This window comes from Halobellus sp. Atlit-38R, from assembly GCF_003665925.1.
Classification (GTDB): Archaea; Halobacteriota; Halobacteria; order Halobacteriales; family Haloferacaceae; genus Haloquadratum; species Haloquadratum inordinatus.
This window is the reverse complement of sequence record NZ_QXIJ01000006.1, coordinates 56,955-112,837: the sequence shown is the minus strand read 5'-3', so window position 1 is coordinate 112,837 and position 55,883 is coordinate 56,955. Positions and strand designations below refer to the sequence as shown.

Sequence of the window (55,883 nt, the reverse complement as noted above, 5' to 3'; positions counted from 1 at the left end):
TTCCCGCTCGCGACGGCGATGGCGCAGCGCTTCCAGGAGACCCACAGCGACGTCAACATCAGTCTCCAGTCGACGGGCTCCGGTGGCGGCTTCGCGAACTACTTCTGTACGGGACAGACGGACTTCAACAACGCGTCGCGGCCGATTCAGCCCGAGGAAGAAGATCAGTGCGCCGGGAGCGATGTCGAACCCGTCGAGCTCAAGGTCGCGACCGACGCCCTGACGGTCATTGTCAACAACGACAACGATTGGATCGGCGAGGGGCTCACCGTCGAAGAACTGAAGCAGATCTGGTCGGCCGACACCTCGCCGGAGATGTGGTCTGATATCAACTCCGAGTGGCCCGACGAGCCGCTCGAACTGTACGGCCCCTCCGACGCCTCGGGTACCTACGACTACTTCCACGAGGCGATCCTCGGCGAAGAGACCAGCCACCGACAGGACTACTCGCCGACCGAGCAGGACCGCACCATCATTCAGGGCGTCACCGGCTCGAAGTACGCGATGGGCTACCTCGGATTCGCCTACTACAGCGAGAATCAGGACTCCGTGCAGGCGGTTCCGGTCAAAGACGGCGAGGGCGATTACGTCGAGCCGTCTCTGGAAACGGCGCTCTCGGGTGACTACACGCCGCTGTCGCGGCCGCTTTTCACCTACCCGAAGGTCTCGGCGCTGCAGGAAGCTCACATCGAGGCGTTCACGCGCTTCTGGATGGAAAACGCGACGAGCCGCGAAATCGTCGCCGAGGAAGTCGGGTACGTCCCGCTCAGCGAGGACGAACAGCAGACGATGCTGGCCCGAATCGACGACGCCGTCGACGGATCGAACTAGACAACGCGTGCCGCGCTCGTACGTCTAACGAAGCGCTTTTTCATCCCACAATAATCTGAATACACAATGAGCACAGACGAGTTGGAAACCGACCTCACGCGGCAGACGGAGAACTCCCCCCGAGAACTCCTGACGCGGACGTTCTTTTTCTTGTGCGCGGCGTTGTCCATCGTGACGACGATCAGCATCGTCGTGCTGCTCGTGACAGAGGCGGCGAAGTTCTTCACGATCACTGCCCCGCTGATGGGCGTGACCGGGGAGACGGCGTCGCTCGTCGACTTTCTCACCGGCACGACCTGGCAGATCAACAGCGGCGAGTTCGGCGTCCTCGCTTTGGTTTCGGCGACGCTGATGATCACGATCGGCTCGGCGGTCATCGCAATTCCGCTCGGCGTCGCGACGGCGATCTACCTCAGCGAGTACGCCAGCCAGCGGGCTCGCTCGGTGCTTAAACCCGCACTCGAGATTCTCGCCGGCGTGCCGACCGTCGTCTACGGTTTCTTCGCACTCATCTACATCACCCCGGCGCTCGCCACCGTGATCCCGCAGATCGGGACGTTCAATATGCTCTCGGCGAGCATCGTCGTCGGGATTATGATCATCCCGATGGTCGCCTCCATCAGCGAGGACGCGATGTCGGCCGTCCCCGACGACCTCCGGCAGGCCGGGTACGGGATGGGCGCAACGAAGTTCGACGTCGCGACCGGCATCGTCGTCCCCGCGGCGCTCTCGGGCATCTTCTCGTCGTTCATCCTCGCGCTCTCGCGCGCCATCGGCGAGACGATGGCCGTCACGATCGCCGCCGGGTCGCGCGCGCAGTTCCTGAACCCCGTCAACCCCGCGTCGTTCCTCGAAGGATCGCTCCCGATGACGGCCGCGATGGTCCAACTGCTCCTCGGCGACATCACCGGGGGCGGGCTGGCGTATCGCAGCCTCTTCGCGATCGGTCTCGTCCTCTTCGTCATCACGCTCGTTATGAACGTCATCAGCGACTTCGTCGCACAGCGGTACCGGGAGGAGTACTGAAATGGCCGCCGAAACCGAACACGGCGAAATCGAAGGGTTCGGACAGGTCAGCCGAACCGTCGGTACGGTCTTCAGATACCTGCTGCTCGCGGCGACGATGTTCGGCATCGTCACGCTGGCGGTACTCCTCGTGTACGTCGCCAACGACGCGATCCGGCCGCTCACTGCGGACCCCGGCTGGTATCTCACCTACTTCCTCACGCTCGTCGTACCGACGCTTTTGGTCGGCGCGTACGTCCGCAAGCGGGACCACGCGGCGTTCTCGTTCGGCGTCTTCCTCGTCGGACTGCTCGTGGTCTCGCTGATGTTTAGCGGGGGCGTCGGGCTCCTCGTCGTCGACGTGGTCCCACCGCTGGTCGCGCTCTCGTTCGCGATCGGACTCGTGATTCCCGCCGCGGTCGCGGTCGTGCTCACCCGGAACTCCCATCGGATCTCGTTCACGACGCGGCTCGCCGCGACCTCGCTCGCCTTCTATCTCTCGCTTTTCGGTCTCCCGGGACCGATCGGTGACGCCGCGGGCCTCCCGCCGGTCGTCCCGAGTTTCGTCCAGATCATCCAGTCAATCCCCGTGATTCCGGTCGACTGGATGATGGTCGCGGCCGTCGTCGGCGGGGGCTCCGCTGCCGCGGTCGGCGCGTACGTCGCCGGCGTCCGCGACGCTCGCTCGGGGCTGTACGCTGGCCTCGCCGCGTTCGCTGTGAGCGTCGCGAGCGCAGTCGTCGGGCCGTTCGTCGGCATCGACCCGGTCCCCGCCGTCGTCGTAGCCGCCGTCGCGCTCGTGCCGACGGCAGCGTACGCCTGGCGGGGTGCGTTCGGTGAGAACGGCACGCCCGCCGGGCTGGGATTCGCCGCGACGGTCGTCGTCGGCGCGCTCGTGGGTGCCGCGGCGGTCGAAGCGTTCGGCTTCGCCGGCCCCCAGTCGTGGGTCGACTGGCAGTTCCTGACGAGTTCCCACAGCGGCTCGGCGGTTGACGCAGGGCTGTACCCGGCGATCGGCGGCTCGATCCTCCTGATGTCGACGGTCGCGGCGCTGTCGTTCCCGCTCGGTGTGGGTGCGGCCGTCTATCTCGAAGAATACGCCCCCGACAACGCGCTCACGCGCTTCGTCGACGTCAACATCTCGAACCTCGCGGGCGTTCCCTCCGTCGTCTACGGCCTGCTCGGGCTCGGCGTCTTCGTGACGTACCTCGGGCGGTCCGCGGGGACGGTCCTCGTCGGCGGCGCGACGCTCGCGCTCTTGATTCTCCCTATCGTCATCATCTCCTCGCGAGAGGCGATCCGATCCGTCCCGTCGGACCTTCGGCAGGCCTCCTACGGGATGGGCGCGACGCGCTGGCAGACCGTTCGCAACGTCGTCCTGCCCGAGGCGTTCCCCGGCATCCTGACCGGGACGATCCTCGCGCTGGGTCGTGCGATCGGCGAGACGGCACCGCTCATTATGATCGGTGCGCCGAACGTCGTCTTCAGCCTCCCGACCGCGCTCAACTCGAAGGTGAGCGCGATGCCGCTGCAGGTGTATGCGTGGTCGAGCCTCTTCGCCAGCGAGGACTTCTACACGAAGGCCGTCCCCGCCGGCGTGGTCGTGCTGCTCGCGGTGCTCCTCGCGATGAATTCGGTCGCGATCGTGCTTCGGAACAAGTTTGAGCGAACAGGGTGAATTTCAGCCAATGAGTCAACAGAATACGAACGAATCAGACGCGCGCGCGGATAGCTCGCCCGACCCGACGGACGACGAGATGCTCATCCAGACCGACGTCAGCGGAAGCGTCTCCTCGTCTGACGGGCCGAGCCGTCGAGAGACCGTCGTCAGCGCGGAGGGCATCGACGTCTGGTACGGCGACAATCAGGCGCTACAGGACATCACGATGGACATCCCCGAGAAGAGTGTGACCGCGATGGTCGGCCCCTCGGGGTGTGGGAAGTCGACGTTCCTCCGGTGTATCAACCGGATGAACGACCTCATCGACAGCGCCCGCGTGGAGGGCGACCTCTACCTCCGCGGGAAGAACGTCTACGACGACGACGTCGACCCCGTGGCGCTCCGCCGCCGCGTCGGGATGGTGTTCCAGAAGCCGAACCCCTTCCCGAAGAGCATCTACGAAAACGTCACCTACGGGCTGAAGATCCAGGACAAAGGCGGCGACTACGACGAGATCGTCGAGGAGTCGCTCAAGCGCGCCGCACTCTGGGACGAGGTGAAAGACCAACTCGACGAGTCCGGTCTGGATCTCTCGGGCGGCCAACAGCAGCGTCTCTGCATCGCTCGCGCCATCGCGCCCGACCCGGAAGTCCTCCTGATGGACGAACCCGCGTCCGCGCTCGACCCGGTCGCGACCTCCCAGATCGAGGATCTGATCGAGGAACTCGCGCAGGACTACACGGTCGTCATCGTGACGCACAATATGCAGCAGGCCGCTCGCATCTCGGATCAGACCGCCGTCTTCCTGACTGGCGGTGAACTCGTCGAGTTCGACGACACCCAGAAGATCTTCGAGAATCCCGAGAGCCAGCGGGTCGAAGACTACATCACGGGCAAGTTCGGGTAACGCCCGTCGATTCTGTCTCTCTCCCTTTCGCCGCTCTGCGTTTCGCCGCTTTCTGTTCTCGCTGTGCCTCTCCTTCGCGACACTCTTATACTGCAGTCCTGTGTGCCGACAGGTATGCCCCGACAAGAGTACCAGGAGTCGCTCTCGAATCTCCGAGACGACGTTCTGTATATGAGCGAGGTCGTCGCCGAACGGTTGCGACTCGGCCTCGACGCGCTCGAACAGAAAAACGCGGCCACCGCCAAGGAAGTCGTCGACGGCGACGACGAGGTGAACCAAATGTACCTCGACCTCGAAGGCCAGTGCGTAGATCTGATCGCGCTTCAGCAGCCCGTGGCCTCCGATCTGCGGTTCATCGCCGCGTCGTTCAAGATCATCACCGATCTCGAACGCATCGGCGACCTCGCGGTGAACCTCGCACAGTACGCGATGGACGCCGACCGGGACGTCTTCCCCGAGGTCGACGTCCAACAGATCGGCGTCGAGACGCTGGAAATGCTCGAATCCGCGATGGCTGCCTACGCCGACGAGGATCCAGAAGCGTGTTACGAGGTCGCCGGCCGCGACGACGACCTCGACGCGATGTGTGAGGCCGCCAGTTCCATCGTCGTCCGTGACCTCATCGAGCAGGATCCCTTCGGCGACGGGAGCGAGGACGCCGAAGCCTATCTCCAGGACATCTCGCGACTGCTCTTGACGGTCCGCGACCTCGAACGCGTCGGCGACCACGCGGTCAACATCGCCGCGCGGACGCTGTATATGATCGAAGACGACGCCGAACTGCTGTACTGACTCGCGGACTCGATCCTCTCTCTCAGAAGATATTCGCCTGCCGGTAGACGCTGATCCCCTCGGCGGTGAGTTCGTATGGCTTCGTCTCCCGGGAGTGATTCGCGTCTCTGATCTTCTGGATCTCGATCGCCAACCGCGTCTCGCGGAAGTCGCTCGGCCGCACGTACTGCAGCACGAACACGGCGTCTGCGAGGTACTCGACGATTCCGAACCGCGAGGTGTAGGGGTTGTCGTCGCTCGCCTCGGAGGTCAGAAGCGTCGTGATGCCGGCGCTCTTCAGCGCCCGCGTGAAGCCGAAGACCTGGCTGCGTCGCTTCTGCGCGCTCTCGTACATCATCTCTAGCAGCGAGACGGAGTCGAGCACCAGTCGATCTGCACCGAACTCTTTGATCAGTTCCGGGAGGTCGTTCTGGATGCTGTCGAGGCTGTTCGCCATCTCGATCGGGTCGATGTCGACGATGGCGAGGCGGTCTTCCTCGACGTAGCGCTCGAACTCCCAGCCCTTCTCGCGCGCGGTCGCGAGGATTCGCTCGTGGCTCTCTTCGAGTGCGATGTAGACCGCGTCCTCGCCGTTTTCGAGCCCGTGGTTCAGAAACTGCAGGCCGAACGTGGTCTTACCCGTCCCGGCGGACCCGACGGCCACCATCAGCGACCGGCGCGGGACGCCGCCGAGGATCATCTGGTCGAGTCCTCCGATCCCGATGTCCAGCCGCTCGAGGTCGGAATCGAAGGACTCCTCGTCGAAATCGTCGGTGTCGTCCTCGAAGTTCGCGAAGCCGAAGTCGTCGCCGTCGCCTGCGCCGGCGTCCGCGGGGCCGAACGGACTCTCCGACCCACCTTCGTCGGGCGGGTTCGATTCCGAAGCCCCGCCCATCGCTGCGCCGGCTCCAGTCCCCGGGTCGGGGGCGTTTTCGAGCGCCGAGGCGAAGTCCTCCTCGAACGGGCTGTCGCCCGCGCTCTCGTCGCTCGTCGCTCCGGGCTCGCTACCGGCGGGGTCGCTACTTTCGTCGGATCCCCCGGAGTCGGCCTCTGTGGAGGCCGCCTGTTCTCCGAGTTGCTGGTCAGTCTCTCCGTCGCTTCGCGCGTCCTCAGTCTCGCGAGCGGCGGCTTGGGATTCACCTTGGCTTCCGCTTTCACCTTGGCTTCCGCTTTCACCTTGGCTTCCGCTTTCACCTTGGCTTCCGCTTCCGCTTTCGCCTCCGCTTTGCCCCCCGCTCTCGCCTTCGGTCTCGTCGACCGGCGGCTCACCGCGCGGTTCGGCGGTCGTTGGCTCCCGCTCCACCGCTACGTCGCCGTCGCGTTCGTCGTCCTCACGGCCGTCCTCGTCGGCGTCTTCGCTCTCGTCGTCCTCCCGAAGCGCGCGCTCGAACCAATCGTCGTCGTCACTCATAGCCGTCACCCGCCCCCTCGCTCGGGTCAGGCTGCGACGCTCGACTCCGACGCCCCACGTGGTGGCCGCTGTGTTCCATCGCCGTCGTCGAAACGAGAGGACCGGCGCCGGTATCAATGTTGCCCGTGTGCGCCGGTGGCAGTGACCGCTCGCGAGCGATGACCGACGCGTGACGGAGCCCTTTTTTGACGTCGCGTCGAACCTGGCGACGGAGATGAAGGTGGCCATCGTCGCGCAATGGGGTAACGACCGGACGGCCCGCCTGGCCGGCGACCTCAGGGAGCGACTCGTCTCGGCAGACGTCACGGTGTGGCTCGATGCGGCGACGGCCGACGAACTCGACGTGCCAGGGCGGCCGATCGAGGCGTTCGACGCGGCCGACCTCGTGGTGAGTATCGGCGGCGACGGGACGTTCCTCTTTGCGGCCCACGGCGCACGCACGACCCCGATTCTCGGCGTCAACCTCGGCGAGGTCGGCTTCCTCAACGCCGTCAACCCCGACGACGCCGTCGAGGCTGTGATGGAGGAGGTGCGAGACTTCCGGGAGGCGGGCGAACTGCCGACGCGGTCGATGCCGCGGCTCGCAGCCAGCGGCGAGGACTGGCAACTCCCCTCGGCGGTCAACGAAGTCGTCGTTCAGGGCGCTCGCCGCGGCCACGGCGGCGGCGCGTCGATCGAGGTGCGCGTCGACGGCTCGCGCTACGCCACCGGACACGCAGACGGGGTCCTCATCGCGACGCCGACCGGCAGCACCGCGTACAATCTCAGCGAGGATGGACCGCTGATCCACCCGGGCGTCTCGGGGTTCGTCGTCACCGAGATGGCTGGCGCGCAGGGGATGCCGCCGCTCGTCGTCGACCGCGACGCCACGGTCTCGGTTACCGTCGAGGGGACCGAGAACGCCGTCGTCGTCGTCGACGGCCGCATCCGCGAACACGTCGAACCGCCCGCCGACGTCACCGTCGAGATCGCCGACGATCCCGTTCGGATGGCTGGCCCGGCATCGGACTTCTTCGAGGCGCTCAAGAAGTTGGAGTAATGGGTTCGCCGCGTACAGCCGCCAACGTTTCGTCGGAGGCCAGCAATATAGCAATCCCCATTAACCCCGAACCCGAAGCGCTCGAATATGACTCAGTCGTACGTGATCATCGGCGACGGTGTCGCCGGCAGTTCCGCCGCCGAGACCCTCCGCGAGGAGCAACCCGACGCCGAGATCACCGTCATCACGGACGAGGGCGAGGCCCTGTACAATCGGATCTTGATCAAGGAGTTCGCCAAGGGGAAACTCCCCGAAGCGCCGATCTCCATCCACGACGAATCGTGGTACGACGAGCGCGACATCGACCTCCAACTCAACACGCTCGTCGTCGATATCGACGTCGACGGCCACACCGTCGAGACCCACGAGGGCGAGGAGTACGCCTGGGACAAACTGCTGATCGCGACCGGCGGGACGCCGACACAGCTCCCGGTCGACAACTCCGACGCCGACGGCGTCCACCACTTCTGGACGTTCCAGGACGCCCGCGCGATCAAATCCCACATCGAACAGGCCGACAGCTCCGTCATCGTCGGGGCGGGCCTGCTCGGCATCGACCTCGCCGCGATCACGGCCGCCCAGGACGTCGAAGGCAAGTACCTGATGCGCGGTGACTGCTGGTGGCGCTACGCGCTCTCCGAAGAGGGCGCAGAGATCATCCACGACGCGCTGCGAGAGCGCGACGTCGAGCCAGTCTTCCAGTCCGGCGTCGATCACTTCGAGACCGACGACGACGGTCGCGTGACGACCGCCGTCGACCCCAACGGCGACGAGTACGACGCCGACTTCGTCGGCATCGCGATCGGGCTGAACTTCAACACGGAGATCCTGCAGGACACGCCGATCGAGTGCAACGACGGCATCGTCGTCGACGAGTATATGCAGACGAATCACGAGGACGTCTTCGCCGCCGGTGACATCACCGAATTCAACGACCTCATCCTCGGCGAGCGCGCGCAGAACGGCGCGTGGGGCTCCGCGAAAGAGCAGGGAACGATCGCCGCGCAGAATATGGTCGACTACGGCTCCGAGCCCTTCGAGTGGGTCTCCTCGTACTCGATCACCCACTTCGACTTCCCGTTCCTCTCCTTCGGGCACCCGACGCTGGGCGACGACGAGGCCGAAGCGAAGTACTCCGACACCGAGTGGCGGCGCCTGGCGTTCAAAGACGGCCAGATCGTCGGCGGCGTCCTCATCGGCGACCTCTCGCCGCAGTCGAAGTACAAGAAGCTGATGCGCGAACGGCGCGACGTCGCCGATCAGAAAGACGTCCTGATGCAGCAGAACTTCGAGATCGACGAGCTCGACCTCGAAGAGACCCCCGCCGAGTAACGGTAACGGACGGACTCCAGTCGCGTTCTACACGCTCTATTTTCCACTGCTGTCCGCCGTTCTACGCGATTGTCTCGGCCGCGACATCTGCTGGTCGGGATCGTCGGTCTGTCACCTGCCCAAAATCTTTATGATCTATAATGTATATTGGTACCATATGTCACGATCTATTGGCGGTTCGGGGGGTGCGGACGTCGCAACCGTCGTCGTCGAGTGCAGCCCGTCAGACGTCGGTCCGACCGACCGCGTCCGAGACCTCGATCAGCTCACGCCGGCCGCTCGTCGGGAGTTCCTCGACGCGGTGTCCGGATCTGACCGCGCAGTCGACGCTGCCGGACTCGCGACCGGCGACGTCGTCCGGTTCACCGAGTACTACCGCATCATCTGATCTTCGCTCTCGACTGTGGGGGACCGATGCAGTTTTCGGCGGGTAGGCGATAGGGGCAGGTATGAGCGACGAGCCCTCGGGTGGCCCCGGCGGCGACGCCGATATGACGCTGGCGTTCGAGCTAGAGGCACTTCGCGGCCTCGCGGATCCGAACGCCGTGTTCAACGACGCCCGTCAGTGGACCGAGTACGTCGGCGTCGTGAGCGAGAAGCCCACCTACGTCGTCACGAACTTCACGCGGAAGCACCGGGTCCGACAGGACTTCTTCTCGGGGCCGCGAGGCGTTCGCGAGAGCCTCGAAAACGTGAAAGCGCAGTTCGACACCGACCGACACGTCCTGGTCGGAACCACCGACGAGGACGCCGACGTCGCCGAGGCGGCCGGCTGGGAGTACCTCCCGCTCGAACAGGCGGCCGAAGCGGCCGGCTGGCAACTCGCTGGTGACGCCGACGAGGAGCAAGATCCCTTCGAGTCCAGCGGGCGCGACGACTGGCCGTAGGCGGCACTTCCGTCGGGAGACGGAACGCGACGGGATCGCCTCTACCCGACGCGGCGTCGGGAACTTCACTCTCAAACTTCGGCTAACGAAAGCGTTAATCAAACTGCGTCCTTCCCGTGTGACAATGAGTCACCAGCTTCCTGACGTGCAAGCGAGCCAGCCCGACGTAACCGTCGGGTTAAGTCAGGTCGGCGTCACGGGCGTCGACAAACTAGTGAAGATCGCCCGCGACGGCAAACGACCGCTCGTTCTGATGGCGGAGTTCGAGGTGTTCGTCGACCTCCCGAGCGGTCGGAAGGGGATCGATATGAGTCGGAATATGCAGGTCATCGACGAGACGCTCGAAGCGGCCGTCTCGGAACCGGCCTACCGCGTCGAAGATATGTGTGGCGACGCGGCCGAACGTCTCCTCGCGAAGCACGATTACACCTCGACCGCGGAGGTGCGGATGACGGCCGACTACGTCATCCGCGAGGACACGCCGGCGAGCGGTCTCCCGACACAGAGCACGATCACGATCGTCGCCAGCGCGACGGCGACCGACGAGGGCACTCGCGAGGAGATCGGTGCGGAAGTGACGGGGATGACCGTCTGTCCCTGCTCGCAGGGGATGTCGGCCTCTCGCGCCCGCGAGGTTCTGCAGGATCTGCAAGTCGACGACGGAACCATCGAGGAGTTCCTCGACACGGTCCCCCAGCCCGGTCACTCCCAGCGCGGCCACGCGACGCTCACGATCACCGCCGACGGCTCGCCCGACGTCGACCTCCGGGAGATCGCAGAGCTGGCTCGCGACTCGATGTCCGCGCGGATCTACAACCTCGCGAAGCGTCCGGACGAGGACCACATGACGTATCAGGCGCACGCGGACGCGAAGTTCGTCGAAGACTGCGTCCGCTCGATGGCCGAACAGGTCGTCGAGGAGTTCGACCACTTAGACGACGACGCCGTCGTCCATATGAAGCAGTCCAACGACGAGTCGATCCACCAGCACAACGCCCACGCCGAGCGCGAGGTCACGCTCGAACAGCTCCGGGCCGAAGTCGACAACCAGTAGAAACCGACTGGCTGACGTTCGCCCGAACTGTTTGATGCTACTCGCCACCGAGTGACGACAACGCGAGCGGTTCGGCGGCCTCCCATTGCGGGTCGAACATCTCGCGCACGTCAGCCGCGAAGTCGGGATCTTTCAGGTCGATCATCGCGAACGCCTGGGCGGGATCCAGCGGGTTCGGGACCTCGATACAGACTTCCACGTCGTCGATGAGCTCGAACGTCCCGGAGAGTCCAGGGGCCGTTCGGACTTCGAATGCGGGATGATTCGCCAGCCGCTGGGTGTAGCGCTCCCCGACGCTCTCGGGCAGCGATTCGACGAGTTCCGGCGCCATCAGTACGGACACGTCGACCCCGCGGTCCAGCGCAGCCTCCAGTTCCTCGACGACGCGCTTTCCGACCGCACCCAGATCGAACTGTGGGGATACGGCGCCCGCAACGACCACCAGCGAGTCGTCCGCCGCCGCGAGGCGTTCGACGAGGAGTTCGACGGACTCCTCGGTCCCCACCGCAGCCGTCCAGAACTGGCTTTCGACCGGCTCTGCGGTCTCCAGTTCGTCTGTGAGGTTGTCGACGACGCTCTCGTACTGCTCGGCCTTCTCGCGAAGCTCTCGCCGTTTGTTCTCTAAGAGTCGATCGAGCGCCGTGTCGGGTTCGACGGCGACGTACTTCTTCGGTCGGCTCGCCGCCTGACTCCGAACCAGATTGTGCTGTTCGAGGCTGTTCAGAACGTCGTAGATCCGGCCCATCGGCACGTCGCTCGCTCGCGACAACTCTTTGGCGGTTGTCGCTCCCGTCCGGAGTAACGACCGGTACGCGCGCGCTTCGTATTCGGACAACCCGAGGTCCCTCAGACTCGCCATACCTCACTCTCCAAGCCCACGAATAAAAACGAATCGGAGGTTTACACGCCGCGAGCGTTCTCGGAACTACCCCTGTGTGCCGTCGGTGAGCGCCGAAACGGCCCGCATCAACTCCTCGGGCGTGGTCGCCTCGCGCGTTTCTGCGCCCTGGCGGACACTGGCCGTCCCGGCGGAGACGGCCGGGGCGTCCGGAACGACGACCGCCTCGTGGTCGGCCACTCGGAGGGCCGCGCGGTGGAGGTCCGCGCCGGCGGCGTCGCCGACGCCGATCACGAGGTCGGGACGGACGAGTCGGGCGGTCACGGCACCGTAGCCGGCGACCTGGACGCCGATTCGGTCCCACGCGCCAGCGAAGGCGGCGACGGCGTCGTGGGCCGCGTCGGCGTAGCGGTCGCCCTGCCCCGTTTCATCATCGGAACCGGCCGTCTGGTCGAGCAGCGCGGCGAGATCCAATAGCGCGTCTGCCATCTCGACGCCGCCGTCGAGCGGGCGCAGCGGTTCGTCGAGCAGGCCGATGTCCACGTCGGGGCCGTCGCGGAACGCGCCGTCGGATTCCTGGAGTTCCTCGATGGCGACGTCGGCGATGCGGCGCGCCAGTTCGAGCGGACCGTCTTCGGTCGCGAGCGCGTCCGGGCCGAGGACCTGCCGCGCGCGCGTGAAAGCTGCGACGGCGCGCGCCTGATCTTCTAAGAGCAGTTCGGGGACTGCCCCGTCGCTTTCGTCGGCGGATTCGTCGGTCCCTGCGGCCGGATCGAAGTGAGAGACGACGCCGTCGTCGTCGACGAAATCGGCCGCGAGCGCGTCGAGGACGCGTTCGGCGTACTCCCGCGACGTCTCGTCGTCGGTGTAGCCCGCGAGGGTGAGGAACGCGTCCGCAGTCAGGGCGTTGCCACCGGCGAAGGCCGTCAGATCGCGGCGCGGTCCGAATCCGTCGTCGTCACCGTCGCCGTTGGAGTCGTCGTCCGGGGCGACGCTCCCGCCGAAGGCGGTGCCGTTCCAGAGGCGGTCGACGAGGAAGTCCCGTGTCCCGTAGGCGGGATCGAGCAGCGTCTCGTCGCCGGTGTAGAGGTATCCGTTCGCGAAGGCTCGAATGAGGGCGGCGTTCGCGTCGAGCACTTTCTCTCGGTGCGGGTCCGTCCAATCGCGACCCTCGGCGTAGCGGTAGAAGCCGCCAGCGTCGTGGTCGTAGAGCGATTCGCTGACGACGCCGAGCGTCTCGGTGGCCTGCTCGCGCGCCCGCTTCAGCGCGAACTCGATCGTCCGCGGCAGCGGGAACTTCGCGCCGTCGCCCCAGCCGGCGAACCGCGGATCCCACTTCTCGTCGAGTTGGCCGGCGAGGTGCGCTTCGATCCGCTCGTCGATCGCACCGGCAGGCGTCGGATTCCCGGCCAGCGCGCGCGGGGTCCGTCCGGCGTCCTCGCCGCGGTCCGCCCAGACGTCGCGAACGGAGTCGAGTACCTGCCGCATCCCGTCGGGACCGAGGTACGTCGCGCCCGTGATGACCTTCCCCGACGGCGTACAGAAGACCGTCGAGGGAAAGCCGCCCATATTGTATCGCTCGCGGACGCGCGGTCGGCGGTCGACGTCCACGCGGACCGGCACGAAGCCGTCGTTGACGTTGGCGGCGATCCGCGGCTCGGCGTACGTCTCGGCGTCCATCTCGTGACAACTGTCACACCACGTGGCGGTGAGCGCGAGGAGGACGGGGCGGTCGGCCGCGCGAGCCTCCTCGAACGGCGCTGGACCCCACTCGCGCCACTCGACGTGCGTCCGGTCGTCGGTCATACCTGTGCTCCGGCGTGCCGGCGGGTAAGCCCTTCGAGGCGCGTTCACTCGCACCGCCGCGCTCACAACTTCCGCCGCCGAGACGCCGACCCGCGCGACACAAGGGCTATGAACGGCGGTCCCAAACGGTGGCGTATGCAGACGCGCTGGGTCATCGCGCTCCTGTTGGCCATCCCACTCGCCGACACGCTCCTGTTGTTACCGGTCGCCTCGACGATCGGCTTCGTTCCGACGGTGCTTCTCGTGGTCCTCACGGGGCTCCTCGGGATGTTGCTCGTCCGGGCCGAGGGCCGCCACACGCTCTCGAAACTCCAGCGGAAGACCGCGACGGGCGAGCTTCCGACGAACGAACTGCTCGACGGCGGCCTCCTCATCGCCGCGGGGGCGTTCCTCCTGACGCCCGGCATCGTCACCGACGTCCTCGGATTCACGCTCGCGCTGCCGTTCACGCGCTATCCGGTCCGCGGCGTCCTGAAGCGCTACGTGGTCCGGCCGTATCTGGACAAACAGACCGGCGGCTTCGTCTCGGGGAACGTCTGGGTCGGCGGCTTCCCGGGCGACGACGACGTCGTGAATCTCGACCCCGAAGAGTACGGCCGCCCCGGCGACGACAACTCCTGATACTGTCTTCTGCCCGACGGTATGACCACGCGCGTCCCGGTTCTGTCGACTGATTTTGATCCCGCCTTTGTCACGTCTCGCCGTCGCTGATCGGGTGACTGCGTCGCAAGCCGCTACCGAAAGGAAACCCTTAAACTACTCATCGAACAACGAGTAGATGCGCTCGCCTGGGCCAATAGCTCAGTCAGGTTGAGCGCTCGGCTGATAACCGGGAGGTCCACGGTTCAAATCCGTGTTGGCCCACCTTCCACACGGTCGGTCTCCGACCGGCCGTGGTTGGGGCCCCAACTCCCCAGCCACCTAACTTCGTGCGATACTCACACTCGAGAGCGACTCGTGTATCCAAAGCGCGTTCTCTGTGACTCTCTCGTCAGTGGCGTCGACGACGGCCTACAGTAGCGTGTGCAACTGAGCCCGAAGCGGATCGCTCACCGACGGCGACGCTGTTCGTCGCGGTCGCCGGGGTCGGCCCGACCGGGGTCCCGTGACACCTAGTCGTCGTCGGCTGGGAGTTTCTCGATGCGCTCTGTGACGTCGGCGTCGACGCTGACTGTCCCGTCGCTATCGACGGTGACTCGGTGATTCGCGTAGGTGAACGAAATATCGCCGTTCGCCATCGCATCGACGAGTGCCCCGAGTGCGTCCGGATCGATCGACTCGTACAGTGGGGGGAGATCCAACACGTCGCACTCAGATGCCTCCGCAACTGCTTCGACAACACGTTCGGACGTCGTCGGCTCTACGCCGGCCATAGTGCAGCCTGGGGCACATCACATATAAACGTTCGTCAGGAAAATTTTTCACACGAGCATCCGAAGCCGACTGGCCAGAGTCGTCTGCGCATCGGTTTGGGGGCGGAATTGATCTGTCTGCCGAGCGAACAGTACGTATGGGAAAACTCACCAGAGCCGCGCTCGTCGGCGGCGGTGCAGTCCTCGCCGGCTGGATCGCGTGGGGACTGTACGCGACCCGATCGGCCGAGTCAGTCCCGTTCGAACGCGTGCGAACGCTCGACGGCGTCGAAGTACGGCGGTATCCGCAGTTGGTGCTCGCTGAAACGACGGCGTCCGATCAGATCACAGCGTTTCGCCGACTGTTCAGATACATCTCGGGCGCTAACGAAGGCGAAACGTCGATCTCGATGACCGCACCCGTCGAGACGCAGGGGGCGTCCGTCTCGATGACGGCCCCGGTGCGGACAGAACCGACCGGCGACGGCGACGCGGTGCGGATGGTCTTCTACCTGCCGGCGGAGTACGGTCCCGACACTGCGCCGGAACCGACGGCGTCGACAGTGACACTCACCACCGAACCCGAGCGAACCGTCGCCGTGAAACCGTTCTCCTGGTACGCGCCCCGATGGCGGGTCGCACGGCAGGAGCGAGCGCTCCTCGCGGCGCTCGATCGGGCTGGCATCGACCCCGTCGGCGACCCCTCGCTTCTCCGGTACAACGATCCGTGGACACCGCCGTTCATGCGTCGGAACGAGGTCGCCGTGGCGGTCGAAGACGACGAGTGATCCACCGAAATATGAGGAGCAGTCCACCGAAGATGGCCCGACACCTGCCGGCCCGTCGCGTCCCGTCTACGCTGACTGCGGGTACGCCTCGTCGAGCGAGCGCGCCCGGTCCAGTTCTGCCCGGACCTCTCCCCACGGGACGGGCGGGTCGACCGATTCGAGCGTGGCCCGGAAAGCGTCGATCCGGTCGCCGTACTGATCACGCCACGTGGGCCGTGCGGTGGCGGCGAGATCGTCGGCAAGTTCCTGGGCGCGTGCGTCGATCTCGTCGAGTCGGCGTTCGATCGCGTCGACCCACTCGCCGTCGGCGTCGTCCCACGCGTTCAGTTGCCGGTGGTCGTCGAGTTCGGCTCGCACGTCGGCGACGAGCAGTCCCGTCAGTTCGGCGCGCAAGACGGCGTCGACCCACGTCTCGGCGTCAGGGTCGTCTCCCGGCGCGATGGCTTCGAGCGCTTCCGCGACGGCGTCGACGTCCTCTTCGAGGGCGCTCTGTCTCCGCTCGGGCGTCGTGAGCCACGTCTCGAAGTCTTCGATGTCGAGTTGCAGCTCGTCGGCCCGCTGCTGGACGTCCTGTGCCCCCGATGCGACGCGTCGGAGCCCCATAACCGACTCGTAGAGGTCGTCGGGGTCGTCCTCGGGGTTCGAGACGCGCTGAAGCTCGGATCCCAGTTCGCGAACACGCGTGGTGACTTCATCGAGCGTCGTCTCGTAGCGGTCCAAGCGCCCGCGGACGAGATCGAGATCTGCGACGCCCTCGGCGGTATCCCGCGCGTCGTCGAGCGCCATCTCTCCGAGTTCGGTCCGCGTCTCGGCCGTCGCGAGCACCTTCGAGGTGTCCGAGACGGTCTCTTCGATCCCTTCGCGCGTCACCCGGTCGCCGTCGGTGACGTGGTCGAGCACCGACCGTACCGTCTCGGGGTCGCGTTCGGGACCTGCGGCGACGATCGCCGCCGCCGCCGCGTCCGTCGACAGTCCTACGACGCCGTCGCCCTCGTCGTCGCCGTCCGTTCGCTTCCGGGTCATTGTCGACGCGTTGCCAGCGAGACGGTTTACGTCCTGTCGTTCGTGCATACAGTGGTGTATATAGTGCTATAGACGGGTGTGTGCGGGCTATACTGCTACGCTCGGAACCCATCCCTCGGTACGGGCGTGGAGACGCATAGACCCCTATTATAAACCGCTTTTGTCCGATACGGATTCGTTCCAGTCGATGACGCGTGAATCAGACCGTCTCGCGGACCGAGTATCACGTCGGAAGTTCCTCATTGCGTCTGGCGCCGTCGGCACCGCCGGGCTCGCGGGCTGCTCGGGGCAGTCGGACTCCGGTGGGGACGCGGAGACCGAGGCTGCTGCGGACGAGAGCACGCCGACCGAACAGTCGAGCCAGGACACGGCGTCCTCCGAGGGTGGCAGCGGCCCCTCGATGCTCACCGCCGAGGGCTCCTCGACGGTCTACCCGATCGCCAACAAGGGGAGTTCCTACTGGAACTCCAACGCTCCGCCGGACGACGGCGAGTACTGGGGCTCCAACAGCGAGGAGGGGAACACGGTCCCTGGCTGGTCCGCGCTCGGCGAACCGGATATGCGTCTGGCCGACTACTTCGCGAGCCTCTACGGGTTCGAGCCGACGGGGCAGCAGGCGACGCCGCCGTTCCCGACCAGCATCGGCCTGAGCCACTCGGGCACCGGGTGTCAGTCCGTCGTCGACGGCCTCGTCGACATCGGCAACTCCTCGGGTCCGATCACGGCCGAACTCGGCTGGAGCGAGAGCAAAGCCGAAGAGGAAGTCGTCGACCACGTTCTCGGCCGTGACGGCCAGCCGGTCGTCGTCAGCAGCGACATCTACAACAACGGTGTCACACAGCTCACCGGCGAGCAGGTCCGCAAGATCTACCAAGACGAGATCACCAACTGGAGCGAAGTCGGCGGTCCGGACCAAGAGATCTACGTGATCGGCCGTGCGGAAGGCTCCGGGACGGACACTGCGTTCCGCCTCAATATGCTGGGCTCCGCCGACGCCCCGATGCCGGGCGTCGACACCCGATTCGGTCAGAACCAGCAGGTCGCCCAGGCCGTCTCGCAGAACGAGGGCGCCATCGCGTATATGGCGCTGGCGTTCACGAGCGACACCGTCCTCCCGATCGGGATCGAGTTCGAGGGCACGCTGTACGAACCCGACAAGGACGCCGAGAACACGATCTTCGACTCCGCGTACCCGCTCAACCGTGACCTCCACCAGTACACGAAGATCACGGAGGACACCCCCAACGGCACGGATATGCGCGAGGCCGCGTTCATGAATATGTTCCTGACGGACTTCGGCCAGCAGGTGTTCGTCGAGGGGAACAACTACATCCCGCTGCCGACCGCCGACATCGAGTCCGAGAAGGCGAAGCTCCCTGAGCAGGTGTAACGCCGGCTGTCGCAACTCGCCTCGCCGTACAACCAGTTCGTCCATTTATCCACTCATTCCAATGCATACGTTCCGAAACGATGGCTCAGACGACTAGCGAAGAGACCGGCGCGGAGGCGCTCGGCCACCTCGTCAGACGCTTCCGCAACTTCGTCGACGAGACCGACCGGGAGGCGCTCGCCGTCGTCGGCGTGATGTCGGCCGCACTCTTGGCCGCGTTCGCCGGCTTCCTCTTGGTCTCCTCGTACACGGTCGCCCCCGTCGCCGTATTCCTCGTCGCTGCCGGATACGGCTGGCTTCGGCATCAGGAGCTAACGGCGCGGCTCCTCACCCTGACGACGACCGTCTCGACGATCCTGATCTTGATCCTCATCATCGCGTTCATCTTCGTCGAGGCGGTTCCGGTCGTCTTCTACGAGAGCGCGACGGTGTTCGGGGTCGAGATCCCCGGTCTCCGGATGTTCATCCAACCGGAGTGGGACGCGGTCTCCTCGCCGATCCGCTACTCGATGGTCCCGATGATCCACGGGACGGTTATGGTCACGCTCGTCGCGACCGCCGTGGCCGCACCACTCGGCGTCGCTGCCGCGTTGTTCCTCTCCGAAATCGCACCGCGAACCGTCCGTGAATTAGTCAAGCCCGGGGTCGAGATCCTCGCCGGCATTCCGTCGATCGTCTACGGCTTCATCGGCTTCACCGTCCTGAGTCCGTGGGCGTCAGATCAGTTCGACATCCTCGGCCAGGGGACGTACCTGTTCGTCGGCGTCGTCGTCGGCCTGATGGCGCTGCCGACGGTCGTCTCCGTCGCGGAGGACGCGCTCAACAGCGTTCCGGAGTCGATGAAGAGCGGATCGCTGGCGGTCGGCACGACCGACTGGCAGACGATGACCTCGATCACGCTGCCGGCCGCCTTCTCCGGTGTCTCCGCGGCGGTCCTCCTCGGTGTCGGCCGGGCCATCGGCGAGACGATGGCCGCGACGGTGATGCTCCGCGGCGTCCCCAAACTCACGGACCCGCTGTACAACGTGTTCTACGGGCAGGAGACGCTGACGTCGCTCATCGCCCGGAACTACGGCGAGGCCGACGGCCTCCAGATGGACGCGCTGTTCGTCGCCGGCGTCATCCTGTTTATCACCGTCCTCGTCATCTCGGTCGGGTCGCAGTACGTCGAGTGGCGGATGCGAAAGAAGTTCGGAGGTGACGTCTGATGGCGGGCGCGACGCGAACCCGACTGGTCCGAGAGGACACCTCGGGTGCTGACGCGGTCGCGGCGCTCGCGGTGGGTGTCGCCTCGGTGCTCTTCGGACTCGGCCTCGCGGCGATGTTCGAGGTGGTCGGACTCACGGGTACGCTCGCCGGCGTCCCGACCCTCCCGCTGCTCGGCGGCCTCCTGCTCGTTCAGGGCGTCGCCGTCGTCGTGTTCGGCGTCGGCTCCCGGTTCGGTGCCGTCGAGACGAACCCGCGACCGGACGCCGGCATCGTCGCCGCCGCCGCCTTCACGCTGATCTGGTTCGCCGTCGGCGGGCTCGTCGCCTCCCAGGTGCTCGGCCTCGGCCTCGCCGGCTGGCTTCTCGGGGCGATTCTGACGGGTGCAGCCGGATTCGCTGCGACCGTCCTCCCGCGTGAGGACGTCGGCTCGACGCTCCCCGCCGGCGTCGTGACCGCGCTCGTGGGCCTCGTCTTTCTCAGTGGCTACATCGCGCCGACGTCGGTCTGGGACCTCGGCTGGGCACAGAAGGCGTCGCTAACGGCCGAGTTTATGGTACCCGTCGTGACGGTCTTCTGTGCGCTCCTGACCGGCTGGGCCGCCGCGAAGGCCTACGGCGGCTTCGGCGCCCGCGGCCGCCGCGTCGGCGCGTATCTCCTCGTCTATCTGAACGCCGCCGCGATCGTCGGCGTGCTCTTCGCGCTCGTCGCGTTCACCGTCTTCAAGGGCGTTCCGGGCCTCTTCCGCGGCCTCACCTTCGGTCCCGGCGTCGGTCCGGACTCGACGGTCGCGCTGTTCGGCGCGAGCGTCACCTTCTCTTGGCCGGTCTACTGGCCGTTCGCGATGAACGGCGTCGGCCTCCTCAACGACCTCAACGGCGTCCTCCCGGCGATCGTGGGGACGTTCTGGCTCGTCGTCGGCGCGGTGCTGTTCGCGGTCCCGCTCGGCGTCGGCGCGGCGGTCTTCCTCACCGAGTACGCCGAGCGCGGCCGCTTCACCCAGGTCGTCGAGGTGGCGACCAACGGGCTGTGGAGTACCCCGAGCATCGTCTTCGGTCTGTTCGGGTTCGCGTTCCTCATCCCCCGGTTCGGCAACGGGAAGTCGCTGCTCGCGGGGATGCTGACTCTCGGCTTCATGCTGCTCCCGCTCGTGGTGATTACGAGCCGCGAAGCGATGCTTTCGGTCCCCGACGAGTACCGGGACGCGAGCGCGGCACTCGGCGTCACCAAGTGGCAGACCATCCGCAGCGTCGTGCTCCCGGCCGCCCTGCCCGGTGTCGTCACGGGGACGATCCTCGGCGTCGGCCGGATCGCCGGCGAGACGGCCCCGATTCTCCTGACGATGGCCGGCGGGGTGTTCGTCCCGGGGAGCCAGACCGCCGACGTGATCGGCGGCTTCCAGTTCACGGCTGCCCCGCCGTTCGTCTCGAATCCCGAACTGCTGCAGGCGACGTCTGCGCTCCCGTATCAGCTCTACGCGCTCATCACGGCCGGCGTCGGCGCGTCCGGAAACGTCGGCAACCCCGACCAGTTCCGCTGGGCGACGGCGCTCATCCTACTGCTGGTCGTGTTGTCGTTCTACGCGGTCGGCATCGTGACGCGATACTACTTCCGGAGGAAACTCGACTATGAGTGAGACCAAACAGAACCCACGAAAGGATACGACCCAGCCGCTGCAGACCACGAGCGGCGAATCAGAAGAGAAGCTGCGCTCGGAGTGGACGGAGTACGAGTTCGACGGCCGCACGAAACTCGCCGTCGAGAACCTCGACGTCTACTACGGCGACGACCACGCGCTCAAGAGCGTCTCGATGGACATTCCCGAACAGAGCGTCACGGCGCTCATCGGGCCGTCGGGCTGCGGGAAGTCCACGTTCCTCCGGTGTCTCAACCGGATGAACGACCGGATCAACTCCGCACGCGTCGATGGTTCGGTCGCGTTCGACGGCAAGGAGATCTACCAGGACGGCGTCGATCTGGTCGAACTCCGAAAGCGCGTCGGGATGGTGTTTCAGTCGCCGAACCCGTTCCCGAAGTCGATTCGTGCCAACATCTCCTACGGCCCGCGAAAGCACGGCGACATCGACACCAGCCTCCTCGCGAAGGTCTTCGGGCGAAGCGACGAGGACGCCGAAGAACGGCTGGTCGAGCGCTCGCTCAGGCAGGCCGCGCTGTGGGACGAAGTCTCCGACCGCCTCGACGACAACGCCCTCGGGCTCTCGGGCGGGCAACAGCAGCGACTCTGCATCGCTCGCGCGCTCGCGACTGACCCCGAGGTGTTGCTGATGGACGAACCCGCCTCCGCGCTCGACCCGATCGCGACCGCGAAGATCGAGGAACTCATCCACGACCTCGCGGAGGACTACACGGTCGTCATCGTGACGCACAATATGCAGCAGGCCGCCCGCATCTCGGATCAGACCGCCGTCTTCCTGACCGGCGGCGAACTCGCCGAGTACGGCGACACCGACCAGGTGTTCGAGGACCCCCAGAGTCAGCGTGTCGACGACTACATCAGCGGCAAGTTCGGATAGCCCAGCTTCGCCCTCCCGCGTGCCGCTGTCGGCCGCCCGACCCCCGCTCGACGCGCCGTGACACTGCTGGCACCGTCCGGACGACTGACCGCAGAGTAGAGACTGCGACCGACCCGAGAGACCGAAGTTTACGATGGAGACACGGAAGATACAACGAGTCAGCAACGGGACGTACACGGTGTCGCTGCCGCGCGAGTGGGCCGAAGAACAGGGCCTCTCCGCGGGCGCTGTCGTCGACCTTCACACGCACATCGACGGCTTGCTGGTCGTCCAGACGGCCGACGAGCGCGAGGCGGCACGCATCGACCTGACGATCTCAGATGAGACGGCGACGCAACTCGCCAGGATCCTTCGAGCGGCCTACGCGACCGGCGCGCTCGAAATCCACATCGAAGCCGACGGCGAGTTCACGGGCGAACAGCGGACCGCCCTGCGATCGGTCACGCGAGCGATGGCCGGCGTGACCGTCGCCGACGAGTCGGAGTCACACGTCGAGATCCGGAACGTCCTCAACTCCGAGGAGGTGTCGGTTCGGCAGTCGGTTCGACACCTCCAGTTCGTCGCGCTGTCGCGACACCGGGAGGCGACGGCCGCGCTGCTCGGTGACGGCCCGGCGTCGACCGTCGCCGACAGCGACAACCGCGGGGACCGACTGCACGGGATGGTCGAGCGCTACTTCGTGCGGAGTCTCTCGCGGTTGGACGAGGTCGACAGCCTCGGCGAGAGCCGTCCGGAACTGTTCCAGTTCTACGAGATGGCCGCCGAACTCGCACAGGTCGCGACGCACGCCGACCGGATCGCGAGCGCCGCAGCCGACGTAGGCGAGCCGATCGACGCCGACCTCGCACCCGAGATCGACGCGGTCGCGACGCGGGCTCGCGACGCGGTCGAGACAGCCGTCGACGCGACGTTCGCTCCCGACCCCAACGCCGTCTGGTCCGTTTTCGATGCACGGGACGACGTCCGCGCGACGGCTGAGTCGATCGACCGACGACTGTTCGAGACCGCCGACGCGGACTATCGGACGACGAACGCGGTCGAGCGCATCCGTCGAACCGCCGACTGCGCGGGACGAATCGCAACCGTTGGGCTTCGCGCTGCGATCCGGGAGGGTCACACCAGCGACGACGTGCGCGTCGGCGTCGACTCCGACGAGAGGTCGGACTCACGCGTCGCCAGCGGCGCCGACGAGTAAACGGCAGCCTGTAGGCGCTTGCTCGAGCCGCACTCACGTTCTTGCGCACCGCCAGCGGGAGCGTCGATCCCGCGCTTTGGCACCGCTCGCGTGAGAACCGGATCTCTATTGTCGGCACAGACCACTATTGAGTGTTCTTAGCAGCACTCATTCGGGAAACGCTCCGAGAGCGCGTATGGCTACAGACTCCGAGCGGGAGCCGGCAGCGACGTTGCGACGGTGCCGGGCTGCTGCGTGTGACATCGCCGCTGCAGAGTCGAAGGCGGACCTCTTCGAGCGAACTGCCGCGGCCACAGCGGAACTGTTCGGCGTCGCCGACGTTCGACTGTGCGCCGTCGACGCCGAGCGGGAGTCGGTCGCCATCGAGCGCGTCGCCGGTACCGACGTGGACGCTGAGGGGGGCGACGGCGCCGCAGTCGGATCGGACGGCGGGCGTGTCGCTCCGGCTGCCGCTGTTTCCGCCGCTGCACGCGAGGCACTCGCCACCGACGAGGTCGTAGTCGACGATGGTGAGACGACCGGGTTCGTCGTGCCCGTCGACGACACCCGGGTGCTGTGTTTTCGGCGTTCTGATCGGCCGGAGCGGCCCGATGCGACGAGCGTCGACGGCGACGACGCCGCGCTCGCCGGGCTGATCGGCCAGGCGTTCGCAACGACGCTCGACCGTCTCGATCACGCGGCCGCGCTCGACGAGCGGGAGTCGGCACTGGCGCGGAAAAACGAGCGGCTGGACCGGTTCGCCGGGCTCGTCGCCCACGAGTTCCGGAACCCGATCGGGATCGCGTCGGGTCACCTCGACCTCGTCGTCGGCACCGAGAGCGACGAGCGGCACCTCGAAGCCGCACGCGGTGCCGTCGACCGAATGGACCGCCTCACGGAGAGCCTCCTCGATCTCGTTCGCGGCGAACCGCTCTCGGGGAACGTCGACGCGGTCGATCTCGGCTACCTCGCGAAGGGCGTCTTCGACGCGGTCTGCCCCGCAGCGGCGACGCTCACGATCGAGGACCGCACGACCGTCCGGGCGAACGGGCGACGGCTCCGCACGGCGTTAGAGAGCCTGTTCGACGACGCCGTCGCCCGCGGCGGATCGTCAGTCGAGATCCGCATCGGCACGCTCGACGAGGGTGGATTCTACGTCGCCGACGACGGCCCGGGTCTCGAACGCGACGTCGGCGTCGATCCCTTCGGCTACCGCCCGGTGAACGAGACCGACCGTCGCGACCTCCGACTCGCGATCGTCTACGACGTCGCGACGGCGCACGGCTGGCAGGTCGCACTCGCAGACTGTTCGGACGGCGGCGTTCGCATCGAGTTCGAGACCGCCCACGAGTCCAGCCGGTGAGCGGCCGACCGAGTCATTGAGGGGTCTCCGGCTCCAATCGGCGGTAATGACCGAGGACGACGCCGGCGGACGCACCGAACGTACCCAGCTCTTCGAGTTGACCCGCAGCAAACTCCTGTTGGCTGCCATCCTCCTGATCGGCGTCGCGGGGTCCGGAATTGCTCGCCGCCTGCTCGCGGAAGCCGGCTACGACGGCGTCGGTATCGTCGTGTTCATCCTCGGATACGGCGGAATGGTGTTCGTGATCTGGTACGGCTGGATCCGTCCGATGGACATCACGGGACCGAAGCCCGAGTAATCGAGCCGAGAACGATCGAACAACCGCGCGGGCTGCCGCGTCGCCGCCCGCGAAGAACGGAACTTTAATACTCGATTCGCGCCGAAACTCCGGACAAGGATGCTCCCCTTACAGCTCGTCGACAGTTTCCTGCTCAATTACAACGTCGGGCAGGCGTTACTGCTCGTCTTCGTGCTCGCGACGGTTGGCGTGCTCCCCCTGAAATCACAAAAACTGCTCGCGCTCAACGTGATCGTGTTCGGGCTGATCTTCGCGCTGACGCCGCAGTCGCTCGTCCCACTGCACTACCTGTTCCTCGGCCTCGCACTGTTGGTCATCGGGCCACTCCTGTACGCGACCGCGAGCAACTGAGGGGATACCACTCCGTTTTTTCGACGGCGTCGACGGGACGCGAGCGAGTCGCTCCGGAGTCACGGCCGATTTCGGAACGCGACGTTTAACCCCCGTCGTCGACAACGCAGCGTATGGCACAACCGCAGGTTCCGGGCGGTGGCGGTGAGACGCTCGAACTGCCGTGCGGTGAGACGAAGTCGATCGGGACGCTCGATCTGGGGATGCGCGAGTTCGAGTGCGCGTGCGGAGAGCGTCACGCGGTCGTGATGGACGTCCACCCGCCGGAGCGATTTCTGCCGGAGTTTCTCGTCTCCGTTCTTCGGGAGGCCGTCGAGACGACGAGCGAGGAGATGCCGGAGTTCGGCACGGCACACCTGATGGGCATCGTCCTCGAGGAGTTCCCCCAGCGCGTCGTCTCCGCCGACGTGAGCGACGACGGCGACGTTGGCGCCGGAATCGTCTGGGCGACCGACTTCGAGGCGCGACGGCTCCACGAAATCATCGTCGAACTCGTGGTCGAACTGATGGAACACGCCGTCAGCCACGCCGACGACGAGACCGCCGTCTCGGAGTTCGAACGGCAGATGCTGGATTTCGACGTGAGCGAGTTCGTCGAGGAGTACCGCGCCGAACGGGATCTCTCCGCGGACGACGTCTACGCCTGAGTCAGGTCTCGATCGCTGCGTCTCACCCCGTCTGACGCACGTCGCACTGAAGCCTAAGCCCTATCGCGTTCTACATTCGCGTATGAGCATCACCCGGCCCTCCGGGTTCGAGGAGGTCTGCGACGTACTCGCCACCGCGGAGGAACCACTGACCGCCCGGGAGATTCTCGATCGCCTGCGCGCGCGAAGCGTCGACGGTTTCGAGACGTCCTATCGCGTCGCGACCGTGCTCGGACAGGCCGCAGAGCGGGGGGCGGCGGTCACCGTCATCGACGGGAGCCCGTACCGCTACCGACTCGACGAGCCGTCTCGCTGAGACAGCTGTACCGAGACAGTTTTTCGTTCGTGGATCGGACCGTTCGATAGTCGTCGCTGGGGCTCCCGATCGGGGTCTCGCCGCTGCTGTGTATCGGCGCGCACGGAGGACAGCGCACCGGCCCGGAAAGATTACGAATTTCGAAATGACCCTTCGCATCTCGTAGTATTTCGCCGGGCTTATTACGATGTACGGACTGCCTCACAGTGATGACTGACGAGGACATCTCGACAGACGGTGAGGCAGCGTCCGAAGACCGGACGATACTGCTCATCGGTAGCGGACCCATTCAGATCGGACAGGCGGCCGAGTTCGACTACTCCGGCGCACAGGCCTGCCGGGCGCTGCAGGAGGAAGGCGCGCGAGTCGTCCTCGTCAACTCGAACCCCGCGACGATTATGACGGACCCGGAGATGGCGGACCGGGTCTACATCGAGCCGATCACGCCCGAGGCGATTTCTGAGATCATCCGCGAGGAGAACCCCGACGGCGTCATCGCCGGCCTCGGCGGCCAGACCGGTCTGAACGTCACGGCCGAACTCGCAGAGCAGGGCATCCTCGAGGAGTACGACGTCGAGATTATGGGCACGCCGCTCGACACCATCTACGCCACCGAGGACCGCGACCTGTTCCGCCAGCGGATGGAGAACATCGGCCAGCCAGTCCCCGCGTCGACGACGATTTCGCTCGACGAGGGCGAAGAAGTGCAGCGGATGACCGAAGCCGACCTCCAGGACCGCGTCGACGACGCCGTCGAGGAGGTCGGCGGGCTGCCGGTCATCTCGCGGACGACGTACACCCTCGGCGGCTCCGGGTCGGGCGTCGTCCACGAGAAAGAGGAACTCTACGAGCGCGTCCGCAAGGGTCTCCGCCTCTCCCGGAACTCCGAAGTGCTCATCACCGAGTCCATCTCGGGCTGGGTCGAACTCGAGTACGAAGTGATGCGCGACGCCGACGACTCCTGTATCATCATCTGCAATATGGAGAACATCGACCCGATGGGCATCCACACCGGCGAGTCCATCGTGGTCACGCCCTCGCAGGTCATCCCCGACGAGGGCCACCAGGAGATGCGCGACGCCGCGCTCGAAGTGATCCGCGAACTCGGCATCCAGGGCGGCTGTAACATCCAGTTCGCCTGGCACGACGACGGCACGCCCGGCGGCGAGTACCGGGTCGTCGAAGTGAACCCGCGCGTCTCGCGCTCCTCCGCGCTGGCCTCGAAGGCGACCGGCTACCCGATCGCCCGCGTGACCGCGAAGGTCGCGCTCGGAAAACGGCTCCACGAGATCGAAAACGAGATCACCGGCGAGACGACCGCTGCCTTCGAGCCGGCGATCGACTACATCGTCACCAAGATCCCGCGGTGGCCCAAGGACAAGTTCGACGACGTCGACTTCACGCTCTCGACGGCGATGAAGTCGACCGGCGAGGCGATGGCCATCGGACGGACCTTCGAGGAGTCGATGCTGAAAGCGATCCGGTCGACGGAGTACGAGCCCGCGACCGACGTCGAGAGCGTCTCCGACGAAGAACTCGAAGCAGAACTGCTCGAACGGCCGACCCCCGACCGCACCTACGCTATCTTCGAGGCATTCGACCGCGGGTACAGCGTCGACGATGTCCAAGAGCTGACGGGCATCAAAGAGTGGTACCTCGAACGCTACCAGCGCGTCTCCGAGGCGATGGACGCGGCCCAGGAGGGCGACTTCACGACCGCCGCGACGGCCGGCGTGACAAACGCCGAGATCGCCGCTTCGACGGGCGAAAGCGTTGCTGACGTCGAGACCGCCGTCCCCGGTCGCACGTACAAGCAGGTCGACACCTGCGCCGGCGAGTTCGCCGCACAGACGCCGTACTACTACTCCTCGCGCAAGCCCGAGTTCTACTCCGGCCCCTACGAGGGCGACGCCGCGGCGGGCGAGCTCCGCGTCGACCGCGACGTCGAGAGCGTCGTCGTCGTTGGCGGCGGCCCGATCCGGATCGGCCAGGGCGTCGAGTTCGACTACTGTTCGGTCCACGCCGTACAGGCACTGCGCGAGATGGGCATCGACGCGCACGTCGTGAACAACAACCCCGAGACGGTCTCGACCGACTACGACACCTCCGACGGCCTGTTCTTCGAGCCGATCACGGCCGAGGAAGTCGCCGACGTCGTTGAGGCAGCCGACGCCGACGGCGTGATGGTCCAGTTCGGCGGCCAGACCTCCGTCAACATCGGCCACCCGCTCGAATCGGAACTCCAGCGCCGCGGCCTCGACTGTGAGATCCTCGGGACGAGCGTCGACGCGATGGACCTCGCGGAGGACCGCGACCGCTTCAACCGCCTGATGGACGACCTCGGCATCCTCCAGCCCGAGGGTGGCTCCGCGACCAGCGAGGCAGAGGCGCTCGACCTCGCGAACGAACTCGGCTACCCCGTCCTCGTACGTCCCTCCTACGTGCTGGGTGGCCGCGCGATGGACGTCGTCCACTCCGACGCAGAGCTGAAAGAGTACATCGAGGAGGCCGTTCGCGTCTCCCCCGACAAGCCGATCCTCATCGACCAGTTCCTCGCAGATGCCATCGAACTCGACGTCGACGCCGTCTCCGACGGCGAGCGCGCGATCATCGGCGGCATTATGGAACACGTCGAGAGCGCGGGCGTCCACTCGGGCGACTCCGCGTGTATGATCCCGCCGCGCTCTCTGGACAACGAGACGATGGCCCGCGTCCGCGAGGTCACAGAAGACATCGCGACCGCGCTCGACACCGTCGGCCTCCTGAACGTCCAACTCGCCGTGAAGGACGGCGAGGTCTACGTCTTAGAGGCGAACCCGCGCTCCTCGCGGACGGTCCCGTTCGTCTCGAAGGCGACGGACGTCCCGATCGCGAAACTCGCCGCGAAGGTGATGGCCGGTGAGACTCTCGACGACCTCGACGTCCCCGAGAAGATCCCAGAGGACGTCAGCGTCAAAGAGGTCGTCCTGCCGTTCGACCGCCTCCCGGGTTCGGACCCGCGTCTCGGCCCGGAGATGAAGTCGACCGGGGAAGTGATGGGTACGGCGTCCACGTTCGCGAAGGCCTACGACAAGGCCCAGGACGCGACGGGCAAGTCGATCCCCGAGTCCGGCACCGCGTGGGTCGACCTCTCGGCCGAGGAGTTCCCCGACCCCGGCACCGAAGACGGGGACGCCCTCGAAAACGGCTACGCGGAGTACTTCGACCTCGCGACGTTCGACGACGACGACGACCTCGTCTCGGCGCTCCGTGAGGGCAAGATCGACCTCGTCGTCTCCCGCGACCGCGACGCGCTCGAAGTCTGTGTCGAAGAGGAGATCACGTACTTCTCGACGACCGCCTCCGCGTTCGCCGCACTGGAGGCGCTCGACGCGAAGGACGACCCGATCGACGTCGAAGCCGTCTCCGACCGCCCGCGCCGCGTCGAAAACTGGGGCGCACAGTCCGACGACTGAGAGGGCGTATCGTACGTCCTCAGATAGTAGCGTTTGCAACTGATTACACAGCCAATCGCCCGACTGCGTGCGATTCGGTGCGTGAAGACTTGCAAACGCTACTATAGGCTTCTCGCTGGACGGTACGGCGAGACTCCCCGAACAGTTACCATTCCCCCTATGAGCGGCGCGCGGGTCGGCGCGAACCGACCACGAAGTCGGTGACGCCGAGTCGACTGTCGCTCGCTTCGTTCTTCTCATATGTCTCTTTTGGCCGTTCGTGAGCGGCGCAGCGCCTGCACGCGTGTGATTGAAGGTCTGTCGGTCCCAAGCGAAACCGATGAAACTCCGCCAGAACCTCCGGCACTTCGCGGCGAAGAAAGCGCTGACGATGCCGGTCGTCGGCGACATCGCGACGGACAAACTCGTTGACCTCCACGTTCGCGTCTTCGGGCAGAAGGCGGACCCCGACCACCGCGAGGAACGCGAACCGCATATGGAGACCTTCTTCGAGTTGACGTTCGACACGTACGTCCGTGCGCTCGAAGAGGGATTCAGCGAGGCGGAAGCCCGCGAGATCACCCACATCCAGGCCAACTTCGACTTCTACAACTACGGCTGGACCGAGATGATGGAGTTCCCCGTCGACGAACTGGAAGCCCACTACGAGCGCTACGCGGACTTCTTCGAGCGGTACGACATCGACATCGCGAACCCGCTGGGCGACTTCCGGACCAAAGAGATTCCCGACGCGCCCGCGACGCCGGAGCGGCTCGACGACCCCGAGCATCCGCACGCCGTCGGCGGCTTCGCCGACGACGTCTACGTCGAGGGCGACGACGGCGAAGTCCGTGTCGGCGGTCGCGAAGAACCCGAGGACGTCGACGTCGACATCGCGCCCGGACTCCAGGACGTCGACGCCGACGCGGAGACCGACGAATCGGAAGCCTGATTCGCGTTACTCGTCCGTTCTCGCCCCGACCTGCGCGTCGATCCGGTCGGCCACCTCGTAGCCGGCGACGACCCCGCCGTTGAGCGAGCGCTCGGGGTACTGCGCCTCCGAGGCCATCCCCGCGTAGTAGACGCCCTCGCCGACCTCTTCGTCGAGCTGGTAGGGGACGACGAGGTCGAGATAGCCGCACTCGTAGATCGGCGCGGCGCGCGGGTTGCGGGCGATCCGGAATTCGGAGACGGCTGCCCGATCGAAGTCCGGAAACATCGATTCGATCTCTGTGAGCCACCTCTCCCGCACCTCGTCGTCGTCTAGTTGCCACAGGTCCTCCGTCTCGTCTTGCACGTAGGAGGCGACGTACAGCAGGTGGTCGCCGCCGTAGCGCTCCCGTTCGACGAAGTTCGTGTGTTCGATGAGCGCGCCGAACGGTGCGTCGTGTGCGACGTTCAGCCAGTAGGTGTCGAGCAGCGACTCTTCCATCGTGACGAGACCGCAGATCGCTCCCTGGAAGTCGATCTCACAGGGAAATCCCGTCAGTGACTCCAGGACGTTCGGCATCGTCGCGACGACCGCGGCGTCGACCTCGTGTGTCTCCTCGGCGTCGGCTCCGGGGACCGCCTCGGTACCGTCGTAATCGACAGTGAGCGAGTTGACCTGCCCATCTTCGACCGTGAGGTCCGTGACGGGCGCGTTCGTCGTGATGTTCTCCCGGCCGACCGCGTCGACGAGTGCATCCAGAAGGACGCCGAACCCGCCGTCGAAGTACCCGAGGATCTCGCCGCGTAAGAGGTCGCGCTCGCCGCGGAAGCGCACGCGTCCGAGGAACCACGCCGCGGAGATGTCGTCTTTTCTGTCCCCGTACTTGCCGTCGAGCAGGGGATCGACGAAGTTCTCGTAGACGCTCGTCGTGGTGTGTTCTTCGACGAATTCCCGCACGGTGACGTGTTCGTACTCGGAGAGGTCGTCGTAGGCGTCGAAGTCTGGGAGCCCGCCGCGAACGTCGACGCCCTGCGTGAGCATCCCGAGCCGGAACTTGTCGTAGAGGCTCATATGTGGATACGCGAGAATCTCCCAGGGGGTGTCCAGCGGGTGGACGACGCCGTCGACGTAGTAGCCGTTGGTACCGACCCGCCACTCGATCCGGTCGCCGACGCCGAGTTCTTCGGCGAGATCGACGATGGTCTCCTCCGATTTCGAGAGGTGGTGATAGAACTGCTCGATGTCGTCACCCGGCGTCTCGTAGGTGGCCGCGAGGCCGCCGAGCTGTGGCGCGGCCTCGAACACCTGTACGTCGTGCCCGCGCTGCTGTAGCCGATAGGCGGCTGCGAGACCCGCGATCCCGCCGCCGACGACGCCGATCATACGCGGAGTACTCGACAGCCCGGAAAGTGCTTTCCGTTCCCGGCGTCGGCGCCGCGTGTCGCCGCCGCCCAGCGGGACCGCCCGACGGGATCCCGCCGACTTATAGGGATTGTCGTAACTGTTCAGAGATTCTCGCCGTACCGTCCGGCGAGTCATCTATGCGGACTTACGACAATCCCTATTACCGTCGTTCGCTACCTTTTTACCCGCCGTTGGGCAACGGAACGCGTATGCAGACGGTCAGGGCCCCCGCGACGAGCGCGAATCTCGGGAGCGGTTTCGACGTCTTCGGCGTCGCCCTCGACCGTCCCGCCGACGTCGTCCGCGTCGAGAAGGCCGACCGGACGACGATCGAGATGACCGGCGTCGGGAGCCAGTACATCCCCGAGGACCCCGAGAAGAACGTCGTCGGCGCCGTCGCCGAGGAGCTCGACGCGCCGGCGCACATCCGGATCGACAAGGGGGTCCGCCCCTCGTCGGGACTCGGCTCGTCGGCAGCCAGTTCGGCTGCGGCGGCCGTCGCGCTGAACGCGCTCTACGACCGCGGGCTCTCCCGTGAAGAACTCGTCCCCGTGGCCGCCGAGGGCGAAGCGGTCGTCTCCGGTGAGGCCCACGCCGACAACGTCGCACCCGCATTGCTCGGTGGGTTCACCATCGCCCGCGGCGACGCGGTCACGACCGTCGACGCCTCGATCCCGCTCGTGGCGTGTCTCCCCGAGATCGCCGTCTCGACCCGCGACGCCCGCGGCGTCGTCCCCGAGTCGGCGGCGATGGACGACGTCGTCCACACCGTCGGCTCCGCGGCGACGCTCGCAATCGGGATGTGCCGCGACGACCCCGAACTCGTCGGCACCGGGATGGACGAGCGCGTCGTCACCCCCGCCCGCGCGGAACTCATCACCGGCTACGATACGGTCCGCGAAGCCGCTCTCGAGGCGGGGGCGACGGGCGTGACCGTCTCGGGTGCCGGCCCGGCCGTCATCGCGCCGTGCCGTGAGTCCGACCGCCGGGACGTCGCCGCCGCGATGGTCGACGGCTTCGCCGACGCCGGCGTCGACTCCCGCGCGTACCAGACGCGCGTGAGCCGGGGCGCGACGCTGTACTGACGCCGTCGCTACATCTTCGTGTGTTCAGTTTCGAGAGCCGCCGCACCGCGCTATCGGCCGGTGACTGGATGCAACGTGCAACGGCGAAAACGAGCGGAACAGCGCGCGTGAAACGGAACTAGACGAGACTTGGCTGCGGACCCGAACGTCCGCTTAGACGCCGCGGCCCTGCAGTTTCTCTTCTTCGGGGAGGTCGGTGTTGGCCTCGCCCTTCATTCCCTGGCCGAGGTTCGAGGCGATTTCGGCGAGCACGTCGGGGTCGTCCCAGTTGTTGACGGCCTCGACGATCGCTTCGCCCATCGCCGGCGGGTTCTCCGCGCCGAAGATCCCGGAACCGACGAAGATGCCGTCACACCCGTGGTGCATCATCAGCGCCGCGTCCGCGGGGGTCGCGATGCCGCCGGCGGCGAAGTTCACGACCGGCAGCCGACCCATCTCGGCGGTCTCGTGGACGAGATCGGCGGGCGCTTCGTGCTCGCGGGCCCACTTCTCGCGCTCCTCGTGGGTCTTGCCTTCGAGTTCGCGGATCGCGCCCTTGATGTTGCGCTGGTGGTGGACGGCTTGATTCACGTCGCCGGTGCCGGCCTCGCCCTTCGTCCGGATCATCGCCGCGCCCTCGTCGATCCGGCGGAGCGCTTCACCGAGGTTGCGCGCACCGCAGACGAACGGCGCGGTGAAGTCGCGCTTGTCGATGTGGTAGCGCTCGTCGGCGGGCGTGAGCACCTCGCTCTCGTCGATCATGTCGACGCCGACCGACTGCAGGATCTGCGCCTCCTTCGTGTGGCCGATCCGGGACTTGCCCATCACCGGGATGGAGACGGACTCGACGATCTCTTTGACGTCTGCGGGGTCGGCCATCCGCGCGACGCCGCCGCGCTTTCGGATGTCCGCGGGGACGGCTTCGAGCGCCATCACCGCGACCGCACCGGCCTCCTCGGCGATCTTCGCCTGTTCGGCGTCGACGACGTCCATAATGACGCCGCCCTTCTGCATCTGTGCGAACCCGCGCTTGACGAGGTCGGTCCCGCGACGGAGTTCGGACAGATCAGTCTCCTCGGACATACTACTCGGTTGCGGTCGGACACACTTAAACAGTTCACCCCACGGCCGCCGACGACGGGCCAACAGACTGCCACGTCGGCGGCGCTCGATCCCGAACCGGCACCCCTTTTTCGACGCACTCCGAGCCACCTGTATGGCATCGTCTCCCGCGTCGTCTTCGGGGCTTCGTCGGTTCGTCTCGGGCGACGGCCTGCCGGTACCCGACGGGCTCCCGTGGTGGCTCGCGCCGCTGCCGACGTGGCTCGAAAACGTCGGCCTCCAGTTCGCGTGGCTCGTCGTCGCGATCAATCTGCTCGGGACCGCCTTCGGCTTCTGGTACTACGGCTTTCACCCGCTGCCGCTCTCGGACCCGCTCATCACCTGGCAGTTCGCGGCCGAACCGGTCGTGATGTGGCCGTTCGTTCCCGACAGCCCGCTGGCGACGCTGTTCATCGCGCTGGCGTTTGCGAGCTGGAAGCTCGGACGGACGAACGAGTACCTCGTCGCGTTGGCGTTCTTCGGCTGCTGGAAACTCGGCCTCTGGACGCCGTACGTGCTCTCGGTCTTCGCCGACGCGTTCCTCGACATCACGTGGTTCCCGCTGTACGTCTTCCTGTTCGTGAGTCACCTCGCGATGGTCGTCGAGGCGTTCGTCCTCCATCGGATCTCGGACTTCCCGGTCCGCGCCGTCGCCGTCGCGCTCGTCTGGTACGGCTTCAACGACGTCGTCGACTACTTCGTCCCCATCGTGGGCGACCCACACCACACGTCGATTCCGCTCGCCGACACCGCGGTCGTCGGCGGCACGACTGCGCTCCAACTCGCGGCCGCTGGGGCCGTCGTCCTCACGTTCGTCGCCACGTTCGCCGCGCTCGCGACGCGCGTGAAGAAACTGGAGTTGCAGATCGAGCGCGAGTAACGCCTCTCGGCCGCCGGTCACCACCGCATCACCGCCCACGCTTTTGCCCGCGCCACGCGTACCCTGATTCGATGAGCGACCTCTTCGACGCTGTCGTCGACCTCCCGCTCTCGATCGAATCGACCGACCGAACGCGACGCGACCGCGACACGTCGAGCGGTTTCGTCAGAACGACGACGACGTTCCATCTCTCCGGTGCGGGTCACACCGGCCGCGGCGAGGACGTCGCCTACGACACCGAGGATCACGACGCGCTCGCGGACGCGCCGGCGTTCGATTTCGCGGGCGAGTACACGTTCGCGTCGTTCTCGGCGCATCTGGACGACGTCGACCTGTTCCCGACGAAGTCGCCCGAGCGCGAGACGGCGCGGCACTACCGGCGCTGGGCGGTCGAGTCGGCCGCGCTGGACCTCGCGCTCCGGCAGAACGACCTTTCGCTCGCCGAGGCGGTCGACCGCGATCCCGCGCCGCTCCGCTTCGTCGTCTCGACGCGCCTCGGCGACCCGCCGACGCCCGACCGCCTCGATGCGATCCTCGACGCGTATCCCGACACCGAGTTCAAACTGGATCCGACCGCCGAGTGGACTGCCGAGGTCGTGGAGGCGGTCGCCGCGACCGACGCGGTCCGAATCTTGGACCTGAAAGGGCTCTACGAGGGAACGCAGGTCGACACCGAACCGGATCCGGACCTCTACGGACGACTGCTCGATGCCTTCCCCGAGGCCGTCATCGAGGACCCTGGACTCACGTCGGAGACGCGACCGCTCTTTGACGGCGAGGAAGGCCGCGTGTCGTGGGACTACCCGATTACGGGCGTCGAATCCGTCGAGGCGCGACCGTTCGAGCCGGAGTGGCTGAACATCAAGCCCTCACGCTTCGGGACCGTCGAATCCCTGTTCGAGACGATCGAGTGGGCCGAAGCGCGCGGCGTCTCACTCTACGGCGGCGGCCAGTTCGAACTCGGCGTCGGCCGCGACCACATCCAGCTACTCGCGTCGCTGTTCTACCCCGATGGCCCGAACGACGTCGCGCCCGCGGGCTACAACGACCCCGACGTGCAGTCGGGGCTGCCGAGGAGTCCGCTCGACGCGCCGGAAAATTCGAGTGGGCTCAGTTGGGAGTGACGGCGGCTGTCGGCGAGACAGCGCGATATTAGGCGTCGTCGAAGCCGTCCTCGAAGACGAACGTCCCGTTGCGCTGGACGACCTCGCCGTCGACCTCGATGACCGAATCCTCGCTCATATCGACGATCATATCGACGTGCTCGGCGCTCTCGTTGCGCTCGTTCTCCTCGCCGACGGTGTCCGGATACGCCGAACCGACGGCCATATGGACCGTATCGCCCATCTTCTCGTCGAACAGCATATTGTAGGTGAAGCGGTCGATCGCGCGGTTCATTCCGATCCCGAGTTCGCCGAGGTAGCGCGCCCCCTCGTCGGTCTCGAAGATGCCGTCTAACACGTCCTCGTTCCGACCGGCGCTGTAGGATTCGACGCGGCCGTCCTCGAACCGGACGCGGACGTCTTCGATCTCGCGACCCTGGCGATAGAGCGGCATATCGAAGTACACCTCGCCCTCGACGGAGTCTCGCACCGGCGCGGTGAACACTTCCCCGCCGGGGAGGTTCTTCTCGCCGAAGTCGTTGAGCGTCTTGTTGCCCGCGAGGCGCATCGTCACGTCGGTCTCCTCGCCCGACTTGATCCGGATCTCGTCGGCCTCGTCGAGGATCTCGACCATCTGCGCCTGGTGCTCGCGCTGGGCCTCCCAGTCGAGGCTGACGGCGTCCCAGACGAACCCCTCGTAGGCTTCGGTGCTCATCCCCGCGAGCTGGGCGTTCCCGGACGTGGGATACTGCGTGAGACACCACGTCTTCGAGAGCCGCTCTTGGAGGACCGGCTTCATCGCGCGCCGGTAGGCAGCGTTGCGCTCGGGGGCGACGTCGGCCGTCTCGGTGGCGTTGACGTCGCCGCGGACGGCGATGTAGACGTCCATCTCCTCGTACATCGCGAGCAGGTGCTCCGGCGTCTCGAAGTCGCCGTCGTGGTTGCGGAGGAACGCCCGCGTCGCACGCGAGTCGCTGTTCAGCGAGACGGGATGGGCCCCTCTGTCGGCGCACTCCTCGTGGAGTGCGACCACGAGGTCCTCTGCGGCGGCCGGCGCGCTGATCACGACGCGGTCGCCGGCCTCGATGTCGGCCGAGTGGTCGGCGACGATCCCTGCGTGTTCGCGGATTCGCGGGTCCATACCTGTGGGTCGTCCGTGCGCACCAAACACCTTTCGCCCCCTCGTCGCCCGCGGCTTTCGAGCGCCGCGGACTCACGACGGCGCGGGACCGTGACTACCCGCTCACTCGGACGGCGACCAGTCGCGCTCGCCCGCTCGGATCGCCGTCTCCAGCCAGTTCTCCTCGGGTGGGAGCGGACACTCGAACGTCTCGCTGAACGCGCAGAAGGGGGTGTACGCGAGGTTGAAATCGAGCGCGACCGTCTCGTCGTCGGCGAGGTCGCCCTCGGGATGCAGTTCGATGTACCGCCCGCCGCGGTAGGTCTCCTGTCCGGTCGTCTTGTCGCGGAACGGGACGAAGATCGGCTCCTCGTCGTCGTCCGGACGCTGTTTGTAGCCGTGGACCTGGTGGGTCTCCCCGCCGAGTTCGAACGCGAAGGTGACGACGCGAACGTAGCGAACTTCGTTGCCGGCGGTCGTCTCCATCGGCACCGGCTCGGGGTCGTCGTGAGCGGTGACCGTCGCCTCGACGCGGAGCTCCGGCGCGGGGTCGAAGTACACCAGCCCGTCGAACGAATCGCGGTGCTCCGGGGGAATCGGCGACTGCGGGTGCGAGCCGAAGAACTCGTCTTTCTCCTCGCGATTCGCTCGCAGCTCTGCGACGTACGCCGCCGAATCGTCGGATGGATCTGATTCCGACGAATCGTGTGTCTCGGTCATATCGAATCCACGCGCGCCGTGCCGTAACCTTTGACGGTTCTGCTGCGACGGTCCGGACTAGCGAGGTTGTGCTGTGAGGAGTCGCGAGTCGCTCTCGACGGTCTTGGCGATCCAGGACGGGCGAGTCAGAACAAATGGCGAGGACGACCCCCACTATCCGTCGTCTATCACCGGGCGTCGCTGTCGGTGTGGTAGCTGTGTCCCACGACGAGCGCGACAGCGTTCACGGCGAGGAGGGCGACGAACGCGTTCGGTTCGCTTCCTTCGAGGCCGCCGGCGAGAAGGGGCAGATACAGAAACGGGAGGGCAACGGCGGCCCAGAACGACACGAACCGGACCGGTGCAGCGAGAAACTTGATCGGGGCCTGGAGGGAGGCCGGCGGCGACTCGATCACCTCACGGATGCGACCGATCCGCTCGGAACCAAACGGGCGGTGGGAGTTCGACATTTACGGGGACACCTCGATCACTATTACAGCATCGGGGGTCATATAGCCGCCAGAGCGTTCCCGTCACTTCATAATCGTTCACGCGAGAAGCCGCCGGCTAATACGTTTCACGGCGGGCTAAGAGGCACCGAGACGGTTTATACTCCGATCTAACCCTTCGATGGTGCCTCATAAGTGCGAGCAGCCGTCCCCATACCTGGTCGACCGTCGTCGATGGTAGCACGGTGAGCCTCACCCCCTCCGTGTGTACGGTGCCCGTGGTGAGGACCGCCTCGTGACGTGCTCTCGAACGGCGAAGCGCCTCTCAGTCCCGCGGATTTTTGTGCTCAGGCGGTAAGTCCCGAACGTCTATGACAGACGACGACGTCCCGACGGCGCGGTCGGTCGACAGCAACCTCTTCATCACGGTTTCGGGACCGCCGGGCTGTGGCGCGACGACCCTCTGTGAGGGGCTGTCGTCGGCGCTCGACTGCGGCTACGTCTCCGGCGGCGACATCTTCCGCGACCTCGCCGACGAGCGGGACCTGTCGCTCTCACAACTCATCGCGAAGACCGACGAGACCGACGAGATCGACCGCGCGCTGGACCGTCGCCTCCGCACGATCGCCGAAAAGTGGGGCGCGTCGAGCAAGCCGTTCATCCTCGAATCGCGGCTCGCCGGCTGGCTCGCCGGCAACCGCGCCGACCTCCGGATCTGGCTCGACGCCCCCGAGGAGGTGCGCGTCGAGCGCACGCGGGACCGCGAAGAGATGGAAGCCGAAATGCGGGTTCGCGAGGTCAGCGAGGCCGGGCGGTACAAATCCTACTACGACATCGACGTGTCGGATCAGTCCTTCTACGACCTCTCGATCAACACGGCCCGCTGGAGCCCCACGGCGACGCTGGAGATGGTCCTCACCGCGATCGAGGAGTACGACCCCGAAGTCGACGAGGGTGCGTTCCACACCGAAGACGTCGAACTGTAGCCCGAAGCGAGCGGACGTCTTCTGTGTGGGTCGCGAACGCTACGAGCGGACCAGCCGTCTGAGCCGCGGCAGCTCAGCGCGGATCGCCCGCCGCTTGAGGAGGAGAAACCCGACGAAGATCACGAGAAAGCCGACGACGGTGTAGGTCGTCGGGACCTCGTCGAGGACGGCCCAGCCGGCGAGCGCGGCGAACACCGGCGCGACGTAGGAGACGAGGTTGATCTCGATGGCTCCGAGGCGCTCCAAGAGATCGAAGTAGACGAGAAAGCCGAGCGCGCTGGCGACGAGCGCGAGGTACGCGAGCGCCGCGATCGATTCGACGGTCCACACGACGTCGGCGAACGACTCGCCGATGCCGACGCTGACGCCGTGCATTATCAGCGCGCCGCCGACCATCGACCACGCTTCCATCGTCTCGATCGGCAGCGAGGCGTCGATCCGAGTCGTCAATACCGACCCGAGCGCGAACGCCGCGGCCGCGCCGAAGATGAGCAGTTTCGCGACCGCCCCCCCGGTGAGGAGGTTGTTCGGATCGGGGTTCGAGAGGATCGCGACGCCGACGAGGCCGAGCAAGAGCCCCACGATGCCGACGGTCGTGAGCCGCTCCTCGGGGAGAAAAACGCGCGCGAACCCCGTGGTCAACACCGGACTGAGGCTCACGATGACTGCGGCCGCCGCCGAGGTGACGGCCGGGTCGGTCTCGCCGATGAACAGCAGCGTGTGGTACCCCGCGATGAGAAGCGTCGCGCCGATGCCGACGACAGCCCACTGGCCGCGCGTCTGTGGGATCGGCTGGTCGGTCGCGTAGAACGCGTACGCGAGCATCAACAGGCCGGCGACGTCGTACCGGAGCGCCGCGAAGAGCACCGGTGGGATGAACTCCAGGCCCGCCTTGATCGCCATAAACGCGGATCCCCACGCAGCCGCGAGGAGGACGAATAAGAGGAGGTTTCGATACCGGGTCACAGCGAAGGTGCGGCGGCGGCCGCCCTCAACGTTTCGCTCTCCCGACGTTCACTCCGTGCCCGACTCGCCGGCTTCGGCTCCCGCCCCGGTGGCGCGTCGCTCGTCCCGAATCGCGCGGATCACGTCCTGGCGGGCGACGATCCCGACGAGTTCGCCGTCGTCGAGCACCGGCAGCCGGTTGATGTCGCGCTCCTCGTCGGCCAGGAGGTCCAGAATCTCGTCGATCGACGCGTCGGGCTCGACGGTCACGACGTCCGACGTCATCACCCCGCTGATCGGCTTGTTCGTGTTCCGCAGGAGGTCGATGCCGAGGTCGAGGTCGTCCCAGGAGACGTCGACCGCGTAGGTGAGCGTCTCTAAGAACGGCGGAAAGCCGACGGGGATCCACAGCGTCCGGTCCTGCGTCTGGAACAGCCCGACGAGGTCGTGCTGAGTGACGATCCCCGCGAGCGAGCCGTCCTCGTCGACGACGGGGTAGCCGTTGAAGTCCGCGCGGGCGAGTCGGCTGAGCACCTCGCTCACGTCGTCGTCGACCGACACCGTCTCCACGTCGGTCGTCATCAGATCGCGAGCGGTCAGCGTCTGGATCTGAGCCATACGGGAGTATTGGCCGGTCGCCGTCTAAGCGTTTGGCCCGCGCTGGAGCCGACTTCCGTGTCCCGACCGGGCGCGAGAACTCGATGGACTGCACCCACCTGTTCGAGTCTGCTTTATCTGTGCTCGCACCGTTATCGAGGATATATTTAAGAATCCGCGTTGGCTAGCAGGGGTATGGCCGCTCACGGCCGTCCGACGCTCCGTGACCTGTTCGACGACTCTCCGACGCCGCACATCGCGCATCCGCCGCGCACCCACCATCGACACTTCTACGTCGCGACCGACGGGTCCTATCGTCGCGACGGTGCCGGCGGCGGCCTCGGTGCCGTGATCGAGACCCGGGACGGGACCCGCGTCGCGCGGGTCTCCCTGCCCGACACCGCGCCGAACAACAACGTCGCCGAATATCGCGCGCTCCATCTGGGCCTCGACGTGCTCGCGGCCCGGACGCCCGGGAACGCCCGCGTCGGCGTCCTCGTCGACCACGACGACCTCGCGGCCGCAGTCAACAGCGAAGTGCTGGCCGGAGCCGGCGGCGACGCCGAGTGGCGACCGCACGGCGTCGAGCGGATCCCGCCGGGCAGCGAGTCCCACTGGCGCGGCATCCGCGCCCGCATCGCCGGCTTCGAGGAACTCCGAGCGGCGCGGATCGACGGCCGAGAGAATCCCGCACACCCGCTCGCGAACGCGCCGCAGGACTACGCGCACGTGAACCGGCGCGCGGACCGCTGTGTCCTCCCCGACCCGATCGACACCGGAACAGGGGAGACGGGCGTCGCCGACGACGTCCGCGACGGGAACGACCCGCAGTTCCCGCCGCCGTCGCGGTTCGAGAATCGCGCGAGCGACTGACCGAAGTACGAACGCGCCCGCAGTGGCGCGATTACTCCTGTGCGTCGACGACGGCGACGCCGGCGAGGTTGACGATGTCTTTCACTTCGTCGCCGCGCTGCAGGACGTGCACCGGCTTGTCCATCCCGACGAGCATCGGCCCGATGGCCTCTGCGCCGCCGAGGCGCTGGAGGAGCTTGTAGCCGATGTTCCCGGATTCGAGGTTGGGGAACACCAGGACGTTCGCGGGCTCGTCGAGCTGGGAGAAGTCGTAGGTGCCTTCCAGAATGTCCTCGACGACGGCGGTGTCGGCCTGCATCTCACCGTCGACGGGGAAGTCGATGTCGTCGTCGGCGTGGAGCATCGAGACGGCGTCGCGGATCTTCCGGGTGCTCGCGTTCTCGACGCTGCCGAAGTTCGAGTACGACAGCATCGCCGCGCGCGGTTCGACGTTGAACCGCCGGGCGAGTTCGCCGGTGTGCTTCGTGATCTCCGCGAGCACGTCCGAATCGGGGTCGAAGTTGACCGTCGTGTCGGCCGCGAAGATGACGCGGTTCTTGAACGTCAGCATATACACGCCGGCCGCGTAGTCGGCGTCCGGCGCGGTGCCGATGATCTGCAGCGGCGGGCGGAGCGCCGAGGGGTAGTGGTGGGTCAGCCCCGTCAGCATCGCGTCGGCGTCGCCCTGTTCGACCATCACGCTGGCGAAGTAGTTGCTGTCGCCGCGGATCAGCTCGTGCGCCTCGTTCTCCGTGACGCCTTCGCGCTGCCGGAGTTCGTACAGGCGGTCGGCGTAGTAGTCCCAGTCGCCGCTGCGCGGGTCGACGATCTCGGGCTGGAATTCGAGGCCGAGGTCGGCGGCGGTCTCTGCGATCTCCTCGGCGTTGCCGACGAGGATCGGCTGGGCGATCCCCTGCTCTTGCATCTGGTAGGCCGCGCGGATGATCTTCTCGTCGCCGCCCTCCGCGAGCGCGACCCGCTTGGGGTCGGACTTCGCCTTGTTGAGGACGACGCGCATCATCTCGCGGGACTTGCCGAGGCGCGCCTCCAGGCGCTCCTCGTAGGCCTCGAGGTCGACCTCGCTCCGAGCACAGCCGGAGTCCATCGCCGCTTTCGCGACCGCGGGCGCGACCTCGAAGAGGACGCGGGGGTCGAGCGGCTTCGGGATGACGTAGTCGGGGCCGAACTGGAGCGGCTGGTCGCCGTAGGCCTTCACGACGGCGTCCGGCACGTCCTGTCGGGCGAGTTCTGCGAGCGCTTTCGCGGCCGCGCGCTTCATTTCCTCGTTGATCTCCGTCGCGCGGACGTCGAGTGCGCCGCGGAAGATGAACGGGAACCCGAGGACGTTGTTCACCTGATTCGGGTAGTCCGAGCGCCCGGTCGCCATAATCACAGTGTCGTCGCGGGCGGCCTTCGCGTCCTCGTATTTGATCTCGGGGTCGGGGTTCGCCATCGCGAAGACGATCGGATCGTCCGCCATCGAGGCGACCATCTCTTGGGAGACGATGCCGCCGACCGAGAGGCCGACGAACACGTCCGCGCCGGCCATCGCCTCTTCGAGCGTGTCGTCGTCGGTGTCGGAGGCGAACTCGGCTTTGTACTCGTTGAGCCCCTCGCGGTCGGTCCCGATGACGCCCGAGGAGTCACACATCACGATGTTCTCTCGCTGCACGCCGAGGGAGGTGTAGAAGCGAGCCGTCGCGAGCGCGGACGCGCCCGCGCCGGAGAAGACTACGTTCAGGTCTTCGAGCGCTTTGTCGACGACGTCGGCCGCGTTCAGGAGGGCCGCGCCGGAGATGATCGCCGTCCCGTGCTGGTCGTCGTGGAAGATCGGAATGTCCGTCTCCTCGCGCAGTTGCGACTCGATCTCGAAGCACTCGGGGGCTTTGATGTCTTCGAGGTTGATGCCGCCGAACGTCGGCTCCATCGCCCGGACGGTGTCGACGATCGCGTCGGCATCGTCGAGGTCGAGTTCGATGTCGAACACGTCGATGTCGGCGAAGCGCTTGAACAGGACGCCCTTCCCCTCCATCACGGGCTTGGACGCTTGCGCGCCGATGTCGCCGAGGCCGAGGACGGCGCTGCCGTTCGAGACGACGCCGACGAGGTTCCCCTTCGCGGTGTACTCGTAGGCGCGCGTCGGGTCCGCGTCGATGTCGCGGCACGGGGCCGCGACGCCCGGCGAGTACGCCAGCGAGAGGTCACGCTGGGTGTTCGTCGGCTTCGTCGTCGAGATCTCGATCTTCCCAGGCGGCTCCTCGCGGTGATACTCTCTCGCGTCGTCGTCAAGTCCCATAGCGGCGGCGAGGATAGCTGCACAAAAAAAGCTATCTGTCGAAGCGCCATTCGACAGACGACGTACGGATTGGTCACTCGCTACGACGGCCGGCGTGCCACTCCGGAGAGTGTCCCCCGCCCGGCGTCAGAGCGTGCGGACGTCGTGCCGCTCGACGGTGAACGCCGACCCGTCGATGGCGGACGTTACAGAGCGGGTGGGCCACTCACCGGTGCTCGTCAGGACTTCGACCCCGTCTTCGGTGACGAGCACGGTGTCTTCGGACTTTGCGCCGCGAACCGTCGGGTTGTACGCGTACGCGAGCGGTGCCTCGATCGGTTCGTCGCTCTCGGGTGCCGCGATCCACTCACGCGTGTCGAAGCCGGTCGCGCCGCCCTGGTGGTGGTTTCGCCACTCGTCGGGCTCGCCGAGTGTGTCGTACGCGCCCGTGATGGCGTCGAAGACGTCGCCGGCTGTGCCGCTGCTCTCACCGCCCCCGGCTGCGCGCTGCGTCGCGTCGAGTGCCGACGCCTCGACGCGCATCGCCGTCTCGTGACGGCTCGCGAGCCACGCCGGCGCGCTGTCGAACGCGACCGTCCGGGTCGCGCTGGCGTAGAGTCCGCCGCGCTCGGCGGACACGGAGACGAGCGCGTAGTCGCCGAGCTGTGCACCGGTTGGCGTGAAGTGGCGGTACGTCTGCGCGCGCTCGCTGCCACCGACGAGCGTCACGGGCGCTTCGATCCCCAGCGTTGCGAGCGAGATGCGGAGTCCCGCGGCGGCCTCGTGTTCCGTGTCGCCGGACTGGAGTTCGCGCGCGACGCGTTCGAGCGCGTCGGCGACGTCGCGGCCGAGCGCTCGGTACCGCTCGACGTCCGTCGCAGAGAGCGGGCGACGGAGCCGACTCGCGTCGAGTTCGTCGAATCCGGGGACGGCGAAGTCGGCCGCGCCCGCACCCGCGGTCGCGTCTGCGACGGCCGACGCCAGCGATGACTCGTACCACGGGACGGACGTGACATCGAACGGCGCCGGCAGTTCCTCCTCGGCGAGCCGTTCGGCTTCGATGTTGGTGGTGACGGCGACGAAGCCGTCGTCGCGGGTGAAGCCGGCGGCGGCGACGCCCACGTCGGCGTCGCGGTCGACGACGTTGCTGCCCGTCGTCAGCCACGCGAAGGAGTTCGGCTGACCGAACCAGATCGCGTCGAGTCCCTCGCTGTCGAGAAACTCGGTCAGTCGCTCGCGGCGGTGATCGAGGTGTTCCTGCGTTCGATCCCGGTCTGCGTCGTCGTTCGGAGCCGCAGTCGGCGGCGTCTCGTCGGTCATACCTCCGGGTACCGCCGCCGCGACTTGAAACGTGTCGAAACCGTCGCGGCCTCGGTGTCACATCGTTCGTCACCGACGGTCGACCGAGGGTCTCGCCCGCCGAGAGAGCGATTCAAGTGTCTCCGGTCCCGAGCCGTGGATATGGACACACGTCTCCGTCGGCTCGTCGGCATCTCAGCCGCGCTCACGGGCATTCTGATGGTGCTCGGCGTGTACACTGCGGCGGCGGGCGCGGGGCTGACCTGCGCCGGCCGCTGGCCGCTGTGTGACGGATTCCTCGGACTGTTCCCGGCGAACTGGAGTAGCTTCATCGAGTGGTTCCACCGACTCGTCGCGATGATCACCGGCTTCCTCGTCCTCGGGACGACGATCCTGGCGTGGCGCGAGGGCGCGGACCGACGCGTTCGCCTCGCGCTCGCCGGTGCGACGATTCTGCTTCCGTCGCAGATCATCCTCGGCGCGCTCACGGTGAAGACCTACCAGTGGGCGATCCTGCTGGCGCACTTCAGCACGGCGTCGATCATCTTCACCGGCGTCGCACTGGCGGCGGCGTGGACGTACGGATCCGCGGGCGCGAGCTACGATCGGATGCGGAAGTCGCTCACCACGGCCGGGCTCTTGCTTCCGGTCCTCCTCGCACTGACGCCGCACGCCTTCGTCACGTTCGGCCCGCCCGTACAGGCCGCCTACTACCTCCTCGGGCTCGGTACCTACGCCGCGCTCCTCGCTACGGCCGTGTGGTCGTCGCCGACGGCCGGCACGGACGCGGCCCGAGCGTCACGTCGCGTTCGCCGACTCGCTGGCGCGGCCGCGCTCGTCGTCGTCTCGTTGCTCGTCGTCGGTCGGCTGGTGTACGGTGGGACGCTCCAGTACGTCTCGATCGCCGGCAGCCTCGCCGCGCTCGGACTCGTCGCCGTCGCGTGGTACACGGTTCGACGCGGTGCCGACTCGGCGGGCTCGCGCGGCGTTCCCGGGAGCGACTGACCCGCGACGCCGACTCGATCGACCCGGCGCGACGCCCCTACGAGGTACTCAGCCGACTGCGCCGGCTACGCCTCTCCAATCGCCTCACGGCGAGGGGCGGCCGGACTAATCGCACGACGTCGCCGCCGGATCGAACTTTGCCCTACGAGCGGTCGAAAAGCCGTTAGTTGGGTGAACGGACGTATACCGAAACGACACGTTGTTATATTCCTCTCTGTAACTCAACGGTGTTATGGACAGACGGACCTACGTGAAGACTGGTGCCGGCGTCATCGCCGGCGGGCTGTTCGCCGGGTGTACCGGCGGCGGGTCTGGTGGAGAGGCGACTGAAACGAGTTCCGGAGACAGCGGGTCGTCGACGACGGAATCGAGTGACACCGAGGCGACGACGACGGAGTCGGCCGTCCCCTCGAAGGTCGTCATCGGCTCGGACATCCCGTACCGTCCCTTCGAGTACGAGACGACCTCGGGAGAACTGACGGGCTTCGACGTCGACATCGCGGCGGCGGTCTTCGAAGACCAGCTCGGGATCGACTACGAGTTCAAGCCGACGAGCTTCGACTCGATCATCCCCTCGCTCAACAACAACAACTTCCGGATCATTATGTCCGCGATGACGATCAACGACCAGCGGGCGCAGGAAGTCGACTTCTCGGATCCGTACTTCACCGCCTACCAGACGGTTATCGTCCGCGAGGGCGGTTCGATCTCCTCGAAGGCGGATCTTCAGGGACAGCCGATCGGCGTCCAGAAGGGCACGACGGGTGCCAACGCCGCCGAACAGCTGAAAGAGGAATTCGACGGCGACCTCGACCTCAAGAAGTACGACCAGATCTCCGGCGCGTTCCAGGCCCTGATCAACGGCCAGGTCAACGCCATCATCAACGACAACACCGTGAACGCCGAGTTCGCGAACGAACGCGACGACGTGGTGTTCCTCGAAGGCGAAGGCGCGGCCGCCGAGAGCGGACAGGAAGCACCGCCGTACCTGACGCTCACCGTCGAGAACTACGGTATCGCGTTCCGCCAGGACGACGACGAGTTCCGCGAGCGCGTCAACGAGGCGCTCGCGACGATCAAGGACAACGGCACGTACGACGAGATCTACTCGGAGTACTTCTCGGGATAACCCTCGACAGATCTGTATTTCGTCCCAACTATGGCAGATTCATACTCGGGCGCGCCGGCCGAAGCCAACGCCACCGCGGACGGGTTTTTCGACGATCAGACGCTGAAGTATCTCGGTGTCGGACTGTCGAGTCTGTTCGCGCTGGGCGTCGTCTTGCTCGTTCTGTACATCCTGTCCGTCCAGGTCGATTACGGGCTGATCCCGACGATCTTCCCGCAGTTCATCAGAGCCTACGGGCTGGTGCTCGGCATCGTCGTCACGGGGAGCGTGCTCTCTGTGACGTCCGGGATCTTCGTCGGTCTCGCGCGCGTCTCGAAGACACGGATCACGAGCGGGATCTCCGCCGCCTACGTCCAGTTCTTCCGCGGGACGCCGCTGCTGTTTCAGATCTTCGTCGTCTACTTCGGCGTCCCGACGCTGTGGCCGGGGACGTTCCCGATCTCGAACTGGGGGCTGCCGACGGCGATCATCTCGCTGACGCTGAATCACGCGGCGTACGTCGGCGAGGCGGTCCGCGGCGGGATCGGTGCGGTGCCAGACGGACAGATGGAGGCCGCGCGTTCGCTCGGGATGGGATACGTGCAGGCGATGCGCGAAGTCGTCATCCCACAGGCGTGGCGCAACGCGCTGGCGGCGGTCGGCAACGACCAGATCATCCTCGTGAAGGACACCTCGCTTTTGACGGTTATCGCGATTCCCGAACTCATCCAACAGTTCCGCGACGTCAACAGCGCCACGTTCGACCCGTGGACGCCGCTCGTGTTGGTCGCGATCGCGTACCTGTCGATCACGATTCCGATGGGTCGCCTCGTCGAGTACCTCGAAGCCCGTTCGGACTGGGGGGGTGAGTCCCAATGACTGCGGACCACGCCCTCCTGGAGTTCGACCACGTGGACAAGTACTTCGGCGAGACGCACGTCCTCAAGGAGGTCTCACTCGACATCGAGGACGGCGAAGTGTGCGTCGTCGTCGGCCCCTCGGGGTCCGGGAAGTCGACGCTGTTGCGCTGTGCGAACCGCCTCGAAGAGATCCAGGCTGGTGAGATCCGCCTCGACGGGCGGTCGATCTCCGACCCCGACGCGGACATCAACCGGCTTCGACAGCGCATCGGGATGGTGTTTCAGTCGTTCAACCTCTTCCCGCACAAAACGGCACTTGAGAACATCACGCTCGCACCGCGGAAGGTCCGCGGTATCGACGAGAAGACCGCTCGGACTCGCGCCGAAGAACTGCTCGAAGACGTCGGCCTCCTCGAACAGGGGGCCTCCTACCCGAATCAGCTCTCTGGCGGCCAACAGCAGCGCGTCGCGATTGCGCGGGCGCTCGCGATGGACCCCAAAGTGATGCTCTTCGACGAAGTGACGAGCGCGCTCGACCCCGAACTCGTCGGGGAAGTACTGGAAGTGATGCGCGGGCTCGCAGACGACGGGATGACGATGATGGTCGTCACCCACGAGATGGGCTTCGCGCGCGAGGTCGGCGACAGAATCGTCCTGATGGACGAGGGCCGGATCGTCGAAACCGGCGAGCCGAAGTCGTTCTTCGAGAACCCGCGAACCGACCGCGGCGAGCAGTTCCTCTCGAAACTGCTCTGATCGGGACTGCCGTCCTCTCTTTCTGCGACGAACTGCGGGAAAGCACTTACCGGCGCTCTCCGTAGCGTCGCCCGTGACCAACGTCCCCGGTCCCGGATTCGTCCTCCTCCTCGCTGCGGCGGCGACGCTCGTCGTCCTGCCGCTTCTGGCCGGCCTGAGCCTCCTCGTCGCGACGGTTCTCGGACGACGTCTCACCTGGACGCTCGTCGGTGTTCACGCGGTCGGGATCCTGGCTGCTGTCGGCGCACTCGCCGCTGGCTCGCCGGTCGGAATCCAGGACGCGCCGATCGGTGCGACCGTCGGTCTCGTCCGATTCACGGCCGGCGTGCTCCTCGGTGGGCTCCTCGTCGCGGCCGTCGTCGAGGGACTCCCGATCGCGCTCGGTGCGCTGGTGACGGTACTGTTCCGTGACACCTCGCGAGAACGTGGGCTGTGGTGTGCGACGGCCGGCTACGCGCTCGGCGGCGTCGGCGGCGCGCTCGTCGGATTGCTTCTCACCCGAAGCCTGGCCGCCGTGGTCGTCGGTGCGCTCCTCGCTCCACTCACCGCGTTCGGCGGACCGATACTCGACGCGGCGGCGACGTGGGTCGGCACCGCCGAACTCACATAAAGTCCGAGAGTCCGGCCTGGCCGTCGTCGTCCGCCGCGTCGGCCTCGTCGGCCCCGTCGCCGGGCTCGGTTTCGTCGCGGTCCAGCACGTCCGCGCCGAGCGTCTGCTGGGAGTCGTCGCCCTCGCCGTTGCTCGCGTCCGCACCGGCGCTCCCGTCGCCGGGCTCGGCGGCGCCAGTTCCTCGGTCGCCGCCGGCGAACGCCCCGCCGGCGTGCGCTTCGAGTTCGTCGGTTCGGCGGTCGGCAGCGTCTTCGACGATCGACTGCACCTTGTTCGTCGTCTCGCCGCTCCCCGTGATGTAGGAGACGGCCGCCTCGTCGAGATCGTACCAGGCGGCCATCGCCACGGTCAGCTCTCTGGGCTTGCAGTGGTGCGTCATCGCCGCGAGGAAGGGCAGAACGTCGAGCCGAGCGGTCGACATCGAGAAGCCGCCGGATTCGGCGATCGAGCGGACGACCTCGTCGCGGGTCGCGTCCCGCGTCGACCGATAGGGGGCGCCGCCGTAGCGCGTCCAGCCCCCGCGAGTGTGGTCGCGTGCGGCCGCGACGCCCCCGGCGAGGTTGTCGGTCGCGTAGCGCCACCAGCTGTAGTCGTAGTCGGTCGCATAGACCCGGCTCGTCCAGACGTCGGCGTTCGCGAGGAACTCGTAGGCGCGGGCGAGTTCTTCGCCCTCGTAGACGAGCGAGACCTTGTCTTCGACCCACTTGAGAAGGTCTTCGGGGGTCTCGTCCACGTCGTATGCGGTCTGTAGCGCCTCCTTCGCGGGCTTCTCTTTCAGCACGGCGTCGAGGAACTCGAACAGCCCGACCGCGCGGTTCCGCGAGCCCGTGGTCACGTCTTCGAGCGTGACCCGTGACTTCCCGTCGGCGGTCGCCTGCAGGTCCTTCACCGCCGCGCGGAGGTCGCCGCTGTTGGCCTCGGCGATCCGTTCGAGCGCCTCCTCCTCGAACTCGATGTCTTCTTTCCGCAGGATGTCTCGGAGCACCGGGACGATCGAGCGCGCCGAGACGTCGCGGAACTCGATCTCCTGGGCCGCGTTCCGCAGCCCGTTCGACATATCGTAGTACTCGTTGGCGATGAGGACGATCGGCTGGTTGGCCTCCTTGAGCAGGCGCGTGACGGCCTGCTTGCCGCCGCGGTCGTACTGGTAGTGGATGTTGTCGGCCTCGTCCATTATCACCAGTTGGCGACCGCCGCTGTCGCCGCCGACCGACCCGGCGAGCGTCGCGTTCCGCGAGGCCCGTCCGGCGAACCGCTCGATGGCGTCTGCCGTCCGCTCGTCGGAGGCGTTGAGTTCGACGACCTCCCAGCCCATATCGTTCGCTACGGCGTGGGCGGCGGAGGTCTTCCCGACGCCGGGCGCGCCGTGGAGGACGACCGGCTCGCGGTGGTCGTCCCACGTGTCGGCCCACTCTTTCAGGGCGTCGCGGGCCTTGTTGTTGCCGCGGACCTCCGACAGCGTCGTCGGGCGGTACCGTTCGGTCCAGTCCGTCATTACCGGTGGAAGGAGCGAGGCCCGTTTAGTGGTTGCGGGGTGGCACCGCGCAGATCACGCGCTGTCGGTGCCGGCTCCCGAACGGCTTCCTTTTGTTATAACCGAGCGACAGTTTATGGTTCCGTGGCACCTACTATCACGTATGTCCGCAGACGAGAGCGCTGTCGTGCTTGACCGCGAAGCGATCGACGAACTGCTCGGGACGGGCGGCGTCGGCGTGCTTGCGCTCGCCAGCGACGACGACCCATACGCGATTCCTGTCTCCTACGGGTACGACGCCAACGCCGGCGAGGTGTATCTCCGCCTCGGGTTCGGAACCGACTCCGAGAAACGCGAGTACCTCGCCAGCTCCGATCGAGCCGCGCTCGTCGTCACCGCCGAGGGTAACAGCGGCTGGGAGTCCGTCGTCGTCCGCGGCCCGCTGGTGGAGATCCCCGAAGCGAGTATCGACGGGACGGTCGTCGAGGCGATCCGCTCGATCGACATCCCGTTCTTCACCATCTACGAGGAACCGCCTCGGGAACTGGAGTACACGCTCTATCGGTTGCGCCCCGAAGAGATCACCGGCCGCCGCGAGAAACCGGCGACCGGAATCGAGTAACCGGATGCTTGCCGACGGCGGTTCGTCGGCGTCTCACTCGACCACAAGACACCTATAGGAGTACTCTCACGTGGAACCGATGGCACGATCCGAGTCGACACCGACGTCGCGGCGAGGCTACGCCCCGGACGGTCGAACGCTCGGTATCGCCGCGCTGGGCGGCGTCCTCGCGTATCTCGTTTCGTACGCGCTCACGTACGCAGTGACCGGCCAGCAGATCTCGAACTCGCTTGCGGCCCGGGTTCTAGAGATCGCCACGGGCGAGCCCGGAACGTGGAAACTGGTCGGCTGGGTGTTCTACAACGCACACTTCGTCACCAGCGAGATCCCCGGGCTGTTCGGCTCGACGGCCGTGAACCTCGTCGGGCGCGGCGACACGTTCTCGGCGGCGCTCTTCGTCCTCCCGCCGGTCGCGCTGGCACTCGCGGGGGCGCTCGTGGCGGCCCTGGGCCGGTCCGAGACGCCGATGGCCGGCGCGGTCGGCGGCGCCTCGGTCATCCTCGGCTATCTCCCGCTCGCGGTCGTCGGCGCGTTCCTCTTCGCCGTCGACGTCGGCGACGCCACGGCCGGACCGACGCTAGTCACGGCGATTCTGCTCGCAGGGCTCGTTTACCCGCTCGTCTTCGGCACGTTCGGCGGGGCGCTCGGTGCGCTCGCCACGCCCGAGCGTGCGTGAAGCGCCGAATCTGCGTTCCGGATCGCTCCGCGTTACAGATCGCGGGCGACCATCTCGCCCCAGTGCTCGAAGCCGTATCGCTCGTAGAACGCCTGTGCTCTGTCGTTCTCGCGGTCCACGTCGAGCACCATCCGATCGAGCGGGAGGTCCTGGGCACGCGCGCTCTCGACGGCGGCGTTCATCAGCGCGTCGGCGACGCCCGTTCCGCGGTAGTCGGGGGCGACGAAGATCTCGTTGAGGACCGCGGCGTCCCAGACGAACGCCAGCGACTCCGGGAGGACGAACGCGTAGCCGACGACGTCGCCGTCGCCGTTTGCACCGTTTTCCGCGGCTCCTGATTCGCCGACGGCGACGCGGACGCTGTCTGGATCCTCGTCCACGCAGCGGTCGACCCACGCGAGCCAGCGCTCACGGTACTCCGCCGTCAGTTTCTCCTCGTAGACGGCACCCTTCTCCTCGCCACCGGTGTCCGCGCCGATTCCGAGCTCGAACCCGCGCTTCAGTTCCCAGAGCGCGTCGCGGTCGGTCTCGGTGTCGTACGATCTGATCGTGGCGTCGGCCGACGTTGCCTGCTCGGTCATCAGTCTCACTCGACGTCCGGAGCGCAAGAACGCTGCCATCTCCGTCGAACCGGTGGTGAAGGCTCGACCGTCTGATCACTCCTCGGCGTCCGCGCCCGCTTCGGCACCGCGCCGCACCTGCCACAGTCGGACGGCGGTCACAAACGCCGAGAGCGGGAGCAACCACGCGCGAAAGCCCGTCATCGCCACCGGGAAGATGCGCTCGACGCGCTGTGGTCCTCCCGAGTCGCTGCTCCCGTCGCCACTCACGGGTTCGAGGCCGAGTGTCGGCTCGGCGTCCAACACCGTCCGGAACGCGAAGTTCTCCGTCGTGCGCCGTGATTCCGTCTCGGGTGGTGAGAGATCGACGAACGTCTGGACCCACCCGCGGTCCGTCGAGTAGAACAGTCGCCCGTCGACCGTGTAGAAGGTGTCGTGCAGTGGATAGAACGCGTTCACGCCCCCGACGACGAGGTCGGGGACGATCGCGGCTCCGAAGAGGCAGCCGACCGCGACGAACGCGACTCGGAGCCCGCGGTCGCCGTATCGCTGGCGGACGACCGAGTCGGCGCCGCGTCGGGCGTCCCACCACAGCAGGGCGAACAGGGCCGCAGGGAAGAGCAGCGTGTGACCGACAGAGCGGTGTGCGCCCGAGAGGACCGGTTCGAGCGCCACGTCGAGGTCGGGGAGCACAGTCGCGGCGGCGACGACGAGTGCGCTCCGACCGTCGAACTCCTCGCCGAGGAGCGCGGCGGCGATGAGGAGTGCGAGCGCGACGTGGACGAGCGTCGATGGCACGACGGTACTCTACGCCCGACCAGACTTGAACGTTCGTGCGGAGTTGATTCGCCGTTCGGCCCCCAACGGTGGTGTTCTGGATCCGACTGAGCCGTTGTATTCTCGGCGTTCGTCGAACCCCCCGTTCGATACGCTTTTGCGGCCGCCTCCCCCAGTTCCCAGCAGTATGTATCGTGAGCGGTCGATCGCGGAGGGCTGGAAGCCGTGACGACGGTCCCTCGAGAGGATCTCGCGCGGCGAATCGCGGGCGAAATTACGTTGAGTGACGATCCGGGCGCGACGCTTCGCAAGTGGCGCACGGACTTCGACGTCTCACAGACGGCGCTCGCCGAACAGTTGGACGTCTCCTCGTCGGTCATCTCCGACTACGAGAGTGGCCGCCGCGAGAGCCCCGGCATCGGCGTCGTCAGACGGATGGTCGAGGCGCTCCTCGACATCGACGAATCTCGGGGCGGGGGTCGCATCCGCCAGTACGCTCGCGTCATCTCCGCGGGGTTCGAGAGCGACATCGTCCAGGACCTCCGGGAGTATCCGACGTCCATCCCGCTGGAGACGCTGTACGACGCGATGGACGCGACCGAACTCGTCCGCGGCGATCAGGATCGGATCAGCGGCCACACCGTCATCAACAGCATCGAAGCGATCACGCGCCTCTCCTCGGAGGAGTTCTACCGCCTCTACGGCCAGTCGACCTCGCGCGCGCTGGTGTTCACGGGCGTCACCCGCGGGGAGTCGCCGCTGGTCGCGATGCGCGTCGTCAATCCGACGCCGAACGCCGTCATCCTCCACGGCCTCACAGAGGACGACCTCTGGGAGCACGCGCCCGCGCTCGCCACGATCGACGGCTTCTCGCTCGCGATCTCGAACCGGGATCTCGACGAGATGCTCGACGACCTGCGGCGACTCCCGTAGGTACTCGACTGCGGTCACCGCGAGAGAAAGAACAGTCGCTGCCGCCGATCCGTGCTCCTCGTAGCGCCCTATTCGACGTACTCGTAGCGCCGCTCGTTCATCCGGCCCCAACCGGTGAAGACGAACTCGCCCTCTGGCTGGGTGAACTCCTCGACCTCGACTTCCTTCTGGTGGTTGTGGACGTCGTGGACGAGTTCGTACTCCTCGAAGGAGAGGTCGTAGCGGTCCGCCAGTTGCGCATCGACGTCGAGACCCTCGACGCCCTCGCGCCAGCCGTCGCGGACGGTCTCGGCGTGGATCTCCGCCTGCGCGCCCGAGCCGTAGGAGCCGACGAGCATCTTCTCGCCCGCGAGGTCGACGTCCTCGGAGGCGGCCGCCCGGAGCGCGGAGAGCCGAGCGAGATGCACCGAGGCGGTGTACCAGTTGCCGACCTGCCCGGAGACCTGGATCGTCGGCTCGATCGCCTGCTCGTACCACTCCTGGTACTGACGCGTCCCTTTCAGTTCGTCCATATACGCGCGGATCGCCTCCTCGTAGTCCTCGCGCGTCTCGTAGTTCTCCTCGCGCGGCTGCATCCCGATGTCGTCGGCGAGGGCGTCCTCGATCTCGGTGTCGCGCGTGATGTGCCGGTAGCCGAGCAGCGCGGCCTTTCGGACCATCCCCGGATACGGCGTGTGGAACGGGAAGTAGACGAAGTCCTCGGGGTGAGTGTCGCCGGCGACGGACTCGTAGTCCTCCAGGGCCTCGCGCATCCGCGCGAGATACACCTGAATCGAGCGCTTGCCGTCGACGCTCGGGAACTGCTGATTCGGCTTCAGGAAGTCGGTCTCGTCGGCGCTGCCGTACCCCTGCTCTGTCGAGAGCGCGACGATGTCCGGCTCCTCGTCGATGAGCATCGCGACCGCACCCGCGCCCTGCGTCGCCTCGCCGGGGTCACCGCGCTCGTAGAGGGCCGTGTCGGTCGCGATCACGAGCGCCGCGCGCCCGCGATTTCGCCCCGCGCGGATCCAGTTGTACGCGTCGTCGAGACACTGCGTGCCCGACAGGCAGGCGAACTTCCGCTCGCCCTTGTTCGCGTGGTGGAAGTCGCCGTCGTACACCTGTTCGAGACAGCCCGCGATGTACGTCGAAACGGGCTTCGAGTTGTCGAAGGCGGACTCGGTCGCGACGTCGATGCGACCGATGTCGTCGGGCGTGAGCCCTTTCCGGTCCATCAGTTGCTTGGCCGCGTTCGCGCCCATCGTGACGATGTCCTCGTAGACGTCGGGCAGCGAGGAGTACTCGATGCCGATGCCTTTCGTGTACTTTCCGGGGTCTTCGCCCTTCACTGGCGCGAACGTTTCCGCGAGGTCCAGACGGAGTTTCCCAGACCAGAGTTCG

At 66.6% G+C, this 55,883-nt stretch carries 55 protein-coding genes and 1 tRNA gene (2 of these 56 cut by a window edge); 38 read left to right on the top strand and 18 right to left on the bottom strand.

Going from position 1 to position 55,883, the window contains the following annotated elements; all coding sequences use genetic code 11:
• The 5 genes from D3D02_RS10225 to phoU form a co-directional block, all read left to right on the top strand.
• On the top strand, positions 1-831 hold the 3' portion of the coding sequence (locus D3D02_RS10225) for a PstS family phosphate ABC transporter substrate-binding protein (protein ID WP_121569882.1). It extends 222 nt beyond the left edge of the window; 831 of the gene's 1,053 nt are visible here — the last part of the coding sequence; its start codon lies beyond the left edge, outside the window; it ends in the stop codon at positions 829-831.
• Between the two features lie 66 nt (positions 832-897).
• Positions 898-1,857 (top strand): phosphate ABC transporter permease subunit PstC, encoded by a 960-nt coding sequence (gene pstC / locus D3D02_RS10220; protein WP_121569881.1) that lies wholly within the window; start codon positions 898-900, stop codon positions 1,855-1,857.
• Between the two features lies 1 nt (position 1,858).
• A complete protein-coding gene (gene pstA, locus D3D02_RS10215; protein WP_121569880.1) occupies positions 1,859-3,514 on the top strand; it encodes a phosphate ABC transporter permease PstA in 1,656 nt (551 codons plus the stop codon).
• Between the two features lie 10 nt (positions 3,515-3,524).
• A complete protein-coding gene (gene pstB, locus D3D02_RS10210; protein ID WP_121569879.1) occupies positions 3,525-4,403 on the top strand; it encodes a phosphate ABC transporter ATP-binding protein PstB in 879 nt (292 codons plus the stop codon).
• 114 nt (positions 4,404-4,517) lie between these two features.
• The gene (gene phoU, locus D3D02_RS10205; protein ID WP_121569878.1) at positions 4,518-5,195 is read left to right on the top strand and encodes a phosphate signaling complex protein PhoU; all 678 of its coding nucleotides are present in this window, start codon (positions 4,518-4,520) and stop codon (positions 5,193-5,195) included.
• Positions 5,196-5,217: 22 nt separating this feature from the next.
• Here phoU and D3D02_RS10200 read toward each other — a convergent pair whose 3' ends face one another.
• A complete protein-coding gene (locus D3D02_RS10200; RefSeq protein WP_121569877.1) occupies positions 5,218-6,585 on the bottom strand; it encodes a KaiC domain-containing protein in 1,368 nt (455 codons plus the stop codon).
• A gap of 214 nt (positions 6,586-6,799) precedes the next feature.
• Between D3D02_RS10200 and D3D02_RS10195 the strand changes: the two genes are divergently transcribed.
• The 5 genes from D3D02_RS10195 (at position 6,800) to mptA (ending at position 10,897) form a co-directional block, all read left to right on the top strand.
• Entirely contained in the window at positions 6,800-7,624 is an 825-nt protein-coding gene (locus D3D02_RS10195) for an NAD(+)/NADH kinase (RefSeq protein WP_121570007.1), read from the top strand.
• An 87-nt stretch (positions 7,625-7,711) separates the two neighbouring features.
• Complete coding sequence (locus tag D3D02_RS10190; RefSeq protein WP_121569876.1) at positions 7,712-8,956, top strand: NAD(P)/FAD-dependent oxidoreductase; 1,245 nt, start codon at positions 7,712-7,714, stop codon at positions 8,954-8,956.
• 157 nt (positions 8,957-9,113) lie between these two features.
• Positions 9,114-9,344, top strand: a complete 231-nt coding sequence (locus D3D02_RS10185) for a hypothetical protein (RefSeq protein ID WP_121569875.1) — start codon at positions 9,114-9,116, stop codon at positions 9,342-9,344.
• Positions 9,345-9,447: 103 nt separating this feature from the next.
• Complete coding sequence (locus D3D02_RS10180; RefSeq protein ID WP_121570006.1) at positions 9,448-9,843, top strand: hypothetical protein; 396 nt, start codon at positions 9,448-9,450, stop codon at positions 9,841-9,843.
• 124 nt (positions 9,844-9,967) lie between these two features.
• Positions 9,968-10,897, top strand: a complete 930-nt coding sequence (mptA, locus tag D3D02_RS10175; RefSeq protein WP_121569874.1) for a GTP cyclohydrolase MptA — start codon at positions 9,968-9,970, stop codon at positions 10,895-10,897.
• A gap of 37 nt (positions 10,898-10,934) precedes the next feature.
• Here the strand turns inward: mptA and D3D02_RS10170 are convergent, their stop codons facing one another.
• Positions 10,935-11,756, bottom strand: a complete 822-nt coding sequence (locus D3D02_RS10170) for a TrmB family transcriptional regulator (RefSeq protein ID WP_121569873.1) — start codon at positions 11,754-11,756, stop codon at positions 10,935-10,937.
• 66 nt (positions 11,757-11,822) lie between these two features.
• Positions 11,823-13,541, bottom strand: coding sequence for a DUF255 domain-containing protein (locus D3D02_RS10165; protein ID WP_121569872.1), 1,719 nt, complete (start codon positions 13,539-13,541; stop codon positions 11,823-11,825).
• Between the two features lie 135 nt (positions 13,542-13,676).
• On the opposite strand from D3D02_RS10165, the gene D3D02_RS10160 reads away from it, so the two are divergent.
• Both D3D02_RS10160 and D3D02_RS10155 read left to right on the top strand, forming a co-directional pair.
• Complete coding sequence (locus D3D02_RS10160) at positions 13,677-14,162, top strand: FxsA family protein (protein ID WP_121570005.1); 486 nt, start codon at positions 13,677-13,679, stop codon at positions 14,160-14,162.
• 169 nt (positions 14,163-14,331) lie between these two features.
• Positions 14,332-14,405, top strand: a tRNA-Ile gene (locus tag D3D02_RS10155).
• 248 nt (positions 14,406-14,653) lie between these two features.
• Here the strand turns inward: D3D02_RS10155 and D3D02_RS10150 are convergent.
• On the bottom strand, positions 14,654-14,914 hold the full coding sequence (locus D3D02_RS10150) for a HalOD1 output domain-containing protein (protein WP_121569871.1): 261 nt from the start codon (positions 14,912-14,914) through the stop codon (positions 14,654-14,656).
• A gap of 137 nt (positions 14,915-15,051) precedes the next feature.
• Between D3D02_RS10150 and D3D02_RS10145 the strand changes: the two genes are divergently transcribed.
• On the top strand, positions 15,052-15,681 hold the full coding sequence (locus D3D02_RS10145) for a heme-binding protein (RefSeq protein WP_121569870.1): 630 nt from the start codon (positions 15,052-15,054) through the stop codon (positions 15,679-15,681).
• A 66-nt stretch (positions 15,682-15,747) separates the two neighbouring features.
• Here D3D02_RS10145 and D3D02_RS10140 read toward each other — a convergent pair whose 3' ends face one another.
• Positions 15,748-16,704 carry a halo transducer protein gene (locus tag D3D02_RS10140; protein ID WP_147435602.1) on the bottom strand — a complete coding sequence of 319 codons (957 nt, stop codon included), beginning with the start codon at positions 16,702-16,704 and terminating at the stop codon, positions 15,748-15,750.
• A gap of 187 nt (positions 16,705-16,891) precedes the next feature.
• Here D3D02_RS10140 and D3D02_RS10135 point away from each other — a divergent pair, with 187 nt between their 5' ends.
• The 12 genes from D3D02_RS10135 to D3D02_RS10080 all read left to right on the top strand — a co-directional run bounded on the left by D3D02_RS10135 (position 16,892) and on the right by D3D02_RS10080 (position 30,369).
• Positions 16,892-18,094: a substrate-binding domain-containing protein gene (locus tag D3D02_RS10135; RefSeq protein WP_121569868.1), complete on the top strand. Its 1,203-nt coding sequence runs from the start codon at positions 16,892-16,894 to the stop codon at positions 18,092-18,094.
• A gap of 80 nt (positions 18,095-18,174) precedes the next feature.
• The gene (gene pstC / locus D3D02_RS10130) at positions 18,175-19,302 is read left to right on the top strand and encodes a phosphate ABC transporter permease subunit PstC (RefSeq protein WP_121569867.1); all 1,128 of its coding nucleotides are present in this window, start codon (positions 18,175-18,177) and stop codon (positions 19,300-19,302) included.
• On the top strand, positions 19,302-20,936 hold the full coding sequence (pstA, locus tag D3D02_RS10125; RefSeq protein WP_121569866.1) for a phosphate ABC transporter permease PstA: 1,635 nt from the start codon (positions 19,302-19,304) through the stop codon (positions 20,934-20,936). Before pstC (D3D02_RS10130) ends, pstA (D3D02_RS10125) begins: the two co-directional genes overlap by 1 nt.
• Entirely contained in the window at positions 20,929-21,834 is a 906-nt protein-coding gene (gene pstB / locus D3D02_RS10120; RefSeq protein WP_121569865.1) for a phosphate ABC transporter ATP-binding protein PstB, read from the top strand. Before pstA (D3D02_RS10125) ends, pstB (D3D02_RS10120) begins: the two co-directional genes overlap by 8 nt.
• Before the next feature lie 133 nt (positions 21,835-21,967).
• Entirely contained in the window at positions 21,968-23,029 is a 1,062-nt protein-coding gene (locus D3D02_RS10115) for an AbrB/MazE/SpoVT family DNA-binding domain-containing protein (protein ID WP_121569864.1), read from the top strand.
• Positions 23,030-23,204: 175 nt separating this feature from the next.
• On the top strand, positions 23,205-24,371 hold the full coding sequence (locus tag D3D02_RS10110; protein ID WP_121569863.1) for a HAMP domain-containing sensor histidine kinase: 1,167 nt from the start codon (positions 23,205-23,207) through the stop codon (positions 24,369-24,371).
• A 46-nt stretch (positions 24,372-24,417) separates the two neighbouring features.
• Positions 24,418-24,669: a hypothetical protein gene (locus D3D02_RS10105; protein WP_121569862.1), complete on the top strand. Its 252-nt coding sequence runs from the start codon at positions 24,418-24,420 to the stop codon at positions 24,667-24,669.
• A gap of 99 nt (positions 24,670-24,768) precedes the next feature.
• Positions 24,769-25,020 (top strand): hypothetical protein, encoded by a 252-nt coding sequence (locus tag D3D02_RS10100; RefSeq protein ID WP_121569861.1) that lies wholly within the window; start codon positions 24,769-24,771, stop codon positions 25,018-25,020.
• Between the two features lie 113 nt (positions 25,021-25,133).
• Complete coding sequence (locus tag D3D02_RS10095) at positions 25,134-25,667, top strand: DUF5815 family protein (RefSeq protein ID WP_121569860.1); 534 nt, start codon at positions 25,134-25,136, stop codon at positions 25,665-25,667.
• A gap of 82 nt (positions 25,668-25,749) precedes the next feature.
• Positions 25,750-25,983, top strand: coding sequence for a hypothetical protein (locus D3D02_RS10090; protein ID WP_121569859.1), 234 nt, complete (start codon positions 25,750-25,752; stop codon positions 25,981-25,983).
• A gap of 209 nt (positions 25,984-26,192) precedes the next feature.
• Positions 26,193-29,438 carry a carbamoyl-phosphate synthase large subunit gene (carB, locus tag D3D02_RS10085; protein ID WP_121569858.1) on the top strand — a complete coding sequence of 1,082 codons (3,246 nt, stop codon included), beginning with the start codon at positions 26,193-26,195 and terminating at the stop codon, positions 29,436-29,438.
• A gap of 319 nt (positions 29,439-29,757) precedes the next feature.
• Complete coding sequence (locus D3D02_RS10080) at positions 29,758-30,369, top strand: DUF6149 family protein (RefSeq protein ID WP_121569857.1); 612 nt, start codon at positions 29,758-29,760, stop codon at positions 30,367-30,369.
• Between the two features lie 6 nt (positions 30,370-30,375).
• On the opposite strand, the gene D3D02_RS10075 is transcribed toward D3D02_RS10080, so the two are convergent.
• The gene (locus D3D02_RS10075; protein ID WP_121569856.1) at positions 30,376-31,731 is read right to left on the bottom strand and encodes an NAD(P)/FAD-dependent oxidoreductase; all 1,356 of its coding nucleotides are present in this window, start codon (positions 31,729-31,731) and stop codon (positions 30,376-30,378) included.
• Between the two features lie 230 nt (positions 31,732-31,961).
• Here D3D02_RS10075 and D3D02_RS10070 point away from each other — a divergent pair, with 230 nt between their 5' ends.
• Entirely contained in the window at positions 31,962-32,837 is an 876-nt protein-coding gene (locus D3D02_RS10070) for a homoserine kinase (protein WP_121569855.1), read from the top strand.
• A gap of 153 nt (positions 32,838-32,990) precedes the next feature.
• On the opposite strand, the gene pdxS is transcribed toward D3D02_RS10070, so the two are convergent.
• Positions 32,991-33,899 carry a pyridoxal 5'-phosphate synthase lyase subunit PdxS gene (gene pdxS, locus D3D02_RS10065; RefSeq protein WP_121569854.1) on the bottom strand — a complete coding sequence of 303 codons (909 nt, stop codon included), beginning with the start codon at positions 33,897-33,899 and terminating at the stop codon, positions 32,991-32,993.
• Between the two features lie 133 nt (positions 33,900-34,032).
• Here pdxS and D3D02_RS10060 point away from each other — a divergent pair, with 133 nt between their 5' ends.
• Complete coding sequence (locus tag D3D02_RS10060; protein ID WP_121569853.1) at positions 34,033-34,797, top strand: DUF1405 domain-containing protein; 765 nt, start codon at positions 34,033-34,035, stop codon at positions 34,795-34,797.
• 71 nt (positions 34,798-34,868) lie between these two features.
• Positions 34,869-35,921: a hypothetical protein gene (locus D3D02_RS10055; protein WP_121569852.1), complete on the top strand. Its 1,053-nt coding sequence runs from the start codon at positions 34,869-34,871 to the stop codon at positions 35,919-35,921.
• A 28-nt stretch (positions 35,922-35,949) separates the two neighbouring features.
• Here the strand turns inward: D3D02_RS10055 and D3D02_RS10050 are convergent, their stop codons facing one another.
• The 3 genes from D3D02_RS10050 to D3D02_RS10040 all read right to left on the bottom strand — a co-directional run bounded on the left by D3D02_RS10050 (position 35,950) and on the right by D3D02_RS10040 (position 38,189).
• Positions 35,950-37,041 carry an aminopeptidase gene (locus D3D02_RS10050; protein WP_121569851.1) on the bottom strand — a complete coding sequence of 364 codons (1,092 nt, stop codon included), beginning with the start codon at positions 37,039-37,041 and terminating at the stop codon, positions 35,950-35,952.
• 102 nt (positions 37,042-37,143) lie between these two features.
• Positions 37,144-37,740 carry a DUF1684 domain-containing protein gene (locus D3D02_RS10045; RefSeq protein WP_121569850.1) on the bottom strand — a complete coding sequence of 199 codons (597 nt, stop codon included), beginning with the start codon at positions 37,738-37,740 and terminating at the stop codon, positions 37,144-37,146.
• A 167-nt stretch (positions 37,741-37,907) separates the two neighbouring features.
• Positions 37,908-38,189 (bottom strand): hypothetical protein, encoded by a 282-nt coding sequence (locus D3D02_RS10040; RefSeq protein ID WP_121569849.1) that lies wholly within the window; start codon positions 38,187-38,189, stop codon positions 37,908-37,910.
• Between the two features lie 350 nt (positions 38,190-38,539).
• Between D3D02_RS10040 and cmk the strand changes: the two genes are divergently transcribed.
• Positions 38,540-39,154, top strand: a complete 615-nt coding sequence (gene cmk / locus D3D02_RS10035; protein ID WP_121569848.1) for a (d)CMP kinase — start codon at positions 38,540-38,542, stop codon at positions 39,152-39,154.
• A gap of 39 nt (positions 39,155-39,193) precedes the next feature.
• Here the strand turns inward: cmk and D3D02_RS10030 are convergent, their stop codons facing one another.
• Together D3D02_RS10030 and D3D02_RS10025 are read right to left on the bottom strand one after the other, a co-directional pair.
• A complete protein-coding gene (locus tag D3D02_RS10030; RefSeq protein WP_121569847.1) occupies positions 39,194-40,120 on the bottom strand; it encodes a DMT family transporter in 927 nt (308 codons plus the stop codon).
• Positions 40,121-40,168: 48 nt separating this feature from the next.
• On the bottom strand, positions 40,169-40,717 hold the full coding sequence (locus tag D3D02_RS10025; protein ID WP_233560634.1) for a CBS domain-containing protein: 549 nt from the start codon (positions 40,715-40,717) through the stop codon (positions 40,169-40,171).
• Positions 40,718-40,891: 174 nt separating this feature from the next.
• Here D3D02_RS10025 and D3D02_RS10020 point away from each other — a divergent pair, with 174 nt between their 5' ends.
• On the top strand, positions 40,892-41,569 hold the full coding sequence (locus tag D3D02_RS10020; RefSeq protein WP_121569846.1) for a reverse transcriptase-like protein: 678 nt from the start codon (positions 40,892-40,894) through the stop codon (positions 41,567-41,569).
• Between the two features lie 31 nt (positions 41,570-41,600).
• Here D3D02_RS10020 and D3D02_RS10015 read toward each other — a convergent pair whose 3' ends face one another.
• Complete coding sequence (locus tag D3D02_RS10015; protein ID WP_121569845.1) at positions 41,601-43,844, bottom strand: NADP-dependent malic enzyme; 2,244 nt, start codon at positions 43,842-43,844, stop codon at positions 41,601-41,603.
• 126 nt (positions 43,845-43,970) lie between these two features.
• Complete coding sequence (locus tag D3D02_RS10010; RefSeq protein ID WP_121569844.1) at positions 43,971-45,143, bottom strand: Xaa-Pro peptidase family protein; 1,173 nt, start codon at positions 45,141-45,143, stop codon at positions 43,971-43,973.
• A 141-nt stretch (positions 45,144-45,284) separates the two neighbouring features.
• Between D3D02_RS10010 and D3D02_RS10005 the strand changes: the two genes are divergently transcribed.
• The 5 genes from D3D02_RS10005 to D3D02_RS09985 all read left to right on the top strand — a co-directional run bounded on the left by D3D02_RS10005 (position 45,285) and on the right by D3D02_RS09985 (position 49,461).
• A complete protein-coding gene (locus tag D3D02_RS10005) occupies positions 45,285-46,127 on the top strand; it encodes a COX15/CtaA family protein (RefSeq protein WP_121569843.1) in 843 nt (280 codons plus the stop codon).
• 232 nt (positions 46,128-46,359) lie between these two features.
• Positions 46,360-47,256, top strand: a complete 897-nt coding sequence (locus D3D02_RS10000) for a basic amino acid ABC transporter substrate-binding protein (protein WP_121569842.1) — start codon at positions 46,360-46,362, stop codon at positions 47,254-47,256.
• A gap of 30 nt (positions 47,257-47,286) precedes the next feature.
• Positions 47,287-48,114, top strand: a complete 828-nt coding sequence (locus tag D3D02_RS09995; protein ID WP_121569841.1) for an amino acid ABC transporter permease — start codon at positions 47,287-47,289, stop codon at positions 48,112-48,114.
• Entirely contained in the window at positions 48,111-48,851 is a 741-nt protein-coding gene (locus D3D02_RS09990) for an amino acid ABC transporter ATP-binding protein (protein WP_121569840.1), read from the top strand. The genes D3D02_RS09995 and D3D02_RS09990 overlap by 4 nt, the downstream gene beginning before the upstream one ends.
• A 73-nt stretch (positions 48,852-48,924) precedes the next feature.
• Positions 48,925-49,461 carry a hypothetical protein gene (locus D3D02_RS09985; protein ID WP_121569839.1) on the top strand — a complete coding sequence of 179 codons (537 nt, stop codon included), beginning with the start codon at positions 48,925-48,927 and terminating at the stop codon, positions 49,459-49,461.
• On the opposite strand, the gene D3D02_RS09980 is transcribed toward D3D02_RS09985, so the two are convergent.
• On the bottom strand, positions 49,454-50,956 hold the full coding sequence (locus tag D3D02_RS09980; RefSeq protein ID WP_121569838.1) for a replication factor C large subunit: 1,503 nt from the start codon (positions 50,954-50,956) through the stop codon (positions 49,454-49,456). The two genes, D3D02_RS09985 and D3D02_RS09980, sit on opposite strands and share 8 nt — an antisense overlap.
• 142 nt (positions 50,957-51,098) lie before the next feature.
• Between D3D02_RS09980 and D3D02_RS09975 the strand changes: the two genes are divergently transcribed.
• Together D3D02_RS09975 and D3D02_RS09970 are read left to right on the top strand one after the other, a co-directional pair.
• Complete coding sequence (locus D3D02_RS09975) at positions 51,099-51,557, top strand: pyridoxamine 5'-phosphate oxidase family protein (protein WP_121569837.1); 459 nt, start codon at positions 51,099-51,101, stop codon at positions 51,555-51,557.
• A gap of 79 nt (positions 51,558-51,636) precedes the next feature.
• On the top strand, positions 51,637-52,233 hold the full coding sequence (locus D3D02_RS09970; protein WP_121570003.1) for a transporter: 597 nt from the start codon (positions 51,637-51,639) through the stop codon (positions 52,231-52,233).
• Positions 52,234-52,265: 32 nt separating this feature from the next.
• Here D3D02_RS09970 and D3D02_RS09965 read toward each other — a convergent pair whose 3' ends face one another.
• A complete protein-coding gene (locus tag D3D02_RS09965; protein ID WP_121569836.1) occupies positions 52,266-52,814 on the bottom strand; it encodes a GNAT family N-acetyltransferase in 549 nt (182 codons plus the stop codon).
• A gap of 75 nt (positions 52,815-52,889) precedes the next feature.
• Entirely contained in the window at positions 52,890-53,591 is a 702-nt protein-coding gene (locus D3D02_RS09960) for a metal-dependent hydrolase (RefSeq protein ID WP_121569835.1), read from the bottom strand.
• A gap of 204 nt (positions 53,592-53,795) precedes the next feature.
• Here D3D02_RS09960 and D3D02_RS09955 point away from each other — a divergent pair, with 204 nt between their 5' ends.
• Complete coding sequence (locus D3D02_RS09955; protein ID WP_121569834.1) at positions 53,796-54,503, top strand: helix-turn-helix domain-containing protein; 708 nt, start codon at positions 53,796-53,798, stop codon at positions 54,501-54,503.
• Between the two features lie 68 nt (positions 54,504-54,571).
• On the opposite strand, the gene hmgB is transcribed toward D3D02_RS09955, so the two are convergent.
• A protein-coding gene (hmgB, locus tag D3D02_RS09950; protein ID WP_121569833.1) for a hydroxymethylglutaryl-CoA synthase crosses the window boundary here: on the bottom strand, positions 54,572-55,883 show its 3' portion. It continues 26 nt past the right edge of the window; 1,312 of the gene's 1,338 nt are visible here — the last part of the coding sequence; its start codon lies off the right edge, out of view; its stop codon occupies positions 54,572-54,574.

Bases quoted from the DNA above. Each gene is read 5' to 3' on its own strand.
- pdxS (WP_121569854.1), bottom strand. From the start codon at position 33,899: ATGTCCGAGGAGACTGATCTGTCCGAACTCCGTCGCGGGACCGACCTC.
- pstA (WP_121569880.1), top strand. From the start codon at position 1,859: ATGGCCGCCGAAACCGAACACGGCGAAATCGAAGGGTTCGGACAGGTC.
- D3D02_RS10025 (WP_233560634.1), bottom strand. From the start codon at position 40,717: ATGGCTCAGATCCAGACGCTGACCGCTCGCGATCTGATGACGACCGAC.
- D3D02_RS10005 (WP_121569843.1), top strand. From the start codon at position 45,285: ATGGACACACGTCTCCGTCGGCTCGTCGGCATCTCAGCCGCGCTCACG.
- D3D02_RS10110 (WP_121569863.1), top strand. From the start codon at position 23,205: ATGGCTACAGACTCCGAGCGGGAGCCGGCAGCGACGTTGCGACGGTGC.
- cmk (WP_121569848.1), top strand. From the start codon at position 38,540: ATGACAGACGACGACGTCCCGACGGCGCGGTCGGTCGACAGCAACCTC.
- D3D02_RS10000 (WP_121569842.1), top strand. From the start codon at position 46,360: ATGGACAGACGGACCTACGTGAAGACTGGTGCCGGCGTCATCGCCGGC.
- pstB (WP_121569865.1), top strand. From the start codon at position 20,929: ATGAGTGAGACCAAACAGAACCCACGAAAGGATACGACCCAGCCGCTG.
- mptA (WP_121569874.1), top strand. From the start codon at position 9,968: ATGAGTCACCAGCTTCCTGACGTGCAAGCGAGCCAGCCCGACGTAACC.
- D3D02_RS10095 (WP_121569860.1), top strand. From the start codon at position 25,134: ATGGCACAACCGCAGGTTCCGGGCGGTGGCGGTGAGACGCTCGAACTG.
- D3D02_RS10185 (WP_121569875.1), top strand. From the start codon at position 9,114: ATGTCACGATCTATTGGCGGTTCGGGGGGTGCGGACGTCGCAACCGTC.
- D3D02_RS10100 (WP_121569861.1), top strand. From the start codon at position 24,769: ATGCTCCCCTTACAGCTCGTCGACAGTTTCCTGCTCAATTACAACGTC.
- carB (WP_121569858.1), top strand. From the start codon at position 26,193: ATGACTGACGAGGACATCTCGACAGACGGTGAGGCAGCGTCCGAAGAC.
- D3D02_RS09980 (WP_121569838.1), bottom strand. From the start codon at position 50,956: ATGACGGACTGGACCGAACGGTACCGCCCGACGACGCTGTCGGAGGTC.
- D3D02_RS10135 (WP_121569868.1), top strand. From the start codon at position 16,892: ATGACGCGTGAATCAGACCGTCTCGCGGACCGAGTATCACGTCGGAAG.
- D3D02_RS10180 (WP_121570006.1), top strand. From the start codon at position 9,448: ATGACGCTGGCGTTCGAGCTAGAGGCACTTCGCGGCCTCGCGGATCCG.
- D3D02_RS09970 (WP_121570003.1), top strand. From the start codon at position 51,637: ATGGCACGATCCGAGTCGACACCGACGTCGCGGCGAGGCTACGCCCCG.
- pstA (WP_121569866.1), top strand. From the start codon at position 19,302: ATGGCGGGCGCGACGCGAACCCGACTGGTCCGAGAGGACACCTCGGGT.
- D3D02_RS09975 (WP_121569837.1), top strand. From the start codon at position 51,099: ATGTCCGCAGACGAGAGCGCTGTCGTGCTTGACCGCGAAGCGATCGAC.
- D3D02_RS10195 (WP_121570007.1), top strand. From the start codon at position 6,800: ATGAAGGTGGCCATCGTCGCGCAATGGGGTAACGACCGGACGGCCCGC.
- D3D02_RS10150 (WP_121569871.1), bottom strand. From the start codon at position 14,914: ATGGCCGGCGTAGAGCCGACGACGTCCGAACGTGTTGTCGAAGCAGTT.
- D3D02_RS10145 (WP_121569870.1), top strand. From the start codon at position 15,052: ATGGGAAAACTCACCAGAGCCGCGCTCGTCGGCGGCGGTGCAGTCCTC.
- D3D02_RS10060 (WP_121569853.1), top strand. From the start codon at position 34,033: ATGGCATCGTCTCCCGCGTCGTCTTCGGGGCTTCGTCGGTTCGTCTCG.
- D3D02_RS09965 (WP_121569836.1), bottom strand. From the start codon at position 52,814: ATGACCGAGCAGGCAACGTCGGCCGACGCCACGATCAGATCGTACGAC.
- D3D02_RS10190 (WP_121569876.1), top strand. From the start codon at position 7,712: ATGACTCAGTCGTACGTGATCATCGGCGACGGTGTCGCCGGCAGTTCC.
- D3D02_RS10105 (WP_121569862.1), top strand. From the start codon at position 24,418: ATGACCGAGGACGACGCCGGCGGACGCACCGAACGTACCCAGCTCTTC.
- D3D02_RS10070 (WP_121569855.1), top strand. From the start codon at position 31,962: ATGCAGACGGTCAGGGCCCCCGCGACGAGCGCGAATCTCGGGAGCGGT.
- D3D02_RS10050 (WP_121569851.1), bottom strand. From the start codon at position 37,041: ATGGACCCGCGAATCCGCGAACACGCAGGGATCGTCGCCGACCACTCG.
- D3D02_RS09990 (WP_121569840.1), top strand. From the start codon at position 48,111: ATGACTGCGGACCACGCCCTCCTGGAGTTCGACCACGTGGACAAGTAC.
- D3D02_RS10140 (WP_147435602.1), bottom strand. From the start codon at position 16,704: ATGACCCGGAAGCGAACGGACGGCGACGACGAGGGCGACGGCGTCGTA.
- pstC (WP_121569867.1), top strand. From the start codon at position 18,175: ATGGCTCAGACGACTAGCGAAGAGACCGGCGCGGAGGCGCTCGGCCAC.
- D3D02_RS10010 (WP_121569844.1), bottom strand. From the start codon at position 45,143: ATGACCGACGAGACGCCGCCGACTGCGGCTCCGAACGACGACGCAGAC.
- D3D02_RS10080 (WP_121569857.1), top strand. From the start codon at position 29,758: ATGAAACTCCGCCAGAACCTCCGGCACTTCGCGGCGAAGAAAGCGCTG.
- D3D02_RS10020 (WP_121569846.1), top strand. From the start codon at position 40,892: ATGGCCGCTCACGGCCGTCCGACGCTCCGTGACCTGTTCGACGACTCT.
- D3D02_RS10170 (WP_121569873.1), bottom strand. From the start codon at position 11,756: ATGGCGAGTCTGAGGGACCTCGGGTTGTCCGAATACGAAGCGCGCGCG.
- D3D02_RS10075 (WP_121569856.1), bottom strand. From the start codon at position 31,731: ATGATCGGCGTCGTCGGCGGCGGGATCGCGGGTCTCGCAGCCGCCTAT.
- D3D02_RS10055 (WP_121569852.1), top strand. From the start codon at position 34,869: ATGAGCGACCTCTTCGACGCTGTCGTCGACCTCCCGCTCTCGATCGAA.
- D3D02_RS10015 (WP_121569845.1), bottom strand. From the start codon at position 43,844: ATGGGACTTGACGACGACGCGAGAGAGTATCACCGCGAGGAGCCGCCT.
- D3D02_RS10115 (WP_121569864.1), top strand. From the start codon at position 21,968: ATGGAGACACGGAAGATACAACGAGTCAGCAACGGGACGTACACGGTG.
- D3D02_RS09995 (WP_121569841.1), top strand. From the start codon at position 47,287: ATGGCAGATTCATACTCGGGCGCGCCGGCCGAAGCCAACGCCACCGCG.
- D3D02_RS10165 (WP_121569872.1), bottom strand. From the start codon at position 13,541: ATGACCGACGACCGGACGCACGTCGAGTGGCGCGAGTGGGGTCCAGCG.
- pstB (WP_121569879.1), top strand. From the start codon at position 3,525: ATGAGTCAACAGAATACGAACGAATCAGACGCGCGCGCGGATAGCTCG.
- phoU (WP_121569878.1), top strand. From the start codon at position 4,518: ATGCCCCGACAAGAGTACCAGGAGTCGCTCTCGAATCTCCGAGACGAC.
- D3D02_RS10040 (WP_121569849.1), bottom strand. From the start codon at position 38,189: ATGTCGAACTCCCACCGCCCGTTTGGTTCCGAGCGGATCGGTCGCATC.
- D3D02_RS10160 (WP_121570005.1), top strand. From the start codon at position 13,677: ATGCAGACGCGCTGGGTCATCGCGCTCCTGTTGGCCATCCCACTCGCC.
- D3D02_RS10090 (WP_121569859.1), top strand. From the start codon at position 25,750: ATGAGCATCACCCGGCCCTCCGGGTTCGAGGAGGTCTGCGACGTACTC.
- D3D02_RS10045 (WP_121569850.1), bottom strand. From the start codon at position 37,740: ATGACCGAGACACACGATTCGTCGGAATCAGATCCATCCGACGATTCG.
- pstC (WP_121569881.1), top strand. From the start codon at position 898: ATGAGCACAGACGAGTTGGAAACCGACCTCACGCGGCAGACGGAGAAC.
- D3D02_RS10200 (WP_121569877.1), bottom strand. From the start codon at position 6,585: ATGAGTGACGACGACGATTGGTTCGAGCGCGCGCTTCGGGAGGACGAC.